This window comes from Pseudomonas brassicacearum, assembly GCF_003732175.1.
GTDB classification, from domain to species: Bacteria; Pseudomonadota; Gammaproteobacteria; order Pseudomonadales; family Pseudomonadaceae; genus Aquipseudomonas; species Aquipseudomonas brassicacearum_G.
This window is the reverse complement of the sequence record NZ_MOBI01000015.1, coordinates 56,256-113,926: the sequence shown is the minus strand read 5'-3', so window position 1 is coordinate 113,926 and position 57,671 is coordinate 56,256. Positions and strand designations below refer to the sequence as shown.

At 59.3% G+C, this 57,671-nt stretch carries 53 protein-coding genes and 1 other RNA gene (1 of these 54 only partly in view); 32 read left to right on the top strand and 22 right to left on the bottom strand.

Translation table 11 applies throughout. The features are described 5' to 3' along the window. The 6 genes from rpsI to BK658_RS13870 all read left to right on the top strand — a co-directional run. Positions 1–146: the 3' end of a 30S ribosomal protein S9 gene (gene rpsI, locus BK658_RS13895; RefSeq protein ID WP_002555064.1), read on the top strand. The gene continues 247 nt to the left of window position 1, outside the view; 146 of the gene's 393 nt are visible here — the last part of the coding sequence; the start codon falls outside the window, past its left edge; it ends in the stop codon at positions 144–146. 252 nt (positions 147–398) lie between these two features. Then, complete coding sequence (petA, locus tag BK658_RS13890) at positions 399–992, top strand: ubiquinol-cytochrome c reductase iron-sulfur subunit (RefSeq protein WP_019693575.1); 594 nt, start codon at positions 399–401, stop codon at positions 990–992. Continuing rightward, positions 992–2,203 (top strand): cytochrome b, encoded by a 1,212-nt coding sequence (locus tag BK658_RS13885; protein WP_054595702.1) that lies wholly within the window; start codon positions 992–994, stop codon positions 2,201–2,203. Before petA ends, BK658_RS13885 begins: the two co-directional genes overlap by 1 nt. Further along, a complete protein-coding gene (locus BK658_RS13880) occupies positions 2,203–2,985 on the top strand; it encodes a cytochrome c1 (RefSeq protein ID WP_123582762.1) in 783 nt (260 codons plus the stop codon). Before BK658_RS13885 ends, BK658_RS13880 begins: the two co-directional genes overlap by 1 nt. Before the next feature lie 150 nt (positions 2,986–3,135). After that, a complete protein-coding gene (locus tag BK658_RS13875) occupies positions 3,136–3,753 on the top strand; it encodes a glutathione S-transferase N-terminal domain-containing protein (protein ID WP_103319119.1) in 618 nt (205 codons plus the stop codon). Positions 3,754–3,769: 16 nt separating this feature from the next. Beyond that, positions 3,770–4,183, top strand: coding sequence for a ClpXP protease specificity-enhancing factor (locus tag BK658_RS13870; RefSeq protein ID WP_054595704.1), 414 nt, complete (start codon positions 3,770–3,772; stop codon positions 4,181–4,183). Positions 4,184–4,235: 52 nt separating this feature from the next. Here the strand turns inward: BK658_RS13870 and BK658_RS13865 are convergent, their stop codons facing one another. From BK658_RS13865 to BK658_RS13850, 4 genes are all read right to left on the bottom strand, one after another. Next, positions 4,236–4,814, bottom strand: a complete 579-nt coding sequence (locus BK658_RS13865; protein ID WP_123425021.1) for a BON domain-containing protein — start codon at positions 4,812–4,814, stop codon at positions 4,236–4,238. Continuing rightward, a complete protein-coding gene (locus BK658_RS13860) occupies positions 4,811–5,404 on the bottom strand; it encodes a phosphoheptose isomerase (protein ID WP_007904374.1) in 594 nt (197 codons plus the stop codon). Before BK658_RS13860 ends, BK658_RS13865 begins: the two co-directional genes overlap by 4 nt. A gap of 101 nt (positions 5,405–5,505) precedes the next feature. Continuing rightward, on the bottom strand, positions 5,506–5,868 hold the full coding sequence (locus BK658_RS13855; RefSeq protein WP_019693569.1) for a YraN family protein: 363 nt from the start codon (positions 5,866–5,868) through the stop codon (positions 5,506–5,508). After that, a complete protein-coding gene (locus BK658_RS13850; protein WP_123582761.1) occupies positions 5,868–7,679 on the bottom strand; it encodes a penicillin-binding protein activator in 1,812 nt (603 codons plus the stop codon). The genes BK658_RS13855 and BK658_RS13850 overlap by 1 nt, the downstream gene beginning before the upstream one ends. A gap of 208 nt (positions 7,680–7,887) precedes the next feature. Between BK658_RS13850 and rsmI the strand changes: the two genes are divergently transcribed. The 18 genes from rsmI to lpxC all read left to right on the top strand — a co-directional run bounded on the left by rsmI (position 7,888) and on the right by lpxC (position 27,518). Then, on the top strand, positions 7,888–8,760 hold the full coding sequence (gene rsmI, locus BK658_RS13845; RefSeq protein WP_123582862.1) for a 16S rRNA (cytidine(1402)-2'-O)-methyltransferase: 873 nt from the start codon (positions 7,888–7,890) through the stop codon (positions 8,758–8,760). Between the two features lie 75 nt (positions 8,761–8,835). Next, positions 8,836–9,189, top strand: an RNA gene (gene rnpB, locus BK658_RS13840) — RNase P RNA component class A. A gap of 496 nt (positions 9,190–9,685) precedes the next feature. Then, positions 9,686–10,141 (top strand): division/cell wall cluster transcriptional repressor MraZ, encoded by a 456-nt coding sequence (gene mraZ / locus BK658_RS13835; protein ID WP_019693566.1) that lies wholly within the window; start codon positions 9,686–9,688, stop codon positions 10,139–10,141. Beyond that, positions 10,138–11,085 (top strand): 16S rRNA (cytosine(1402)-N(4))-methyltransferase RsmH, encoded by a 948-nt coding sequence (rsmH, locus tag BK658_RS13830; RefSeq protein WP_019693565.1) that lies wholly within the window; start codon positions 10,138–10,140, stop codon positions 11,083–11,085. The genes mraZ and rsmH overlap by 4 nt, the downstream gene beginning before the upstream one ends. Then, positions 11,082–11,375, top strand: coding sequence for a cell division protein FtsL (gene ftsL / locus BK658_RS13825; RefSeq protein ID WP_054595708.1), 294 nt, complete (start codon positions 11,082–11,084; stop codon positions 11,373–11,375). The genes rsmH and ftsL overlap by 4 nt, the downstream gene beginning before the upstream one ends. Further along, the gene (locus BK658_RS13820; protein WP_185019830.1) at positions 11,375–13,114 is read left to right on the top strand and encodes a peptidoglycan D,D-transpeptidase FtsI family protein; all 1,740 of its coding nucleotides are present in this window, start codon (positions 11,375–11,377) and stop codon (positions 13,112–13,114) included. Before ftsL ends, BK658_RS13820 begins: the two co-directional genes overlap by 1 nt. Then, the gene (locus tag BK658_RS13815) at positions 13,114–14,577 is read left to right on the top strand and encodes a UDP-N-acetylmuramoyl-L-alanyl-D-glutamate--2,6-diaminopimelate ligase (RefSeq protein ID WP_123582759.1); all 1,464 of its coding nucleotides are present in this window, start codon (positions 13,114–13,116) and stop codon (positions 14,575–14,577) included. The genes BK658_RS13820 and BK658_RS13815 overlap by 1 nt, the downstream gene beginning before the upstream one ends. Continuing rightward, positions 14,570–15,937, top strand: a complete 1,368-nt coding sequence (locus BK658_RS13810) for a UDP-N-acetylmuramoyl-tripeptide--D-alanyl-D-alanine ligase (RefSeq protein ID WP_123582758.1) — start codon at positions 14,570–14,572, stop codon at positions 15,935–15,937. Before BK658_RS13815 ends, BK658_RS13810 begins: the two co-directional genes overlap by 8 nt. Then, complete coding sequence (mraY, locus tag BK658_RS13805) at positions 15,937–17,019, top strand: phospho-N-acetylmuramoyl-pentapeptide-transferase (protein WP_123582757.1); 1,083 nt, start codon at positions 15,937–15,939, stop codon at positions 17,017–17,019. Before BK658_RS13810 ends, mraY begins: the two co-directional genes overlap by 1 nt. A gap of 5 nt (positions 17,020–17,024) precedes the next feature. Continuing rightward, a complete protein-coding gene (gene murD, locus BK658_RS13800) occupies positions 17,025–18,371 on the top strand; it encodes a UDP-N-acetylmuramoyl-L-alanine--D-glutamate ligase (RefSeq protein WP_123582756.1) in 1,347 nt (448 codons plus the stop codon). Then, the gene (gene ftsW / locus BK658_RS13795) at positions 18,368–19,585 is read left to right on the top strand and encodes a putative lipid II flippase FtsW (RefSeq protein WP_123582755.1); all 1,218 of its coding nucleotides are present in this window, start codon (positions 18,368–18,370) and stop codon (positions 19,583–19,585) included. The genes murD and ftsW overlap by 4 nt, the downstream gene beginning before the upstream one ends. Beyond that, entirely contained in the window at positions 19,575–20,645 is a 1,071-nt protein-coding gene (gene murG, locus BK658_RS13790; RefSeq protein ID WP_054595715.1) for an undecaprenyldiphospho-muramoylpentapeptide beta-N-acetylglucosaminyltransferase, read from the top strand. The genes ftsW and murG overlap by 11 nt, the downstream gene beginning before the upstream one ends. Then, positions 20,638–22,098: a UDP-N-acetylmuramate--L-alanine ligase gene (murC, locus tag BK658_RS13785; protein ID WP_123582754.1), complete on the top strand. Its 1,461-nt coding sequence runs from the start codon at positions 20,638–20,640 to the stop codon at positions 22,096–22,098. Before murG ends, murC begins: the two co-directional genes overlap by 8 nt. Continuing rightward, positions 22,095–23,063, top strand: coding sequence for a D-alanine--D-alanine ligase (locus BK658_RS13780; RefSeq protein ID WP_123582753.1), 969 nt, complete (start codon positions 22,095–22,097; stop codon positions 23,061–23,063). Before murC ends, BK658_RS13780 begins: the two co-directional genes overlap by 4 nt. A 4-nt stretch (positions 23,064–23,067) precedes the next feature. Beyond that, positions 23,068–23,934, top strand: coding sequence for a cell division protein FtsQ/DivIB (locus BK658_RS13775; RefSeq protein WP_054595718.1), 867 nt, complete (start codon positions 23,068–23,070; stop codon positions 23,932–23,934). 14 nt (positions 23,935–23,948) lie between these two features. Then, complete coding sequence (gene ftsA, locus BK658_RS13770; RefSeq protein ID WP_019693553.1) at positions 23,949–25,211, top strand: cell division protein FtsA; 1,263 nt, start codon at positions 23,949–23,951, stop codon at positions 25,209–25,211. Between the two features lie 89 nt (positions 25,212–25,300). Next, positions 25,301–26,494: a cell division protein FtsZ gene (ftsZ, locus tag BK658_RS13765; protein ID WP_054595719.1), complete on the top strand. Its 1,194-nt coding sequence runs from the start codon at positions 25,301–25,303 to the stop codon at positions 26,492–26,494. 112 nt (positions 26,495–26,606) lie between these two features. Continuing rightward, a complete protein-coding gene (gene lpxC / locus BK658_RS13760) occupies positions 26,607–27,518 on the top strand; it encodes a UDP-3-O-acyl-N-acetylglucosamine deacetylase (protein WP_123582752.1) in 912 nt (303 codons plus the stop codon). 482 nt (positions 27,519–28,000) lie between these two features. Here lpxC and BK658_RS13755 read toward each other — a convergent pair whose 3' ends face one another. From BK658_RS13755 to BK658_RS13690, 14 genes are all read right to left on the bottom strand, one after another. Continuing rightward, a complete protein-coding gene (locus tag BK658_RS13755) occupies positions 28,001–28,477 on the bottom strand; it encodes a hypothetical protein (RefSeq protein ID WP_123582751.1) in 477 nt (158 codons plus the stop codon). A gap of 99 nt (positions 28,478–28,576) precedes the next feature. Beyond that, positions 28,577–29,356 (bottom strand): AraC family transcriptional regulator, encoded by a 780-nt coding sequence (locus BK658_RS13750; protein WP_259740084.1) that lies wholly within the window; start codon positions 29,354–29,356, stop codon positions 28,577–28,579. Between the two features lie 26 nt (positions 29,357–29,382). Next, positions 29,383–30,765, bottom strand: coding sequence for an MFS transporter (locus BK658_RS13745; RefSeq protein ID WP_123582749.1), 1,383 nt, complete (start codon positions 30,763–30,765; stop codon positions 29,383–29,385). 10 nt (positions 30,766–30,775) lie between these two features. Next, on the bottom strand, positions 30,776–31,684 hold the full coding sequence (locus tag BK658_RS13740; RefSeq protein ID WP_123582748.1) for a diiron oxygenase: 909 nt from the start codon (positions 31,682–31,684) through the stop codon (positions 30,776–30,778). A gap of 11 nt (positions 31,685–31,695) precedes the next feature. Continuing rightward, positions 31,696–32,604, bottom strand: a complete 909-nt coding sequence (locus BK658_RS13735) for a TauD/TfdA family dioxygenase (RefSeq protein WP_123582747.1) — start codon at positions 32,602–32,604, stop codon at positions 31,696–31,698. Beyond that, positions 32,601–34,166 carry an AMP-binding protein gene (locus BK658_RS13730; RefSeq protein WP_123582746.1) on the bottom strand — a complete coding sequence of 522 codons (1,566 nt, stop codon included), beginning with the start codon at positions 34,164–34,166 and terminating at the stop codon, positions 32,601–32,603. The genes BK658_RS13735 and BK658_RS13730 overlap by 4 nt, the downstream gene beginning before the upstream one ends. Next, positions 34,163–34,837: a thermostable hemolysin gene (locus BK658_RS13725; RefSeq protein WP_123582745.1), complete on the bottom strand. Its 675-nt coding sequence runs from the start codon at positions 34,835–34,837 to the stop codon at positions 34,163–34,165. The genes BK658_RS13730 and BK658_RS13725 overlap by 4 nt, the downstream gene beginning before the upstream one ends. 284 nt (positions 34,838–35,121) lie before the next feature. Continuing rightward, positions 35,122–36,624 (bottom strand): sensor domain-containing diguanylate cyclase, encoded by a 1,503-nt coding sequence (locus BK658_RS13720; RefSeq protein ID WP_123582744.1) that lies wholly within the window; start codon positions 36,622–36,624, stop codon positions 35,122–35,124. 149 nt (positions 36,625–36,773) lie between these two features. Beyond that, positions 36,774–38,054, bottom strand: a complete 1,281-nt coding sequence (locus BK658_RS13715) for an OprD family porin (RefSeq protein ID WP_404943180.1) — start codon at positions 38,052–38,054, stop codon at positions 36,774–36,776. Between the two features lie 232 nt (positions 38,055–38,286). Beyond that, positions 38,287–38,511 carry a hypothetical protein gene (locus BK658_RS13710; protein WP_123582861.1) on the bottom strand — a complete coding sequence of 75 codons (225 nt, stop codon included), beginning with the start codon at positions 38,509–38,511 and terminating at the stop codon, positions 38,287–38,289. 319 nt (positions 38,512–38,830) lie between these two features. Continuing rightward, positions 38,831–40,195 (bottom strand): heavy metal sensor histidine kinase, encoded by a 1,365-nt coding sequence (locus BK658_RS13705; RefSeq protein ID WP_123582742.1) that lies wholly within the window; start codon positions 40,193–40,195, stop codon positions 38,831–38,833. Next, positions 40,185–40,862 carry a heavy metal response regulator transcription factor gene (locus BK658_RS13700; protein ID WP_103319145.1) on the bottom strand — a complete coding sequence of 226 codons (678 nt, stop codon included), beginning with the start codon at positions 40,860–40,862 and terminating at the stop codon, positions 40,185–40,187. The genes BK658_RS13705 and BK658_RS13700 overlap by 11 nt, the downstream gene beginning before the upstream one ends. A gap of 8 nt (positions 40,863–40,870) precedes the next feature. Further along, entirely contained in the window at positions 40,871–43,966 is a 3,096-nt protein-coding gene (locus BK658_RS13695) for a multidrug efflux RND transporter permease subunit (protein WP_054595724.1), read from the bottom strand. Continuing rightward, positions 43,963–45,132 (bottom strand): efflux RND transporter periplasmic adaptor subunit, encoded by a 1,170-nt coding sequence (locus BK658_RS13690; protein ID WP_123582860.1) that lies wholly within the window; start codon positions 45,130–45,132, stop codon positions 43,963–43,965. The genes BK658_RS13695 and BK658_RS13690 overlap by 4 nt, the downstream gene beginning before the upstream one ends. 211 nt (positions 45,133–45,343) lie before the next feature. On the opposite strand from BK658_RS13690, the gene BK658_RS13685 reads away from it, so the two are divergent. Then, a complete protein-coding gene (locus BK658_RS13685) occupies positions 45,344–45,589 on the top strand; it encodes a hypothetical protein (RefSeq protein WP_054595725.1) in 246 nt (81 codons plus the stop codon). Between the two features lie 23 nt (positions 45,590–45,612). Here BK658_RS13685 and BK658_RS13680 read toward each other — a convergent pair whose 3' ends face one another. The 4 genes from BK658_RS13680 to norR form a co-directional block, all read right to left on the bottom strand. Further along, positions 45,613–46,362 carry a YkgJ family cysteine cluster protein gene (locus tag BK658_RS13680; protein ID WP_123582741.1) on the bottom strand — a complete coding sequence of 250 codons (750 nt, stop codon included), beginning with the start codon at positions 46,360–46,362 and terminating at the stop codon, positions 45,613–45,615. A gap of 254 nt (positions 46,363–46,616) precedes the next feature. Beyond that, the gene (locus tag BK658_RS13675; protein WP_185019823.1) at positions 46,617–47,099 is read right to left on the bottom strand and encodes a GNAT family N-acetyltransferase; all 483 of its coding nucleotides are present in this window, start codon (positions 47,097–47,099) and stop codon (positions 46,617–46,619) included. 3 nt (positions 47,100–47,102) lie between these two features. Further along, complete coding sequence (locus BK658_RS13670) at positions 47,103–48,011, bottom strand: chemotaxis protein CheV (RefSeq protein ID WP_054595729.1); 909 nt, start codon at positions 48,009–48,011, stop codon at positions 47,103–47,105. A 247-nt stretch (positions 48,012–48,258) separates the two neighbouring features. Beyond that, positions 48,259–49,815: a nitric oxide reductase transcriptional regulator NorR gene (gene norR, locus BK658_RS13665; RefSeq protein WP_123582740.1), complete on the bottom strand. Its 1,557-nt coding sequence runs from the start codon at positions 49,813–49,815 to the stop codon at positions 48,259–48,261. Positions 49,816–49,973: 158 nt separating this feature from the next. Between norR and hmpA the strand changes: the two genes are divergently transcribed. The 7 genes from hmpA to cyoE all read left to right on the top strand — a co-directional run bounded on the left by hmpA (position 49,974) and on the right by cyoE (position 57,610). Beyond that, positions 49,974–51,155 (top strand): NO-inducible flavohemoprotein, encoded by a 1,182-nt coding sequence (hmpA, locus tag BK658_RS13660; protein WP_123582739.1) that lies wholly within the window; start codon positions 49,974–49,976, stop codon positions 51,153–51,155. A 274-nt stretch (positions 51,156–51,429) separates the two neighbouring features. Continuing rightward, positions 51,430–51,939: a disulfide bond formation protein B gene (locus tag BK658_RS13655; protein ID WP_473218018.1), complete on the top strand. Its 510-nt coding sequence runs from the start codon at positions 51,430–51,432 to the stop codon at positions 51,937–51,939. A gap of 815 nt (positions 51,940–52,754) precedes the next feature. Beyond that, complete coding sequence (cyoA, locus tag BK658_RS13645; RefSeq protein WP_123425050.1) at positions 52,755–53,699, top strand: ubiquinol oxidase subunit II; 945 nt, start codon at positions 52,755–52,757, stop codon at positions 53,697–53,699. A 3-nt stretch (positions 53,700–53,702) separates the two neighbouring features. Next, positions 53,703–55,733: a cytochrome o ubiquinol oxidase subunit I gene (gene cyoB, locus BK658_RS13640; RefSeq protein ID WP_123582738.1), complete on the top strand. Its 2,031-nt coding sequence runs from the start codon at positions 53,703–53,705 to the stop codon at positions 55,731–55,733. A gap of 3 nt (positions 55,734–55,736) precedes the next feature. After that, positions 55,737–56,363 carry a cytochrome o ubiquinol oxidase subunit III gene (locus BK658_RS13635; protein WP_019693534.1) on the top strand — a complete coding sequence of 209 codons (627 nt, stop codon included), beginning with the start codon at positions 55,737–55,739 and terminating at the stop codon, positions 56,361–56,363. Further along, positions 56,364–56,711, top strand: coding sequence for a cytochrome o ubiquinol oxidase subunit IV (gene cyoD / locus BK658_RS13630; RefSeq protein ID WP_123582737.1), 348 nt, complete (start codon positions 56,364–56,366; stop codon positions 56,709–56,711). Between the two features lie 11 nt (positions 56,712–56,722). Next, positions 56,723–57,610: a heme o synthase gene (cyoE, locus tag BK658_RS13625; protein WP_054595737.1), complete on the top strand. Its 888-nt coding sequence runs from the start codon at positions 56,723–56,725 to the stop codon at positions 57,608–57,610. Positions 57,611–57,671: the final 61 nt, after the last annotated feature.

Here is a 57,671-nt window from a genome sequence, read left to right as displayed (position 1 = left end):
TCACTCGCGCTCTGATGCAGTACGACGAAACTCTGCGCGGTGCTCTGCGCAAAGCCGGCTTCGTTACTCGTGACGCACGTGAAGTTGAACGTAAGAAAGTTGGTCTGCGTAAAGCGCGTAAGCGTCCGCAGTACTCGAAGCGTTAATTCGCTTTCGCGTTCAAAGCGCCCAGTCTCCTCGCGGAGCTGGGCGTTTTTTTTGCTTAAAGATTTATGATGTGACAACTTGCCACATCCGTAGAGCCCCTATACTACAAGGCTTGGCGCTGACCCCGGATGGTAATTACCTTGTCAGAACTGGGGCTTTTCATTACCATTCTGCAAAATTTTTATAAGTTCAGATTTTTACTTAGTAGATGCCTGATTTAACAGGCCACAAAGCTGATGGGAGAGGACTGAATGAGCAATGACGGCGTGAATGCAGGCCGGCGTCGCTTCTTGGTAGCAGCCACATCCGTGGTGGGTGCTGCAGGAGCGGTGGGGGCTGCGGTCCCGTTCGTGGGGTCATGGTTTCCCAGTGCCAAGGCGAAAGCCGCAGGTGCACCGGTGAAAGTGAATGTCAGCAAAATCGAACCAGGTCAGCAGATGATTGCTGAATGGCGCGGTCAGCCGGTATTCATCGTCCGCCGTACGCAGGAGATTTTGGGGAATCTTGCAAAGATCGAGGGTGACCTCTCTGATCCAGACTCCAAGAATTCGGTACAGCCAACTTACGTGGACCCCAAGACACGCTCGATCAAGCCGGAAGTTCTGCTGCTGATCGGTATTTGCACGCACTTGGGTTGCTCTCCGACCTTCCGCCCAGAAGTAGCGCCTGCCGATCTCGGCCCGAAATGGGTAGGTGGTTATTTCTGCCCTTGCCACGGTTCCCACTACGATCTGGCTGGCCGCGTCTTCAAGTCGCAACCCGCGCCTTTGAATCTGCCAGTTCCCCCGCATTCCTATGAGTCGAACGACATTATTGTCATCGGCGTCGATACGGAGAAAGCGTGATGAGCAAGTTCATGGATTGGGTTGATGCGCGCTTTCCTGCCACTAAAATGTGGGAAGACCATCTCAGCAAGTACTACGCCCCGAAGAACTTCAACTTCTTCTATTTCTTTGGCTCCCTGGCGCTGTTGGTTCTGGTTAACCAGATCGTAACCGGCGTCTGGCTGACCATGAGCTACACCCCGTCGGCGGAAGAGGCATTCGCCTCCGTCGAATACATCATGCGCGACGTCGAGTACGGCTCGATCCTGCGTCTGCTGCACTCCACCGGCGCTTCGGCGTTCTTCATCGTGGTTTACCTGCATATGTTCCGTGGCCTGCTCTACGGTTCGTACCAGAAACCGCGTGAGTTGGTGTGGGTCTTCGGCATGCTGATCTACCTGGCACTGATGGCTGAAGCCTTCATGGGCTACCTGCTGCCGTGGGGTCAGATGTCCTACTGGGGCGCCCAGGTGATCATCTCGCTGTTCGGTGCGATTCCGGTCATCGGTAACGACCTGACCCAGTGGATCCGTGGTGACTACCTGATTTCGGGCATCACCCTGAACCGCTTCTTCGCCCTGCACGTCGTGGCCTTGCCGATCGTGATTCTCGGTCTGGTGGTGCTGCACGTTCTGGCGCTGCACGAAGTCGGCTCGAACAACCCGGACGGCGTGGATATCAAGAAACACAAGGACGAAAACGGCGTACCGCTGGACGGCATTGCCTTCCACCCGTACTACACCGTGAAAGATATCGTCGGCGTGGTGGTGTTCCTGTTCATCTTCTGCGCGATCGTGTTCTTCTTCCCGGAAATGGGCGGTTACTTCCTCGAGAAGCCGAACTTCGAAGTGGCGAACGCCTTCAAGACCCCGGAACACATTGCCCCGGTCTGGTACTTCACCCCGTTCTACGCGATTCTGCGTGCGGTTCCGGACAAGCTCCTGGGCGTTGTGGCCATGGGTGCTTCGATTGCCTTGCTGTTCGTCCTGCCCTGGCTCGACCGTAGCCCGGTCAAGTCCATGCGCTACAAGGGCTGGCTGAGCAGGATCTGGCTCTGGGTGTTCTGCATCTCCTTCGTGATTCTTGGCTGGCTGGGCGTCATGGCGCCTACCCCGGAGCGTACGTTGCTGTCGCAGGTCTGTACCTTCCTGTACTTCGCCTACTTCATTCTGATGCCGTTCTACACCAGGCTCGAGAAGACCAAACCGGTTCCGGAAAGGGTGACTGGCTGATGAAAAAGCTATTTGCTGTACTGATTCTTGCTGCGTTGCCTGTCTTGTCCTTCGCGGCCGAGCACGGCGGTCCAGAGCTCGAAAAAGTCGATATCGACGTCTCCGATAAAGCGGCAATGCAAGATGGCGCGCGTACGTTCGCCAACTACTGCATGGGTTGCCACAGTGCCAAGTTCCAGCGCTATGAGCGTGTTGCCGACGATCTGGGGATTCCTCACGATCTGATGCTGAAGAGCCTGGTGTTCACGGGCGCCAAGATCGGTGACCACATGAGCATCGGCATGCAGCCGGCAGACGCCAAGTCCTGGTTCGGCGCTGCGCCGCCCGACCTGACGCTGGTGGCTCGCGTTCGTGGTACTGACTGGCTCTACGGTTACCTGCGGTCGTTCTATGAAGACCCGTCTCGTCCTTGGGGTGTGAACAACAAGGTGTTCCCGAACGTCGGTATGCCTAACGTTCTGGTCGGCCTGCAGGGTCGTCAGGTGATAGGCTGCAAACAAGTTCAAATCGTCGACGACGGCAAGAAGCAGTATGATCCGCTGACCGGCACGAAGCTGACTCATGAAGCGTGCGATCAGTTGACCATCGTGCCAAAAACCGGTGCTCTGAACGAAGAGCAGTTCGACGAGAAGGTCAAGAATCTGGTGACCTTCCTGGCCTATTCGGCCAACCCGGTGAAGCTGCAGCATCAGCGCATCGGTACCTATGTGTTGCTGTACCTGGCGTTCTTCTTCGTATTCGCTTATCTGCTCAAGCGTGAATACTGGAAAGACGTGCATTGATAAAGCTTTAAGTAATTGCTGTTAATCGCGCGCGCCCAAGGGCGTCTCTGAACGTGTAACGAGTCTGGTCATCCAGACGTTACGGGAGACGCCCTCTGGGCGCGCGCGTTTTTCCGCTTCCGATAATTTCAACAAGCGAGGAGGACCGCCATGGGCGTGACCAATCGGTTGGCCTGTTACTCCGACCCCGCCGACCACTATTCCCACCGAGTGCGTATCGTACTGGCAGAGAAGGGTGTCAGCGCCGAGATCATCAGTGTGGAGGCGGGTCGTCATCCGCCAAAGCTGATCGAAGTGAACCCTTACGGCAGCTTGCCCACCCTGGTCGATCGTGACCTGGCGTTGTGGGAGTCGACCGTGGTGATGGAATATCTGGATGAGCGTTACCCGCATCCACCTTTGCTGCCGGTTTATCCGGTGGCGCGTGCCAACAGTCGTCTGCTGATTCACCGTATTCAGCGTGACTGGTGTGTTCTGGTGGATCTGATTCTGGATTCGCGGACCAAGGAGCCGGCACGTGTGCAGGCTCGCAAGGAATTGCGTGAGAGCCTGACTGGCGTTTCGCCGCTGTTCGCCGACAAGCCGTTTTTCTTAAGTGAGGAACAAAGTCTGGTGGATTGTTGCCTACTGCCAATACTCTGGCGCTTACCGATTCTGGGTATTGAACTGCCGCGGCCTGCCAAGCCGCTGCTTGATTACATGGAGCGCCAGTTTGCGCGTGAGGCTTTCCAGGCGAGTCTGTCTGGTGTCGAACGCGATATGCGCTGAGGCTTAAGGAGCCGCTATGAACTCCAGTCGACCTTATTTGGTCCGTGCGCTCTATGAGTGGATTGTGGACAACGATTGCACCCCGCACCTGCTGGTCAATTCCGAGTATCCGTCGGTGCAGGTGCCGCAAGGCTTTGCGAGCGACGGACAGATTGTCCTGAACGTATCGCCTGCGGCGGTGCGTCATCTGCACATGGATAACGATGCGGTCAGCTTTGAAGGGCGCTTCGGTGGCGTGCCGCATACGCTGTACGTGCCTATCGCTGCGATCCTCGGCATTTACGCTCGGGAGAACGGTCAGGGCATGGTGTTCGATCTGGAATCGCCTATGGAAGACGAGGAAGAGATCGAGCCGGATGATGATCTTCCACCACCCGACAGCGAGCCACCGCGTCCCAGCGGCCGGCCAAGCTTGAAGGTAGTGAAGTAATAAAAAAGGCGATCCGCAAGGATCGCCTTTTTTATTACGTAGGAGCTGTAGATCAGTCGATGTACTCGAACAGCTTCACAATCTTCTGTACGCCAGAAACACCCTGTACCAGGTTGGTGGCCTGGTCTGCTTCCTGTTTGGTCAGCAGGCCCAACAAGTAGACGATACCGTTCTCGGTCACGACTTTGATGCGCGAGCCCGGGATGCTGGCGTCGGCGATCATCTGGGTTTTGATCTTGGTGGTCAGCCAGGCATCGTTATTGCGGGCCAGTATCGACGAAGGCTGCATCACTTGCAGTTCGTTGTGCACGGTCTTTACCCGCTGAACCGCAGCGGCGGCTTGTCCGGCCAGTTCCTTGAGGTCGGGGCGTGGCGTTTGCCCGGCGAGCAGCACCACACCGTTGAAGCTGGTGACGATGATGCGCGAGCCTTTATCCAGGTCCGGGCTGGCCTTGGCCACGTTCACGCCGACCTTGGTTTCGATCAGGGAGTCGTCGATCTTGCTGCCGAAGGTGCGAGTGCCGCGATCGTCTTCAATGGGGGCGTCGCGGGTCGCGGTGAGTACCGAGGTGCAGCCGCTGATGCCCAGGCTTAGAGTCAAGGCCAGAAGGCCAAGGCGATTAAGGGTCATTCTTCACTCCCGAACAATTGGCTGTCGATCAAGTCGCAAAGACAATGGATCGCCAGCAGGTGGACTTCCTGAATGCGTGCAGTGACATTGGCCGGCACGCGTATTTCGACGTCTTCGGGCAATAACAGCGATGCCATGCCGCCGCCGTCGCGTCCGGTCAATGCTACGACAATCATTTCGCGATCATGTGCGGCCTGGATCGCTTGAATAATGTTTGCCGAGTTGCCGCTGGTGGAAATCGCCAGCAGCACGTCGCCGGGTTGGCCGAGCGCGCGGATCTGTTTGGAGAAGATTTCGTTGTAACTGTAGTCGTTGGCGATCGAGGTGATCGTCGAGCTGTCGGTCGTCAGTGCAATCGCCGGCAAGCTCGGGCGTTCGCGCTCGAAGCGGTTGAGCAGCTCGGAGGAGAAGTGTTGTGCGTCACCGGCTGAACCGCCGTTGCCGCACGAGAGCATTTTGCCTTCGTTGAGCAGGGCGTTGACCATCACCTGGCTGGCTTGCTCGATGTGCGGTGCAAGTACGTCCATCGCCTGTTGCTTGGTATCGATACTGGCCTGAAAAAGCTGGCGAATTCGCGATTGCATGTCCATCTGTGTGACCTTAAGTAGCGCGGCTTGGTGGCACAGCAATGTGCAGCCCGCAAAGCAAAGAGCAAAAGTGTTGAGTGAAGATCGGCCTTGCCTTTGAGCAGTCAGCTGTCAAAGGCGTTCCTTAGCCAGTTCAAATGAGCTGCGCTGCCGTCTATGGCAACTACGTCGAAACGGCAGGGGGAGTTGGCCCAGCGCGACTCGCGCTGCAGAAAATACTGCGCGGCGAGTATCAATTTCTGACGCTTGCGCGCATCGATACTGCCGAGCGCGCCACCCCATTGGGTGTTTTGTCTGTAGCGGACTTCGACGAATACTACTGTATCGCCGTCAAGCATGACCAGATCAAGCTCGCCGCGTTTACACAACCAGTTCTGCGCCAGGAGGCGCAGACCTTGTTGTTGGAGATGCTTGAGCGCCTGGCTTTCGGCATCTCGACCACTTTGTTGGCGTGACCTGTCGGGCATCAGCGCGGCGTGTCGGGCAGGCGTTGAACCTGGCCATTGATGAACTGTGCCCATGGCAGTTGACGCTGAACGCGTTGCGATGAGGTCATGCTCAGGGTGCCCGACTGACCTTCGATGGTGCTGTCTGGCAGTGCCTTGAGTTGGCCCAGGCGCGGCGCCAGGCGATAGGCGTCGACACCCATTGCGTAGAGGCGGCCCAGGCTGCCCGCAGCTTGTGGCCATTGAGCGGTCACTTGTCTGCGCAGCGGGTCGTTGGCGTCCAGCAGCCATGGGGTTTCGCAGAAGCGAACGCCGTTCATGTCGTTGTACTGGTTCTGGTCGCCGCTGGCGCTGAATACGTGGGACGTGGCGTAAACCGGTACGTCACCTGCGTATTGGAAGTTCAGCGTTGGCTTGATCTGCTGGGCTTGCTGCGGTGTCGAGGCGAGGAAAATGAACTCGATGTCCTGGCGGCGCGAAGGCTGTGCAGCCACCTGCGAGCCTACGGTGCTTTGCAGGCTCTTGGCGCGACCTTCGCTCTGACGCAACTGGAACAGGTCGGCGATTTGCTGGGCCAGGGCCACCGGCTGATCAACGCGTTCAATGCCCACGACGGTGCCGCCGTTAGCTTCCCAGTCCTGGCGGAAGGCTTTGAGCACGCGATCGCCCCATTCGCCTTTCGGCACCAGGGCAGCGGCGCGGTGCAGGCCGTCGGCGCGTGCCCGACGGGAAACTTCGCGGGCTTCGTCTTCGGCAGCCAGGCCGAACTGGAACAGTTGGGGCGGACCTTGTTCGCCTTCGCTGTAGTTCAGCGCCAGCGTGGTGATCGGCAGTTGCGGGCGAGTGCTGAGTTGTTTGACCAGTGGTTTTTCCAGCGGGCCGATGACCAGTTGCACGCCGTCGGCTTGTGCCTTGCGATAGAAGTCGTCCAGCGAGGTCAGGTGCGAGCTGTCATAGAACTCGATGGCAGGCGGTTTCTGCCCGGCTTGTTGAGCCTGGTAGTGAGCGGCCATGAAACCTTCGCGCAGTGCCTTGGCGACCGACGCCAGCGGACCGTCTTGCGGCAGCAGCAGGCCGATCTTGCTGATCGGTTGGCTGGCCAGTTCCTTGAGTTTGGTCAAAGGCAGTGGCAGCACCAGTGCAGCAGGGTGTTTAGGGTGCTGGGCGCGCCAGTTGTCGATGGCGGCCTGCTGCTGTTCCAGCGTAGCGGCGTTTTTCACCGCCACGGCCAGGCTCATCCAGCCGCCGAGGTCATCGGTGGTGATGGGTTGCAGTTGATCGGTCGGCAAGGACGCAATGAGTGCCCAGATGGCCTCGTGGTTTTTACTGGCCGCGTCATCCTTGAGCAGTGGGGCGATAAAGATGCGTTCGCGGGCGGCGGCCAGGGTCTGGCCATCGGCTTCAAGGGCGCGGGCATGGACGGTGCCGGTGCGTACTTGCTGCTCGACCGGCATCTCGCCCAGGTGTTGCTGGCTCGGATGGCTCAAGGCGGTCAGTGCTGCCTTGGGCTGGTTGCGAGTCATCGCCAGTTCGGCGGCCAGGGTGCTGGCGTACACCTGTTGGCCGGGTTTCAACTGGTCCATTGGGACCTGCTGAAGGATTTGTGCCGACTGGCCGGCATTACCCTGGCGGTAGGCCAGGTCTGCCGCGCTCAGGCGCAACAGGGCGGCCTTCTCCGGCGTTTTGCTGGTGGCGGCCTGTTCGAGCAATTGCTCGATACTGGCATCCGCAGTCCGTGGAAGTTCGCCAAGGCTGGAGGAGGGCGAGCTGGTGCAAGCCGCCAACAGAGCAGCGAGGCAGAGGGCAGAGAACAGCCGCAGGCAAGCGATCATGTAATGTTCCTGATACTCGATCAAATTAGCGTGGAATTGTACCCAAGCGCTGGCCGGGGCGCGATGTTACTGGCGTGAAACCTTCAATTTAGGTCGTGTAAATGTTACGACGATCAACAAAAGGACGTGGAGCAAGATGATCGCTGCGCGTATTCAAGGCACTTCTACGCGCTACAATGCCGGTTTTACCGATCATGAGGTGTGCGCTTTGACTGCTCCAGGTGCTTTGAATTCCGTTGCTGGCTCGCTTTATGTGGTGGCGACGCCTATCGGCAACCTGGATGACATCAGTGCGCGGGCGCTGAAAATCTTGCGTGACGTGGCGTTGATCGCGGCTGAAGACACTCGTCACTCCTTGCGGTTGCTGCAACATTTCGGGATCGCCACGCCGCTGGCGGCGTGTCATGAGCACAATGAGCGCGATGAAGGCAGTCGCTTCATCACGCGTTTGCTGGCCGGTGACAATGTCGCGCTGATCTCCGATGCGGGAACGCCGCTGATCTCTGATCCGGGTTATCACCTGGTGCGTCAGGCGCGGGCGGCAGGTATCAATGTAGTACCGGTTCCCGGTGCCTGCGCGCTGATTGCGGCCTTGTCTGCGGCAGGGTTGCCGTCTGACCGATTCATCTTCGAAGGCTTTTTGCCGGCCAAGGCGGTGGGGCGACGTGCGCGTCTGGAGTCCATAAAGGAAGAGCCACGTACGTTGATCTTTTACGAAGCGCCGCACCGGATTCTCGAGTGCTTGCAGGACATGGAGCTGGTATTCGGTGCGGAGCGTCCGGCGCTGCTCGCTCGCGAGCTGACCAAAACCTTCGAAACCCTCAAGGGGCTGCCGTTGGCCGAGTTGCGTGCATTTGTCGAGAACGATAGCAATCAGCAGCGCGGCGAGTGTGTGGTGTTGGTGGCCGGCTGGTCGGCGCCGGAGAGTGAGGAGGCGGTGAGTAGCGAGGCGATGCGCATTCTCAATCTGCTGCTCGAGGAAATGCCACTCAAGCGTGCTGCGGCGTTGGCGGCGCAAATTACCGGTGAGCGCAAGAACGTTCTCTACCAGGTGGCCCTGGATAAACAGAAAGGCGAGTAAAAACGCGGGTTGTAGAGCGGCAAAAGGCTTTTATCGCTTGTTCTTCGGGCTCTCTGCCGTTAACCTTTGCGGCGGAGAGTCGATTGGACAGTCGCTGCCCTCTATGAAAATTAGGGGGGGGAGGAAAGTCCGGGCTCCATAGGGCGAAGTGCCAGGTAATGCCTGGGAGGCGTGAGCCTACGGAAAGTGCCACAGAAAATAACCGCCTAAGCACTTCGGTGCCGGTAAGGGTGAAAAGGTGCGGTAAGAGCGCACCGCACGACTGGCAACAGTTCGTGGCTAGGTAAACCCCACTTGGAGCAAGACCAAATAGGGTCCCAAGGCGTGGCCCGCGCTGGGACCGGGTAGGTTGCTAAAGATGTCCAGTGATGGCCATCGTAGACGAATGACTGTTCAAGACAGAACCCGGCTTATAGATCGACTCTCCACCTTTTTGTTCCTTCGGCTTGAATTTTTGGCGGAAGGACGTGGTAATACTGATTGGCCATCTGCTGAACCCCTGGCAGAGGCTCCGATACAGTAGCGATTACCCTCCCTGCTTGAATCAGTGGCAGAAGGGCTTTGTAATACCGATTAGCCAGCGCTTGAACCGCTAGTCGCATCACCCGGGTAGTGGCCAATTCCCTCCCTGCTTGAATCAATAGCAGAAGCGCATTTGTAATACCGAAAAAATCTTACTCTTAACAAATCACTTTAACTTCTGAACGTAGCCTTCAGTGCTGCTTCAAGTTATTGAACAAAATCATCCGCCAAATACTCGTAACCCCTTCTTTTGCAGCGCTAAATCTCCGATCTGTAAGGGTTTTCCTTCAATCCGTGCCTTGACGGTGTGGTGGGCGCATTCCTATAGTGTGCGCAAGTGGCGGAAAGTGGCATGAAGTGGGTTTTTTAAGCGTAAAACGCTAAAATTTGGAGAAACGCTGACGTGTTTCGCGGAGCTAATGCTATCAGTCTCGATGCAAAAGGCCGTCTCGCCATGCCGAGCCGGTATCGTGACGAGCTCGTTTCGCGAAGTTCCGGGCAATTAATTGTCACAATTGATGCCGTTGATCCTTGTTTATGTGTTTACCCGCTCGATGAGTGGGAGCTGATTGAAACCAAACTGCGCGCACTGCCTTCGCTTCGCGAAGAGAACCGCCGTTTGCAACGTTTGCTGATTGGTAATGCCGTCGACCTCGAGCTCGATGGCAGTGGTCGTTTTCTGGTTCCACCGCGTCTGCGCGAATACGCCAAATTGGATAAGCGCGCGATGCTGGTAGGCCAACTGAACAAGTTCCAATTGTGGGACGAGGATGCCTGGGATGCGGTTTCTGCTGCTGACCTGGCTGCTATTCAACAACCGGGCGCTATGCCTGATGAACTGCGTGATTTGATCCTGTGACTATTGATAGCGGCTTTAACCACATCACCGTACTGCTTGACGAAGCCGTTGAGGCTCTCGCCGTACGCCCTGATGGCTGCTATCTGGATGGCACGTTCGGGCGCGGCGGGCATAGCCGCCTGATTCTCAGCCAGCTCGGTCCCGATGGTCGGTTGCTGGGGTTCGACAAAGATCCTCAGGCGATTGCCACCGGGCAAACGCTAGCGGCCGAAGACGGCCGCTTTGTCGTTGTACAGCGCAGCTTTGCCGAGCTTGGTTCGGAAGTTGCCGAACGCGGTCTGGCCGGCAAGGTCAGCGGCGTTCTGCTCGATCTGGGCGTGTCTTCGCCACAGCTCGACGACCCGGAGCGTGGCTTCAGCTTCCTCAATGACGGCCCGCTGGACATGCGCATGGACCCGTCTCGCGGGATCAGTGCGGCAGAGTTCGTCAACACCGCACCCGTCGAAGAAATCGCCCGCGTGTTCAAGGAATACGGCGAAGAGCGTTTCTCCGGTCGTATGGCCCGTGCCGTGGCCGAGCGCCGCGATATCAAGCCCTTCGAACGCACTGGCGATCTGGCTGAAGTCCTGAAAGTCGCCAACCCTGCCTGGGAGAAGGGCAAGAACCCGGCTACCCGCGCGTTCCAGGGCCTGCGAATTCACGTCAACAACGAGTTGGGCGATCTTGAGACCGGCCTCGAAGCCGCGCTTGAAGCTCTCGAAGTGGGCGGTCGCCTGGTGGTGATCAGCTTCCACTCGCTGGAAGACCGCATCGTCAAACAGTTCATGCGCAAACTGGTCAAGGGCGAAACCGACAACCTGCCGCGCAACCTGCCAGTACGTTTCGAAGCCTTCGTGCCGAAAATCAAGATTCATGGCAAACCGCAATTCGCTGGCGAAGCCGAGCTCAAAGCCAACCCTCGTTCCCGTAGCGCCGTCATGCGTGTCGCGGAGAAACTTCGGTGAGCAAGCTCTTCGCCAAGCCACTTCCAGGCGGAAGCTTTTTCATGCTGCTGCTATTTATTGCCGTATTGGTCTCCGCAATCGGGGTTTCCTATAGCGCTCACTGGAACCGTCAACTGCTGAACTCGCTGTACAACGAGTTGAGTGTGCGCGACAAGGCGCAGGCGGAGTGGGGCCGGTTGATTCTTGAACAGAGCACCTGGACCGCTCACAGCCGTATCGAAGTATTGGCCACCGAACAGCTGAAGATGCGCATTCCCGGCGCCGCTGAAGTGCGGATGGTGGCGCCATGATGAAACTCGAAGGGGCACTCTTTCCGTGGCGGTTTCGCGTGGTGCTTGGCTTGCTGGGTGTCATGGTGGTCGCCATCGCGTGGCGCATTGTCGACCTGCAGGTAATCGACCGTGACTTCCTGATTGGTCAGGGCGATGCGCGCAGTGTTCGACACATCCCGATCCCGGCTCACCGTGGTTTGATCACCGACCGTAACGGCGAACCGTTGGCTGTGAGTACCCCGGTCACCACCCTGTGGGCCAACCCCAAGGAAATGCAGCTGGCCAAGGAAAAGTGGCCGGCACTGGCGACTGTGCTGGGGCAGGACCCTAAAGTACTGGCCGAGCGACTCGAAGCTCAGGCGAATAAAGAATTCATCTATCTGGTGCGCGGGCTGACCCCCGAGCAGGGCCAGGTCGCGCTCGATCTGAAAGTGCCGGGCGTTTACGGCATCGAAGAGTTCCGGCGTTTCTACCCGGCCGGCGAAGTCACCGCGCACATGGTCGGCTTCACCGACATCGATGACCACGGGCGTGAAGGCGTGGAGTTGGCGTACGACGAATGGCTGGCCGGTGTCGCCGGCAAGCGTCAGGTCATCAAGGACCGGCGCGGCAGACTGATCAAAGACGTTCAGGTGACCAAAAACGCCAAGGCCGGCAAGCCCTTGGCGTTGTCGATTGACCTGCGTCTGCAATACCTGGCGAACCGTGAACTGCGCAACGCGATCATCGAGAACGGCGCCAAGGCTGGCAGCCTGGTGATCATGGACGTCAAGACCGGCGAGATCCTCGCCATGGTCAACCAGCCGACCTACAACCCGAACAACCGTCGCAACCTGCAACCGGCAATGATGCGTAACCGCGCGATGATCGACGTGTTCGAACCAGGTTCGACCATGAAAGCGATCTCCATGAGCGCCGCGATCGAAACCGGGCGCTGGAAACCGAGCGATACCGTTGAGGTGTACCCGGGCAGCTTGCAGATTGGTAAATACACCATCAAGGACGTATCCAAGACCGAAGGCCCGGTGCTCGACCTGACCGGCATTCTGATCAACTCCAGTAACGTCGGCATGAGTAAGGTCGCCTTCGATATCGGCGGCGAAACGATTTTCCGTCTCGCGCAGAAAGTCGGCCTCGGCCAGGACACCGGTCTGGGTTTCCCGGGCGAGCGTGTCGGCAACCTGCCGAACTACCGCGAATGGCGCAAGGCCGAGACGGCCACGCTGTCGTATGGCTACGGCATTTCGGTGACCGCCATTCAGCTGGTCCACGCCTTCTCGGCGCTGGCCAACAATGGCCGTATTGCACCGCTGACCCTGATCAAGACCGACAAGGCCGCGCAAACCACTCAAGTGATTCCGGAAGCCGTGGCGAAAACCATACAGGGCATGCTGCAACAAGTGATCGAAGCCCCGCGCGGTGTATTCCGTGCGCAAGTGCCGGCCTATCACGTTGCTGGCAAGTCCGGTACTGCACGTAAGACATTGGTGGGCACCAAAGGCTACGCCGAGAACTCCTATCGCTCGCTGTTCGCAGGTTTTGGCCCGATGAGTGATCCGCGTTACGCGATTGTCGTGGTGATCGATGAGCCGACCAAAGCGGGCTTCTTCGGTGGTCTGGTTTCGGCGCCGGTGTTCAGCAAAGTGATGTCCGGGACCCTGCGTCTGATGAACATCACGCCGGACAACCTGCCGCCCACCCAGCAAGCCAACGCGGCCCCGGTTATCCCTGTTAAAGCCAATGGAGGGCGTGGCTGATGTCGCTTAGCCTGAACAAGATTTTCGCCCACGCTGACCGTGATCTGTTGATTCGCGAACTGACCCTGGACAGTCGTAATGTCCGAGCGGGCGATCTGTTTCTGGCCGTCCCCGGCGCTAAATTCGACGGTCGTGCACACATTGCCGATGCCTTGCAACGTGGCGCTGCCGCAATCGCCTACGAAGTCGAAGGCGCGACCGTTCTGCCGATTACCGATGTGCCGCTGATTCCGGTCAAGGGCCTGGCCGCGCAGTTGTCGGATATTGCCGGGCGTTTTTATGGCGACCCGAGCCGTAACCTGAACCTGATTGGCGTGACCGGCACCAACGGTAAAACCAGCGTGACCCAACTGGTCGCACAAGCGCTGGACCTGTTGGGGCAGCACTGCGGCATTGTTGGCACCCTGGGCACCGGTTTCTACGGCGCACTCGAAAGCGGCCTGCACACCACGCCGAACCCGATTGCAGTACAGGCAACCCTGGCCGACCTGAAGAAGGCCGGCGCCAAAGCCGTGGCCATGGAAGTGTCCTCCCACGGCCTGGATCAAGGGCGCGTGACGGCACTGGCGTTCGATGTGGCGGTGATGACCAACCTGTCGCGCGATCACCTGGATTATCACGGGACCATGCAAGCCTATGGCGAGGCCAAGGCCAAGCTGTTTGCCTGGAACGATCTTAAGTGCCGGGTAATCAACCTCGACGACGCGTTCGGCCGGCAACTTGCGGCTGAAGAAGGTGAGTCGCGCCTGATCACTTACAGTCTCGAAGACGCCAGCGCCTACCTCTATTGCCGTGACGCGCAGTTCGACGATGAAGGCGTGCGCGCCACACTGGTGACGCCGCAGGGCGAGCACCATTTGCGCAGTACCTTGCTCGGCCGTTTCAACCTGAGCAACGTACTGGCCGCTGTCGGTGCCTTGCTCGGTCTGGATTACGCGCTGGATGAAATCCTCCACGTACTGCCACAACTTGAAGGTCCGGCCGGTCGCATGCAGCGTCTGGGCGGCGGTACTCAGCCGCTGGTGGTGGTCGACTACGCCCATACCCCGGATGCGCTGGAAAAAGTCCTGATGGCCCTGCGTCCACACGCCAAGGGCAAATTGCTCTGCCTGTTCGGTTGCGGTGGTGATCGCGATCGCGGCAAGCGTCCGCTGATGGCCGAAGTGGTCGAGCGTCTGGCTGACGGCGTGCTGGTCACCGATGACAACCCGCGCAGCGAAGACCCTGCACAGATTTTCGACGACATCCGCGCCGGTTTCACGGCTGTGGATAACGTTCGATTCGTCGCCGGCCGTGGCCAGGCGATTGCCCAGTTGATCGCCAGCGCCAGCGCGGATGACGTGATCGTGCTGGCCGGTAAAGGTCACGAGGACTACCAGGAAATCAACGGCGAGCGCCATGATTTCTCCGACCTGGTGGAGGCCGACCGTGCCTTGACCGCGTGGGAGGTGGCTCATGCTTAAAGCCTTGAAGTTGAGCGAAGTGGCGGGTCCATTGGCCGGCCGCCTGCTGACTGCCGATAGCAGCTTTGATGGCGTCAGCATCGACAGCCGGGCGATCAAGCCGGGCCAGTTGTTTGTCGCCCTGGCCGGGCCGCGTTTCGACGGTCATGACTACCTGAACGACGTGGCTGCCAAAGGCGCGGTCGCGGCTCTGGTCGAGCGTGAAGTGCTGAACTCCACGTTGCCGCAACTATTGGTCAAGGATACTCGTCAGGCCCTTGGCGAACTCGGCGCGCTGAACCGTGCTGCGTATTCGAACCCGGTCGCGGCGATTACCGGCTCCAGCGGCAAAACCACGGTCAAGGAAATGCTCGCGAGCATCCTGCGCACACGCGGTCCGGTACTGGCGACCCGTGGCAACCTGAACAATGACCTCGGCGTTCCGCTGACCTTGCTCGAACTGACCGCGGAGCACACCGCGGCTGTCATCGAACTGGGTGCTTCGCGGATCGGCGAGATTGCCTACACCGTCGGTATGACCAAGCCGCATGTAGCCGTGATCAACAACGCCGGGACCGCCCACGTCGGCGAATTCGGCGGCCCGGAAAAAATCGTTGAAGCCAAGGGCGAGATTCTCGAAGGGCTGGACGCCGATGGCGTCGCCGTTCTGAACCTCGACGACAAGGCGTTTGATATCTGGAAGAAGCGTGCCGCCGGTCGTCAGGTGCTGAGCTTTGCCCTGAACGACAGTCGTGCCGATTTCCATGCCACTGATCTGGCTCGTGACGAACGCGGTTGCCCGTCCTTCACGCTGCACAGTCCGCAAGGCGTCGAACAGGTTCAACTGAACCTGCTTGGCAACCACAACGTTGCCAATGCCTTGGCCGCCGCGGCTGCCGCGCATGCCCTGGGTGTGTCGCTGTTCGGTATCGCCACGGGGCTGAATGCAGTGCAGCCGGTCAAGGGCCGTGCTGTGGCGCAACTGGCGAGCAATGGCATGCGCGTAATTGATGACTCTTACAACGCGAACCCCACCTCAATGTGCGCCGCCGTTGATATACTCGCCGGCTTTTCCGGCCGCACCATTCTGGTGCTCGGAGATATTGGCGAGTTGGGCGAGTGGGCGGAGCAGGGGCACCGCGAGGTTGGCGCGTACGCCAGCGGCAAGGTTTCCGCGCTTTATGCTGTTGGCCCGATGATGGCGCATGCCGTCGCAGCCTTCGGTGAACAGGCTCGTCACTTTGCCAGTCAGGCTGATCTGATCGCGGCGCTGGGCGCCGAACACGATACAAACACCACTATTTTGATCAAGGGCTCGCGAAGCGCTGCGATGGAAAACGTCGTTGCGGCTTTGTGCGGTTCGAGCGGGGAGAACCATTAATGCTGCTGTTGTTAGCGGAGTATCTGCAACAGTTCTACAAAGGCTTCGCGGTCTTTCAGTACCTGACCCTGCGCGGGATTCTCGGTGTGCTGACCGCGTTGTCGTTGTCGCTGTGCCTGGGTCCTTGGATGATCCGCACGTTGCAGAACCGCCAGATCGGCCAGTCTGTCCGTAATGACGGCCCGCAATCGCACTTGTCCAAATCGGGCACTCCGACCATGGGCGGCGCACTGATTCTGACCGCTATCGGCGTCAGCACCTTGCTTTGGGCAGACCTGCACAACCGCTATGTGTGGGTCGTGTTGCTGGTCACGCTGTTGTTTGGTGCCGTGGGCTGGGTCGACGATTACCGCAAAGTCATCGAGAAGAACTCCCGTGGCTTGCCGAGCCGCTGGAAATACTTCTGGCAGTCGGTGTTCGGTCTGGGCGCGGCGATCTTTCTTTATATGACTGCACCCAGCGCGGTTGAAACGACCTTGATCGTGCCGATGTTCAAAGACGCCAGCATCGCGCTCGGCATTGGCTTCGTGGTCCTGACCTACTTCGTGATCGTCGGCTCCAGCAACGCGGTCAACCTGACTGACGGCCTCGACGGCCTGGCGATCATGCCAACCGTGATGGTCGGCGGCGCGTTGGGGATCTTCTGCTACCTGTCGGGTAACGTGAAATTCGCCGAATACCTGCTGATCCCTTATGTACCGGGCGCAGGTGAGCTGATCGTGTTCTGCGGCGCGCTGATCGGCGCCGGCCTGGGTTTCCTCTGGTTCAACACGTACCCGGCTCAAGTCTTCATGGGCGACGTCGGCGCACTGGCGCTGGGCGCGGCCCTGGGCACCATCGCCGTGATCGTCCGTCAGGAAATCGTCCTGTTCATCATGGGCGGTGTGTTCGTGATGGAAACCCTGTCGGTGGTCATTCAGGTTGCTTCTTTCAAGCTGACCGGTCGCCGCGTGTTCCGCATGGCACCGATTCACCACCACTTTGAACTCAAGGGCTGGCCCGAGCCACGCGTGATCGTCCGTTTCTGGATCATCACCGTGATTCTCGTGCTGTTCGGCCTTGCCACCCTGAAGCTGAGGTAGAACAAGTGTCTCTGATCGCTTCTGACCACTTCCGCATCGTTGTCGGCCTCGGCAAGAGCGGCATGTCCCTGGTTCGCTTCCTGGCGAACCGGGGCGTGTCGTTCGCTGTCGCCGATACGCGGGAAAATCCACCGGAGCTGGCCACGCTGCGTCGTGACTACCCGCAGGTGGAAGTGCGTTGTGGCGAGCTGGATGTCGAATTCCTCTGCCGTGCCGACGAGCTCTACGTGAGCCCGGGCCTGGCCTTGGCGACTCCGGCCCTGCAAGCGGCGGCTGCCCGTGGCGTGAAGCTGTCGGGTGATATCGAATTGTTCGCACGTAACGCGAAGGCGCCGATCGTTGCCATTACCGGCTCCAACGCAAAAAGCACCGTGACCACGCTGGTCGGCGAAATGGCGGCAGCGGCCGGCAAACGTGTGGCGGTGGGCGGAAACCTTGGTACTCCGGCCCTCGATCTGCTGAGCGATGACGTCGAGCTGTACGTGATGGAACTCTCCAGCTTCCAGCTGGAGACCACCGATCACCTGGGCGCCGAAGTGGCCACTGTGCTCAACGTCAGCGAAGACCATATGGACCGTTACAGCGGACTGCCGGCGTATCACCTGGCCAAGCACCGGATCTTCCGTGGCGCGAAGCAAGTGGTGGTCAATCGTCAGGATGCGCTGAGCCGTCCGTTGATGAGCGAGGGCCTGCCGTGCTGGACCTTCGGGCTGAACAAACCGGATTTCAAGGCCTTTGGTCTGCGCGAGGAAAATGGCGAGAAGTATCTGGCCTTTGAATTCCAGAACCTGATGCCGGTGCGCGAGTTGAAAATTCGCGGCGCGCATAACCAGTCCAACGCCCTTGCGGCTTTGGCCCTGGGGCACGCGGTGGGCCTGCCGTTCGACGCCATGCTTTCGAGCCTGCGCACTTTCGCCGGGCTTGAGCATCGCTGCCAGTGGGTCCGCGACCTGAACGGCGTGAGCTACTACAACGATTCAAAAGCCACCAACGTTGGCGCCGCTTTGGCTGCTATCGAAGGCCTGGGTGCAGATATCAAAGGCAAGCTGGTGCTGATCGCCGGTGGCGACGGCAAAGGTGCCGAGTTCAAGGATCTGCGCGATCCGGTCGCGGCCAACTGCCGCGCCGTGGTGTTGATGGGCCGTGACGCAGAGCTGATTGGCCAAGCCATCGGCGATGCCGCGCCACTGATTCGCGTCAATTCGCTGATCGAAGCGGTCGAGCAATGCCGCGCTATCGCCCAACCAGGCGATGCCGTGCTGCTGTCGCCGGCGTGCGCCAGTTTAGACATGTTCAAGAACTACGAAGAGCGTGGGCACCTGTTCGCCCAGGCCGTGGAGGACTTGGCATGAGCCTGAGAAATATCATCAAGCCGTACCCGTCGCCGATCATCACCGGGCGCGGTATCGACCTCGACTTCCCGATGCTCGCCGGTTGCCTGGCGTTACTCGGCCTGGGACTGGTCATGATCGCTTCGGCATCGTCCGAAGTGGCGGCGGTGCAGTCAGGCAGCGCCCTGTATTACATGGTTCGCCACCTCATTTACATCGTGCTCGGCCTCGGTGCCTGCGTCATCACCATGATGATTCCGATCGCTACCTGGCAACGCCTGGGCTGGCTGATGCTGATCGGTGCATTCGGGTTGCTGGTGATGGTGATCGTCCCGGGGATCGGCCGTGAGGTGAACGGTTCGATGCGCTGGATCGGTTTCAGTTTCTTCAACGTCCAGCCTTCCGAGATTGCCAAGGTCTTTGTGGTGATCTACCTCGCCGGTTATCTGGTGCGTCGGCAGAAAGAAGTACGCGAAAGCTGGATGGGCTTCTTCAAGCCGTTCATCGTGTTGCTGCCAATGGCCGGCCTGCTGCTGATGGAGCCGGACTTCGGTGCCACCGTCGTGATGATGGGGGCCGCGGCGGCGATGCTGTTTTTGGGCGGCGTCGGGCTGTTCCGCTTCACCTTGATGGTGATACTGGCGGTGGTGGCGGTGGTGCTGCTGATCAAGATGCAGCCTTATCGAATGGCGCGTCTGACCACCTTCACCGATCCTTGGGCCGACCAGTTCGGTTCCGGCTACCAGTTGACCCAGGCACTGATCGCCTTCGGTCGCGGTGAGTGGCTGGGCGTTGGCCTGGGCAACAGCGTGCAGAAACAGTTCTACCTGCCGGAAGCGCACACCGACTTCGTGTTCTCGGTCCTGGCCGAAGAGCTGGGCGTGGTCGGCTCCCTGGCCACCGTCGCGCTGTTCGTCTTCGTGTGCATACGCGGCATGTACATCGGGTTGTGGGCAGAAAAGGCCAAGCAATTCTTTGCCGCTTATGTCGCCTACGGCTTGTCGTTCCTGTGGATTGGTCAGTTCCTGATCAACATCGGGGTGAACGTCGGCCTGCTGCCGACCAAGGGCCTGACCTTGCCGTTCCTCAGTTACGGCGGCAGTTCGTTGGTGATCTGCTGCGCCTGTCTTGGCTTGTTGTTGCGCATCGAATGGGAGAGTCGAACCCACTTGGGCAGCGAAGAGATGGAATTCAGCGAGAGTGACTTCGCCGAGGAGCCGACCCATGGGCGCTAACGTGCTGATCATGGCGGGCGGCACCGGTGGCCACGTGTTCCCGGCGCTGGCCTGCGCTCGCGAGTTTCAGGCGCGCGGCTATACCGTGCACTGGCTCGGGACGCCTCGCGGAATCGAAAACGAACTGGTCCCGAATGCCGGCCTGCCGTTGCACCTGATCAACGTCAGCGGCCTGCGTGGCAAGAGCAAGCTGTCGCTGCTCAAGGCACCTTTTGTATTGCTCAAAGCGATTTGGCAGGCACGTGCCGTCATTCGTCAGCTGAAACCGGTCTGCGTCCTGGGCTTTGGCGGATATGTCACCGGTCCTGGTGGCGTAGCCGCCAAACTGGCCGGTGTGCCCGTGATCGTTCATGAACAGAACGCCGTCGCCGGTACCGCCAATCGGTTGCTGGTGCCGTTGGCCGCGCGAGTCTGCGAAGCTTTCCCGGACACCTTTGCTGCCAGTGGCAGCCGGCGTACCACCGGTAACCCGGTGCGCACCGAGTTGTTCCTCGATACAGCGCGTCCAGCCCTGGCCGGACGCAAAGCGCGTTTGCTGATCCTGGGCGGAAGCCTTGGGGCAGAACCGTTGAACAAATTACTGCCTGAAGCCCTGTCGCAGGTTCCTGTTGAGCTGCGTCCGGAAGTGTTTCATCAGGCCGGTAAAAACCACGATGAAGTGACTGCCGAGCGCTATCGCACGGCCGGTGTCGAGGCGCAAGTGCAGCCTTTCATCAAAGACATGGCCCAAGCCTATGGCTGGGCTGACCTGGTGGTCTGTCGCGCTGGCGCGCTGACTGTCAGTGAGCTGGCTGCTGCCGGTCTGCCCTCGATGCTGGTGCCTTTGCCCCACGCGATCGACGATCACCAGACCCGCAATGCCGAATATTTGGCTCGTGAAGGCGCTGCCTTCCTGATGCCGCAAAGAACGACTGGCGCAGCGGATCTCGCTGCACGCCTGACAGAGGTCTTGATGCAACCGCAACGACTCAACGACATGGCTGGCGCCGCTCGTCGCCTGGCCAAACCTGATGCAACCCGCAACGTGGTCGATATCTGCCTGGAGGTGGTTCATGGTTGAAAATCAGAAAGCCATGCCGCAACCGGAAATGCGCCGCATCCGTCGCATCCACTTCGTCGGAATCGGCGGTGTGGGCATGTGCGGAATTGCCGAAGTGTTGCTGAACCTGGGCTATCAAGTGTCCGGTTCCGACCTGAAGGCTTCACCGGTGACCGAGCGTCTTGAATCGTTCGGCGCCCAGATCTTCATCGGCCACCGCGCCGAGAACAGTGCGAGCGCCGATGTACTGGTGGTGTCGAGCGCCGTGAACACTTCCAACCCGGAAGTCGCGACGGCCCTTGAGCGTCGTATCCCCGTGGTGCCGCGTGCCGAAATGCTCGCCGAGCTGATGCGCTACCGCCACGGCATCGCCGTCGCCGGTACTCACGGCAAAACCACCACCACCAGCCTGATCGCTTCGGTGTTCGCGGCCGGTGGCCTGGACCCGACCTTCGTGATCGGTGGCCGCCTGAATGCAGCGGGCACCAATGCCCAACTGGGCACCAGCCGTTACCTGATTGCCGAAGCCGACGAAAGCGACGCCAGTTTCCTGCACCTGCAGCCGCTGGTGGCTGTGGTCACCAATATCGACGCCGACCACATGGCGACCTACGACGGTGACTTCAACAAACTGAAGAAAACCTTCGTCGAATTCCTCCACAACCTGCCGTTCTACGGTCTGGCGGTGATGTGCCTGGACGACCCGGTGGTGCGTGAAATCCTGCCGTTGGTCAAACGTCCGACCATGACCTACGGCTTCAGCGAAGATGCCGACGTACGCGCCATCAATGTTCGCCAGCAAGGCATGCAGACCTTCTTCACCGTGCTGCGCCCTGACTGCGAACCATTGGATGTCTCGGTGAACATGCCGGGCAATCACAACGTACTGAACTCGCTGGCGACCATCTGCATCGCGACCGACGAGGGCGTCAGCGATGAATCCATCGTTCAGGGGCTGTCGGGCTTCCAGGGTGTTGGCCGACGCTTCCAGGTCTACGGCGAGCTGCCGGTCGAAGGCGGCAACGTGATGCTGGTGGACGACTACGGTCACCACCCGACCGAAGTCGCTGCCGTCATCAAAGCCGTGCGCGGTGGTTGGCCGGATCGCCGCCTGGTGATGGTTTACCAGCCGCACCGCTACAGCCGCACCCGCGACCTGTACGACGATTTCGTCAATGTACTGGCTGACGCCAACGTGCTGCTGCTGATGGAAGTCTATCCGGCCGGCGAAGAGCCGATTCCGGGGGCTGACAGCCGCAAGCTGTGCAACAGCATCCGCCAGCGCGGTCAGCTCGACCCGATCTACATCGAGCGCGGTGTCGACCTCGCGCCTGTGGTCAAGCCGCTGCTGCGTGCCGGCGACATCCTGCTGTGCCAGGGCGCCGGTGATATCGGTGGTCTTGCACCGAAACTGTTGAATAGTCCGTTGTTCGCGGGTGCCGTTGTCGCTCCTAACGAAGGAAAGTTGAAATGACTGCTGCCTACGCCAACCTGTTCTCGACAATCGCCCCGAAAGACTTCGGCCGTGTGGCCGTGCTGTTCGGTGGCAAAAGCGCCGAGCGTGAGGTTTCGCTGAAATCCGGTAACGCGGTGCTTGAAGCGCTGCAGTCCGCTGGCGTGGATGCGTTCGGCATCGACGTCGGCGACGATTTCCTGCAACGCCTGCTGAACGAAAAAATCGACCGCGCCTTCATCATTCTCCACGGTCGTGGCGGTGAAGACGGCAGCATGCAGGGTTTGCTCGAATGCGCAGGGATTCCGTACACCGGCAGCGGCATCCTTGCTTCGGCACTGGCCATGGACAAGCTGCGGACCAAACAGGTCTGGCACAGCCTCGGCATTCCGACGCCACGTCACGCGGTACTGAGCAGCGAAGCCGACTGTATTTTGGCGGCGACGGAACTGGGCTTCCCTTTGATCGTCAAACCGGCGCATGAAGGTTCAAGTATCGGTATGGCCAAAGTGACTTCGACAGCTGAATTGATCGAAGCCTGGAAAGCGGCCAGTACCTACGATTCGCAAGTGTTGGTCGAGCAATGGATTCAAGGTCCGGAGTTCACCATTGCGACCCTGCGTGATCAGGTGTTGCCACCGATCGCTCTGGGCACGCCACACACTTTCTATGACTACGACGCCAAGTACCTGGCTTCCGATACCCAGTACCGGATCCCGTGTGGCCTCGATAGCGCCAAAGAAAAAGAGCTCATGGACCTCACGGCAAAAGCCTGTGAGGCGCTGGGTATCGCCGGTTGGGGAAGGGCTGACGTGATGCAGGACGCCGACGGGCAGTTCTGGTTCCTGGAAGTCAATACCGCACCGGGCATGACCGATCACAGTCTGGTCCCGATGGCCGCACGCGCCGCCGGTCTGGATTTCCAGCAGTTGGTGCTGGCGATCCTGGCGGCCAGTGTTGCCAGTCACGTAGAGCCGCGAGGTTAAGACCATGCAAGGCGCCCAGCTACGTCATCAGCCATCCGCACCCGGCCGCAAGCCGGTGCCGCGGGGTGCCAGTCGAATGGTGGCCAAAGAGCCGATGTCGGTGCGCCTGCCGAAAGCCAATTTTGGTTTTCTCAAAGCCTTGTTCTGGCCCGTGCTGTTGGTCGCATTGGGGTTCGGTACTTACGAAGGTGCACAGCGCTTGCTGCCGTACGCCGATCGGCCGATCACCAAGATCAACGTGCAGGGCGATTTGAGTTACATCAGCCAGCAAGCGGTGCAGCAGCGGATCGCCCCGTACGTGGCGGCGAGCTTCTTCACCATTGACCTGGCGAGCATGCGTACCGAGCTGGAACAGATGCCATGGATTGCACACGCCGAAGTGCGTCGCGTCTGGCCTGACCAAGTGGTGATTCGCCTGGAAGAGCAACTGCCCGTGGCCCGCTGGGGTGACGAAGCGCTGCTGAACAACCAGGGGCAGGCGTTTACGCCGCGTGAATTGGCCAACTACGAACATTTGCCACAGCTGTTCGGCCCACAACGGGCCCAGCAGCAAGTGATGCAGCAGTATCAGGTGTTGAGCCAGATGTTACGGCCATTGGGCTTCTCGATTGCCCGGCTGGAATTGCGTGAACGCGGCAGTTGGTTTCTGACCACTGGCGCGGGTAGCGCGGGCCCTGGGATCGAGCTGTTGCTGGGTCGCGATCACCTGGTGGAAAAGATGCGCCGCTTCATTGCCATCTACGACAAGACGCTTAAAGAACAGATTACGAACATTGCGCGCATCGACCTGCGTTATGCCAACGGCCTGGCCGTTGGCTGGCGGGAACCTGTAGCGCCCACGACGGCCCAACGCGCTGTCGCGAAGAATTGAGAAGAGGCAGGACCATGGCAAACGTGCAAAGCGGCAAAATGATCGTCGGTCTGGATATCGGCACCTCCAAAGTGGTGGCGCTGGTAGGCGAGGTCGCGGCCGATGGCCAACTGGAAATCGTCGGGATCGGTACTCACCCCTCCCGCGGCCTGAAGAAGGGCGTGGTGGTGAATATCGAATCCACCGTGCAGTCCATTCAGCGTGCGATCGAAGAAGCGCAACTGATGGCCGGCTGCCGGATTCACTCGGCGTTCGTCGGTGTGGCCGGCAATCACATTCGCAGCCTGAACTCCCACGGGATCGTGGCGATTCGTGATCGCGAAGTCAGCTCGGCCGACCTTGAGCGCGTGCTCGATGCCGCCCAGGCCGTGGCCATTCCGGCGGACCAGCGTGTACTGCACACACTGCCGCAGGATTACGTGATCGATAACCAGGAAGGCGTGCGCGAGCCTTTGGGCATGTCCGGCGTACGTCTGGAAGCCAAGGTCCACGTGGTCACCTGCGCGGTGAACGCTGCACAGAACATTGAAAAGTGCGTGCGTCGTTGCGGCCTGGAAATCGACGACATCATTCTCGAGCAGCTGGCTTCGGCGTACTCGGTACTGACCGATGACGAGAAAGAGCTGGGTGTATGCCTGGTGGACATCGGTGGCGGTACCACCGACATCGCGATCTTCACCGAAGGCGCGATTCGTCACACCGCGGTGATCCCGATTGCCGGTGATCAGGTGACCAACGACATCGCCATGGCGTTGCGCACACCGACCCAGTACGCCGAAGAAATCAAGATCCGCTACGCCTGCGCCCTGGCCAAACTGGCCGGCGCCGGTGAAACCATCAAGGTCCCAAGCGTCGGTGATCGTCCGCCGCGCGAGCTGTCCCGTCAGGCCCTGGCCGAAGTGGTCGAGCCGCGTTACGACGAGCTGTTCACGCTGATCCAGGCCGAGCTGCGTCGCAGCGGCTACGAAGACCTGATCCCGGCCGGCATCGTGCTGACCGGTGGTACTTCGAAGATGGAAGGCGCGGTCGAGTTGGCCGAAGAGATTTTCCACATGCCGGTACGCCTGGGCGTACCGCATGGCGTCAGAGGCCTGGACGACGTAGTGCGCAACCCGATTTATTCCACCGGTGTTGGTTTGCTGATGTATGGCCTGCAAAAGCAGTCCGATGGCATTTCCTTCTCCGGGATCAGCAGCAGTCGCGATAGCTACAACAACGACGAGGCCAAGAGCCCGTTGATCGATCGCATCAAAAGCTGGGTCCAGGGCAATTTCTGAAGATTTACCGCAACACCGTGACACCGCAGCACCGTTGTACGCAGTAGGCGCAGTAGGCGAAAAAACTAGAGAATGTAAGGAGAGGGAAAATGTTCGAACTCGTAGACAACATCCCCGCAAGCCCGGTTATTAAAGTTATCGGTGTTGGCGGTGGCGGCGGCAACGCTGTGAATCACATGGTCAAGAGCAACATTGAAGGCGTTGAGTTCATCTGCGCCAACACTGATGCCCAAGCGCTGAAAAGCATCGGCGCGCGGACCATCCTGCAATTGGGCACCGGCGTGACCAAAGGTCTGGGTGCTGGCGCGAACCCTGAGGTCGGTCGTCAGGCCGCTCTGGAAGACCGCGAGCGCATCGCCGAAGTGCTGCAAGGCACAAACATGGTGTTCATCACCACCGGCATGGGCGGCGGTACCGGTACCGGTGCTGCGCCGATCATTGCCGAAGTGGCCAAGGAAATGGGAATCCTCACCGTTGCGGTGGTGACTCGTCCGTTCCCGTTCGAAGGTCGCAAGCGTATGCAGATCGCAGACGAAGGTATCCGTCTGCTGTCTGAAAGCGTCGACTCGTTGATCACCATTCCCAACGAGAAGCTGCTGACCATCCTCGGTAAAGACGCAAGCCTCTTGTCGGCTTTCGCCAAGGCCGACGATGTACTGGCCGGTGCCGTTCGCGGTATCTCCGACATCATCAAGCGTCCGGGCATGATCAACGTCGACTTCGCCGACGTCCGTACCGTGATGAGCGAAATGGGCATGGCGATGATGGGCACTGGCTGCGCCAGCGGTCCTAACCGTGCGCGTGAAGCGACCGAAGCGGCTATCCGTAACCCGCTGCTCGAAGACGTGAACCTGCAAGGTGCTCGCGGTATCCTGGTGAATATCACCGCCGGTCCTGACCTGTCTCTGGGTGAGTACTCCGACGTGGGTAGCATCATCGAAGCCTTCGCTTCCGAACACGCCATGGTCAAGGTCGGTACCGTTATCGATCCGGACATGCGCGACGAACTGCACGTTACCGTGGTTGCCACCGGTCTGGGCGCGAAAATCGAGAAGCCTGTCAAGGTCATCGACAACACCGTTCACACCTCCATGGCTTCGCAGCCACAACAACAATCCCCTGCACGTCAGGAACAGCCAGCGGTAAACTACCGTGACCTGGACCGTCCGACCGTCATGCGCAACCAGGCTCAAGCCGGTGCTGCGACTGCCGCGAAGATGAATCCGCAAGACGATCTGGACTACCTGGACATCCCGGCATTCCTGCGTCGTCAGGCCGATTGATGGAATGTATCAGGGCTATGAAGGTGATTGGTGTTCAGCAAAGGTCTGGTCTGCTATTATCGCCAGCCTTTGTTGATACCAGTTCGCAATTTGCGCTGAAGCGGCCCAAGCCATGATTAAACAACGCACCCTGAAAAATATTATCCGTGCCACAGGTGTAGGCCTGCACTCCGGGGAGAAGGTATACCTGACCCTCAAGCCAGCACCTGTAGACACTGGCATCGTGTTTTGTCGTGCCGACCTGGACCCTGTGGTGCAGATTCCTGCTCGCGCGGAAAACGTTGGTGAAACCACTATGTCGACGACACTGGTCAACGGTGACGTCAAAGTGGACACGGTGGAGCATTTGCTCTCGGCCATGGCTGGCCTGGGCATCGATAACGCCTACGTCGAGCTCTCCGCGTCCGAAGTCCCGATCATGGATGGTAGCGCTGGACCCTTCGTATTCCTGATTCAATCGGCTGGCCTGGAAGAACAGGACGCAGCCAAGAAGTTCATCCGGATCCTGCGTGAAGTGACAGTGGAAGACGGCGACAAGCGCGCCACTTTCGTCCCTTTCGAAGGCTTCAAAGTGAGCTTCGAGATCGATTTCGATCACCCGGTGTTTCGTAACCGTACTCAAAGTGCCAGCGTGGATTTTTCCAGCACTTCGTTCGTAAAAGAAGTCAGCCGCGCCCGGACCTTTGGTTTCATGAGTGATATCGAGTACCTGCGCAAGCACAACCTCGCACTCGGCGGTAGCGTTGAAAACGCCATCGTGGTCGACGCGGATGGTGTACTGAACGAAGACGGCCTTCGCTACGAAGACGAATTTGTGAAGCACAAGATCCTCGATGCAATTGGTGACCTCTACCTGCTGGGCAATAGCCTGATTGGTGAGTTCAAAGGCTTCAAGTCGGGCCACGCCCTGAACAACCAGCTTCTGCGCAAATTGATTGAGCAGAAAGATGCTTGGGAAGTCGTGACGTTTCAAGACGCCAGCACTGCACCGATCTCTTACATGCGTCCCGTTGCGGCCGTGTAAGCAAAAACCTCTCTAGTTTTTAAAGGCTGCCTTCGGGTGGCCTTTTTTTATGGTGCGTAAGGCATGGCGCGTTGCGCGCAAACGCAACCAGCTTGGCTGTGGTGGCCACGCTAGTGACTTGGAGGTGGACGTCTTCTATACACCCGGCGAGGGGGAAGTGTTAGCCAAAGGCAATTGGGGGGCGCGGGCGACTGCGAATCTGAAGGAAGCCCGAGGCAAAATGCCGGCCTGACGAACAGGAGGCGAATAGAGGCGGCCAACATCGTCAAAGCCCGGTACTTGAACGGAACGCTGCGACGTAGATACGATCCACCGGCTTAGCCGCATAACCTGAACCGCCATTTGCGAAACTGTACGTACGGTGGAATGAGAGGACGGCGGATGTGAATCCGCCTCCTAGTGGATACTGATGACACGGCGCCGAAGCCAATGATGCTTTGGACGGCCGTGCTTTATTTTTCTGTAGTGTGCCAAGTGGCGCATCAGAAGATTTTCAGGGTTAACAGATTCAGTTCCAAATGGCTTTGCAGCAGCATCACCAGCAGGATCAGTGACGTGCATGTCGCCTGACCTACAACCCCCAGATGGATCTGCTGAGCAGCCGGCAGCCATTGCTCCGCGCCTGGGCTCGTTGCCTCAAGGACTTCGTTGGCCGGGTCGCGTAAACGTTTTTCGAACACCGAATCAAGGGTAAAGATGGCGACGCTGAGCAGAAACCATACCTCGAAACTACGCTGCCAATCCTTCAGCCAGAACATCAGAATGCCGCTGAGGATCAGCCCCCAACCGGCAACGTTATACAAGCGGTCACTGAAAGCCAGGCCTCCCAGCAACAACGGTTTGGTCGCATCGCTGCAGTTTTTGAGCCTGGCCGAAAGCCAGGGGGCAAACAGTAACGGGCCGGTAGCGGCTACTGCAGCCAGTGCGTGAACGATCTTGAATACTTCGTAGTGGATCATTAGCTATCAACCTCATTGATTGGAGGTGTCTAGGCTAAGGCAGTACGTTGTTGTCTAAAATGATTCGGAGGGACGGATGATCGAACAAAACCGACATATTTACGCCAGGCCCTCCAGCGTTCCCGTGCTCGCGGCCTGCAAGGTACTGCGCACCTTGCCAGGACTGCTGCCGGTGACGCGCCGAAACCAGTGACCAAACGAATCGCCCGAGGCAAATCCCAGGTGCTGCGCCAGGGTCTCGTTGGTGTTCTCGACCGCCAGGCCACGGTATGCCTCCACGAGCAGCAGACGGTTGTGCCAGTCCGTGTAACGTAAACCGGTATCCTTGCGAAACAGGCGCGCCAGAGTCCGCTCGGTGGCGCCTACCTCGCGACCCCATTCGGTCAGGTTCTTACGCATCCCGGGCCTGGCAATCAGTTGCTCGGTGACACGCTTGAGCCGTGCGTCACGCGGTAAAGGCAGGACCATATTGCTGGGCGCCAGTTCTTCGATGTCCTCGAACAACAATTGCAACATGCTGCCGCGCCGTTGTTCGGAAAGCGGCCGAGTGCTTTCCTCGGCCAATCGGTCGCACAGAGCGATGATCAGCAGGGATGCATCGATCAGCTTGATGCTCGGAGAGAAGCGTTCGCACAGCTCAGGGCCAAGGTACAAGACCGTGAGGTCTACCTGTGTGTAAGCCTCACCAGAGTGTAAGGTTTGTGGCGGAATCCAGACCGCCATTCCCGGTTTGAGCAACCAGCGTTGCTCGACGGCATTGCCATGGAGCACGCCCTTTTTCACTAACACGAATTGCCCGAGATGGTGTCGATGAGGCTCGCTCTCCTCATCGGCCATCCTGGTCAACTGCCTTTCAATAACTAATGCTGTGTGATCCATGTCAGCGAAACGCATTACTACTCCGTCTACCTTTTATGCGGTCCGCCGCGCGAAGGCAGTCCAAAGGCGAAGAGTAAACCTACCGTCATCAAAAGACCAAGCAGCAGGAAAGTGACCTGGTAGGCCAGGTTGGGCGGCAGGTACAGCGCAATAGCCACCATCGCATTGACGCCGAACGCTGCGCCAAGGTTACGTAGAAATTGCACCGTGGACGTGTAGGCTCCCAACTGATCATGCGGGGCGCTGTTCTGCGCGAGCACCAGGGTCGTAGTGGCCGTCAAGCCCATCCCCAGCCCGACCAGTACCTGGCCTGCACCAATGGCCAACCACTGCGACCATTGCAGTCCCGCAGCCACCCCTATGCAACCGAGCATCAGCATCGACATCCCAGCTATCGCCATGGGCCTGAAGCCGACGCTCGACAGACGCTTGCCACAGATGGTCGCGCCTACCACCCAGCCTACCGCGGCCAGCATGATCAGCACCCCTGTCGACAATGCGCTGCCCGACGTATGGCTGAGAGCGATGGGCAACAAGCTGACCGTGGCGTACAAGCCGATGCTCGAGATAACCACCAAAGCCATGACCGCTCCCAGCGCAGGCCGATCAAAGAAACCCAACGGCACCGGACTGCCGGCGGGTGTAGCGCGGACTCGAGCTACCAGTGCCACAAGACTGATGAGCATCACAATCGCCAGCGTCGATATCGGGTGCGGGATCATGTCAAGGTGCTGACTGCTCAACATGAACAGTCCCGCACACGCGGCGATGGCCAAAAAAAACTGCGCTATGGGATCCACAGTCCTGGCTGATTGACCTCGGCCGATCACGGGTGTGAAAAACAGCACCATCAATGCCAAAAAGCCCAGTGGCAGATTGAGCCAAAAAACTGCACGCCAGCTCAAGGTGCTGCCCAGTACCGTACCAGCAACAGGGCCCAATACTGCAGCCAGGCCCCAGACGCTGCTGAGCATTCCCTGCATGCTGGCACGCTTTGGCCCTTCGAAGAGCGATGCCAGCATCGAGTAGGAAAGAACGATGATGCCACCAGCCCCGATGCCTTGCAGGGCTCTGCCTGCAATCAGCATGACCATGCTCTGGCTACTGGCAACCACTGCCGACGCGGCGATGAAGATCAGCAGGCTGACTTTCATCATTGAAGAAATCCCGAACCGATCAGCCAGTGCGCCGGCCAGCGGCGCAATGAGTGCCAGAGGCAGCAAGAAGCCCGAGACAACCCAGGGATAGAGCGTTGTGTCCTGCATTTGCGCATTGATCTGCGGCAGTATGGTGCTGACTGCGGTGCTGTCCATCGCAGCGAGAAACAGAGCGACGAGCACTGCCAGGACGCTCAGGGAATGCTTCTCCTGGCTGATCGAGTCAATGGGTGCAAGCGTTTGCGGCTTCATGCCGGCGTCCTCAGTGGAAGTATTGGGTGTGAATCGTGTTGGCCCTGGAAAATTCCCACACGATGGCCGCAGTATCGACATCCATGTGCTCATCGACATTGCGAATCAGGTCGTGCGACTGGATGATCTCTTTGAAGCGCAGCGTCATGTCCAACTGAGTACTGGCGGCCTTGTTGTCTTGCGCGTAATCCAGATTGAATGCCGCCTTGATTTGCTCGGCACTGGTAATGGCCAACTGAGTGTTCATTTCCTCGGTGTCCTGTATCAATTGGTGCATTCGCCGACGTTCAGACGCGGTGAATGAGGGGATCACTTGCTCAAAGATGAAGTGATCACACTGGATGTGTCGCGCCTCATCCAGACCATGAAAATGCAGCAGGCGGGTCAGCAGGCTTTGCTGCATGGGGTCGAGCACCTTCAACCGACGTTCGAAAACCGTGATGACGGACTCACCTACATAGGCAGTTGCACAAAGGGCGGCCAGTTTGACGATAGGTGAGTCGTTGCCGTCGTAGAGTGCCCGCCGCTCGTTGAACAGATTGTCCTTGAGCTTTATATCGCGCCCGGACAGGTGCCTGATGTACTGATAGAAGCTACTGGCATGGTTGATTTCTTCCGAGGCGAAACACGACAACGCGCCATACAGGGCGTCGCCTGCAGCCAGGACATTATTGCTCTCGGCCTGCACTTCGCAGAGGATCCGCGTCATAGTGTTGGCAACGTGCATTTCGATTTCGGCCAACTGCCCCAGCTCCTTGTACAGATAAGCCACGGCCTTTTCCGGCTGGTCGGCTTGCCCGACCAGGGCTTTTGACAGGAACTGCAATTCGGCATCGGTACGTGCGCACTCCCAATCCATGCGATTGGGGTGAAGATAATTGATATGAGCCAGTTGGTTGATGGCTTTCAAGGCGTTCATGGGCAAGTCTCTCAATCGATATAGGAAAGGGCGTTGAAAATGGTTCGGGATGGATCGTCGATAGGTCGACGCCCATGCATGACCCGGGTGTTGTCGATCAGCACCACGTCACCGCGCTGCCAGCCGACGTCTACCGTCAAGCGCTGGCAAATCGCGTCCACCTCCTCCAGTAACTGCGGGTCGATAGGCTCACCATCTGCGTAGGTGATCCGCGGTGCCTCGTAATGGTTGGACGGGCCGAAAATACTGTTGGCGAAATGCAGTTCTTCCGCGCTGCCAAGCCGGCTGGTACGGATGGCGGGTGTGTGAAAACGATAGGTAATCGAGCCGTCCTCGTTGAGATCGATCTGCGAGGACGCGTCCTCGGCGGTGAGCGACAGCAGATCCTGCAGGGTGACGGCCTCGACGCTGGCGGGCGCATTTTTGCCTTGCGCCAGCGCGTGGAAGGCATAGGTCTTCCACTTGTGTTCTTCCACTCGCCGGGCATACATGATGTCCCGCTCGGTAAAAGCCGAACGCTGCGCGGGGCTCAAGTGCTGGTAAACGGCATTGCCATCGCACAAGGTCGTTTGCGATCCCCGTGCAGGCGGTATCTGGCAATAGAACCAGCAAAGGTCCGGCCAGAATGGGCTATTACCGTTTTCACAGTGCAAGCCAACGCTATCCAGACCGGCATCGACTTTCTGAGCCGTATCGCCATCGAAGCTACGCGCCGGGTCCAGGCTGATCCTGCTGCTGTTCTGACGCACCAGCCGGGAAAAGCTTTCGATACTGTGCTCGAATCCGCGTAGCACCAGATAGCCGTGGGTGGCTAACAGGTGCTTCAAATAATGCGGCGCCAGCGCGCTCAATTCCTGTGGTGCGCCCGGCATCACAATCAGGCCGCCATGGGCGGTATGGGGCAGGGTGTCGAGCTTCATGCACAAATCCTCACAGTTGAATCCTTCAGGAACGCCGACAGCTCAGTGCGGCGTGGTCGTCCGGTGACCGTGAACAGCCGTCCCATGACCTCTTCGCTATGGGCGATCAGTACGGGATGCGGAATCTGTTCGATTTCGTTGAGATGCTCGCGGGCAAAACGCGCGATTGCCGCTCTGACCTCGGCCGGCCTTGCGTGAGCATTGATAATGAACAACCCGCCCAGAAACACCTGGCGATCGCCAAAGACAATCACCTGTTCGACGCCCGGTACCTGGCGGTAGGCCGACTCGAGCCACTCCGGCGACACGTTGCGACCATTGGCGGTGATGATCATGGTTTTCTTGCGGCCAATGATGCTGACGAACCCATCCGGGTCGATGCTGGCCAGGTCACCGGTATGCAGCCAGCCTTCGGCGTCGATGACGCAGCTGCTGGGATCCTCGTTGGAGTACCCGGCAAACAGCGAACTGCTGCGCAGGCACAATTCACCATCCTCGGCCAGGCGTAGCTCCACGTGGGGCAATGCCTGCCCGACACTGCCCAGGCGGTTGGCGCCACGGAAGTTCCAGGTCGCCACCGAACTGTTCTCACTGAGGCCATAGCCTTGGAAAATATCGATGCCCAATTGCTGCAGGCGGAACAGAACCTCACGCTCCACAGGCGCCCCGCCGGCTGCCAACAATGGCAATCGCGGTGTACCAAAGAGTTGTTCGATACGTTGGTGCTCTGAGAGGCCCAAGGTTTCAGCGCGGTGGGCAATGGCTTCCACCAGCGCGGGCGTCAGGGTCATCGCCGTTGGCCGGGCGCTGCAAATCAGAGCCAGGCGTTCGTCGGCGATCACACCGGGGCTGCCCAATGGCGGCAGGCTGGCGGGCGGCAGCACCACCGCACCACCGGAGGTCAATGGCATGTAAAGTGCTGTGACCTGTTCAATCAGCAGGCTCAAAGGCACCAGCACCAGATAGCGTTGGTAATCATCGCGCCGGGCTCTCTGCCATAGGGCCTGGACTAATGCACTCAAGCCGTCGCGCCGAATCTTCACGCCCTTGGGTTTTGAAGTCGTGCCGGAAGTGTGAATGACCTTGATCACGCTGTCGGCGCCCGATTCGCAAGCGACGGGGTCCGGCATGGGGTGCGCTGCAGCCTGAGTCTCCAAGGCTACCGAGCGCACGGTTGCCGACAACTCGAGCCCGTTAGTGCGCCACTCCTGAAGCTTGCGAGCACCCATTTCATCGATCAGGACCAGTGCGCACCCCTGTAACAAATGCGCCGCCTGGTCTGCGGAAAAAGCCAGCGGCACCGGCACCTCCACACGCTTGCTGATCATCAGCGCCAGATCGGCCAACACCCACTGGGGGCTGTTGCCCATCACAATGCCGACGGAGCTTGACGGTAGCGTCTCACCCTCAATTTTCCAGGCCAGGTTTTGAGCTTGCGTTACTAACTGCTGGTACGTCAGGGCTACCGACTCGGTGATGGCGGGGGCCTCCGCCAATTGCACTACGGCCGCCGCGTCAGGCGTGCGTTGCGCCTGAACCATGATTTCAGTAAGGACATTCATGCGGCGATCTGCTTGGTAGTAGCGGTGAGATGTTCAAAGGCGGAGAACGTCAGTCTTCCGCAAAATTGATTGAACAGGTGGGAGCACTCTTCCAGCAGGATCACTCCGGTCTTGGGCGATTGCGCGTAGTAACTCCCCCACTGTTGCCGCTCCAGTGCCGACAGGCGATTGATGTCGGCGTCCCCGATGATGCGCAGTGGAATACCGTGGTATTCGAATAAGGTGCGCAACCGGCGCGTCGAGGTGCACAAGATCGCCTTGACCCCCATGAACCAGGTGAGAATCGGCAAGGCACGGATGATCTCAGCCGCCGCATTGGGGTCGTCAGAAGCCAGCGAACCGATTTCCACGATTTGTTCACGGCGCGATACCCGCTGAGTCAGCAACTCCAATACGCTCTCGACCGGGCTGTCGAAATAACGCTCGGAAAAAAGTTGGTTGGTGGGCGATGCAAAGGAAATTCCCGCGCAGGCGGTTAGCGTTCCGCTTGTGCGGTCGCGACGGGAAATCAGCAGGTCGGGGTTGGGAGTAATCTCGGCGTTGTAACGTCGTTGATAGATATCCCGGATATAAGTCAATGCAGCGGTTGCGCCCTGATCGTTTCTTTTTATTATTTCGAGCCGCGCATGATCATTATCATTTCGATGAGATGTGTGAATAAAACTATTCAAGACGTATCCCTGTACTTGGCATTTACCTGTGATCAGGTTACGTAACTGCCAGGGTTACGAAAATGCTCAATTAGGACAACTAATCGAATGAAACGGACGATGGCCATGGGTCATGCTTCAGCACTCTCGATGTCCTGACAGTGGCTCAATCAACTGTCTTTTTTGAGAACCTGCATTCCGTAGAAGCTGCTCAAAAGAAACAGGCCAACGCTCGGCATTGGCCTTTTCATGGTTCTTTTAAAAGATCGCAGCCTGCGGCAGCTCCGACGACTGGCTGCGATCTTTCAACCGGCGACCACTTGGTTACGCCCTCGGTGCTTGGCCTGATACAGCGCTTTGTCGGCTGCATACATCAGGTTTTCCAGGCTCTCGCCCGATTGCCCTGTCGAGGTGCTGAGGCCAATGCTGACAGTGATGGGGGATTCGTCGCCTTCGAACGGTGGCAATTGCTCGACTGCAGCGCGGATATTTTCGGCAATCCGCAGTGCACCGCTGTTGTCAGTCTCGGCCAGCACCACGGCAAACTCCTCACCGCCATAGCGCGCGGCGAGATCAGAGGGGCGACGGATGTTTTCGCTGATGACCCTGGCGAGCACGCGCAAGGCATCGTCGCCGCTTTGATGGCCGTGACGGTCGTTGAACGACTTGAAGTGATCGGCGTCGATCATCAGCACCGACAACGGTTTGCCCGAGCGCTGGGCGCGGGACCATTCACGGTTCAGGACCTGGTCGAGCGTCCGCCGGTTAGCCACGCCGGTGAGGGCATCGATGGCGGCCTGTTGCGCCAGTTCCTGCTCGGCGTGATGGCGCAGGCGTAATTCGCGACATAGCAGCAAGGTTAGCCACATCAAACCGATACACAACACACCGGTTGCGCCACTGATCACGTACGCGGTGCGTCTCCAGCTGGCGAAGATTTCGTCCATGGAGAGCGCGACGCTGACCGTCAACGGCAGGTTGCCGACGCGCGAGAAGGTGTACAGGCGTTCCTGGTGGTCCATGCTCGACAGGCTGCTGAAGCTGCCACTGCCTTCACGCATGATGCGTATGACGTTGGGGCGATTGCCGAAACTCTTGCCAATGCTGGCATCGGTCAGCATGGGCTTTTGCGCCAGCAGTATGCCGTCCTTGTCGAGCACGTTGAGGGTACTGTTAGAGCCGATGTCCAGGCTGCTGAACAGCTCATCAAAGTACTCCAGTTGCATGGACGCGACGGCAACGCCAAGAAACTCCCCGGTGGGCGAAGAGATGCGCCGGCTGAAGCTGATGCGCCACTGATCGTTCTCGGCGCAGTCGCATCGGGGTTTGAACGGGCGACTGATAAACATCCCACTGTCGCTGTTGCTGACGTGGGCCTGGAAGTAGTCACGGTCAGCAAAATTGCCTGTTTTGGGCTGAATCGACGACGAGTTGGCGATCACATCGCCGTGCTTGTCGAGCAGCAGGACATCACCCTTGTAACGTGCGGTACTCGCGCGGTCGAACAGCACCAGGTGGCGGATCTGCGGCGAAACCTTCTGCAGGTCGTCGCGCTGGGCGGCAGTGATCAGTCCTTGCAGTGACAGGTCATAGAGCTCGACGTTGCGCAGCACATCGGCGTCGATCAGTTGCACGATGTTGGTCGCACCACGCGTGGCCGCCTGCATGGCATTGGCGTGTTCGCGGATCAGCAGGAAGGTGACGATGGCGATGATCGCGACGACGGTCAGCGAGCTGCCGAGAACCAGCAGGAATTCCGGTCGGCGGGTAGGGCCCGTTATGGCATGGTGTGTGCGGTTTGCACTCATGGTTCTGATTTCTGCACAGGGACATCATCAGCGTAGTTCCCGGACACACCGGGCGGCATTGCAGATATCAGTTCGTTTATCTCAGTGCATGTATAGATCCCGGATACAAAAAAGGCCAGCGCCTGTGCTGGCCTTTTTGTGAATTTTTCTCAGAAAACGTTCAGTGGGTAGTCGACGATCACCCGGTATTCATCGGTGTCGGTATCCAGCGCGCCGTAGCCGTTGCCGCCGCGATTGGTGGCCCATTGCAGACGCACCGCCAGATCCTTGGCCGTACCGCCCTGGACCACGTACTTGAGATCGACATCACGCTCCCAGTGTTTGGCATTTTTTCCAGCTTCGTTATAGAAGCTGGCATAACCGCGGCTGTTCGGGTCGACCTTGGTCAGGTCCAGCGTGCCACGCGAATACGACACGGCGGAGGTCAGGCCCGGCACGCCGACGCCGGCGAAGTCATAGGCATACTTGAGCTTCCACGAGCGCTCGTTCGGGCCGTTGAAGTCCGAATACTGCTGCGAGTTGTCGAGGAAGATGCTGTCGCCCTGGGCGATGTAGTCGAACGGCGTGTTGCCGTTCACGCGCTGGTAAGCGGCGGTGACGCTGTGGCTGCCGACACCCACGGTGAAGTGCAGGCTGTAGGTGTTGTTGTCGATTTTTCCGAGCAGTGCGTCGCCAGTGTCCTGGGTGTGATAGTAGTGCAGGCCCGGGTTGAGGCTGACCAGCTCGTTGACCGCGTAGGTGTAGTCCAGGTCGTAGTAGTACTGGTTCCAGATGTCCTTGAGCTCAGACGCATAGAGGCTGCTGGTCAGGCCCGGCAGGCCGCTCCAGGCCACACCGGCCCAGTCCAGGTGCTGGCTTTTGTCGCCGTCCGCCAGTTTTCCGTAGGACGTCCCGATACGCTGGTGCCCGCTCTGGTTGTAAGGCTTGGTGAAGCTGGCCTGGCCGCCTTCGATAAGCCAGCCATCGAAGCTGTGGTTGGTCAGGCTGACGCCGCGAAAGGTCTGCGGCAGCATGCGGCTCATGCCACCGGCGATCACCGGGTTGTTGAGGAACAGGTCGCCGGCTTTCAGCTCAGTGTCCAGGGCGCGCATTTTCAGGGTGCCGCCAGCGCTTGAAAACGAGCCCGGTGCTTTGCCGTTGCCATCGCTGATCGGCAGAATGCTCGAGCCATCGGTGCCGCCACCGCCGTCGAGTTTGAGCCCGAGCATGGCGTTGGCATCCACGCCAAAACCGAGCGTGCCCTGGGTGTAGCCCGATTCGAAGATCCCGAGGAAACCCTGGCCCCATTCGATGTTGTCGTCAGTCTGCTGCTGACGGTTGCGGTTCATGTAGTAGTTGCGGGCGTTGAGTTTAAGGCTTGCGCCTTCAACGAAACCTTCGTGGCTGGAATCGTCGGCGGCCTGGACATGTGTGGCCATCGTTGCGGCCATTGCAATGAATAGCGGACTGAGTTTGAGGGTGATGCTCACGCGGGATACAGCTCCTTGGGTCAATAACAAGCGTTGTTATAGTTAATAATCCGGGTGTTTCTTATTGGGTAATAACGAAGGAATGCCTGACAAATACACAACGAAAAAAAGCCGCTGATAGCAGCGGCTTGAAGACAACTTCTCAAGGGAAAGAGCCTGAGAAGTGTCGAGGGAAACTGAGTGGTGTTGCCGATCAGCTGTCTTTTTCAACCTGTGGTTGAGCCTGGCTGGCCGATGTTTGACGGGTTTGCTCAGACTTCTGTGCTTTTGCGGTTAGTTCAGCCTGGGCCTTGTCGAAGGCTTCGGCACGCGCAGCATTGTGCGCGACAAATGCCGGCGACTCTTCAGCCATGGCAAAGGGAGACAAGAACAAGGACGACAAAACGAAAGCGCTGGCAATACCCATACTGTTGGACATCTTGAAAACCTTCTTGCTTGGCAAGTGCTGTTTGGTGTGGCCAAGGTAAAGGTCTTCGATGTAGGGAAAAAGCGCGGATTGCATAAAGGACTGTTGCATCAAGAGCAACAGTAGGCGGTTTCTACAGTGAGGGGAATTTTGTGGTAAGCGCTTCTGTGGCGAGGGGGCTTGTCGGAACGCCGCACCGCCCCGTTCGGCTGCGAAGCAGTCGTAAAACCAGCGTGTGCGGTGTGCCTGACGATTTGCGGTTACTTGTTTTGGGGCCGCTGCGCTGCCCAACGGGGGCAAGCCCCCTCGCCACAGGGAGCGGCGGGGGGAATCAGATTGGCAAATAAATCCCGAAGGTATTCACGCCGTTATCGCTGTGCACAAACACATTGCCGCCATGCATCAGCGCGATCGCCTTGACGATGGCCAGCCCCAGTCCATGGTTGGCGCCGCTGTTGCTGCGCGAGGCGTCGACCCGGTAGAAGCGCTCGAACAAGCGCGACAGATGTTCACTGGCGATGGGCTCACCGGGGTTGGTGACGCCGATACTGACCTGATGCTCCTGAACATCGATCCGCACCCGAATGACCTGGCCGGGAGCCGTGTGCTGCACAGCGTTGTTCAGCAGATTGATCAACGCCCGGCGCAGGTGCGCGATTTCGATCTGCACCTGGGCATCACCGCTGACCTGAACCTTGACCTGCGCATCTTCGAGGATGAAATCCAGGTAGTCCAGAGTGGTGGCGACTTCATCCGCGAGCGAGGTGGTGGTCAGTTTGGTGGCCTTGCTGCCTTGGTCGGCGCTGGCCAGAAACAGCATGTCGTTGATGATCGAGCGCAGCCGTTCGAGTTCTTCGAGGTTCGATTGCAGCACTTCGAAGTAGTGTTCCGCCGAGCGCCCACGGGTCAGGGCAACCTGGGTCTGACCGATCAGGTTGGTCAGCGGCGAGCGCAGTTCGTGGGCGACATCGGCGTTGAACGATTCAAGTCGCGTGTAGGCTTGCTCGACCCGCTCCAGCGTCGAGTTGAACGAGCTGACGAACTGATTGAGTTCTGGCGGCAGCGGCGACAGTTGCAGTCGTGAGGACAGCAACGGCGGTGCCAGTCGTTGAGCTTCCTGCGACAACTTGATCAACGGCTTGAGGCCGATTCGCGCCACCCAGTAACCCAGCGCCGAGGCCAGCAGCACACCGATGATTGCCAGGCTGATCAAGGCGATCAGCAAGTGATGCTGGGTCTCATAGAAGGTTTGCGTGTCGATGCCGATCATGAAGCGCAGCGGTGGGCGCTGGTCCTTGGCCGGAAACTGGCTGACCAGCACTTTCATCGGATAGGGCTGACCCGGCAGTTGTACGTCGCGCTTGCCGGTTGGCCCTTGCGCCAAGGCACGGATCTGCGGGGTGATGTTGCCGTACTCGTAGTTGGCATCGCCGCTGATGATCCAGAAGCTGATGCGCTTGTCCTCTTCGCTAAGCAGGTTGAGTTTGTTGTTGATCTTCACCCAGTGCTCTGGCGTACCAAAGCGCCCGACCGTGGATTCGAGCACGCTGTAACGCGCATCCAGTTCGGCTGCCGGCAACAGCGCCAAACCCTTTTCGACCTGTTGATACAGCGCCCAGCCGATCAACAGAAACACCAGCGCCGCCACCAGCGTGAACATGCCGCTCAGGCGCAGGGCGATACTGTTACTGCGCACTGCGGCTCTCCAGCACATAGCCCATGCCGCGAATGGTGTGCAGCAGTTTCTCTTCGAACGGCCCGTCGATCTTCGCCCGCAGACGCTTGATCGCAACTTCGACGACGTTGGCGTCGCTGTCGAAATTGATGTCCCAGACCATCTCGGCAATCGCGGTTTTCGAGAGAATTTCGCCCTGACGCCGGGCCAGCACGCTGAGCAGCGAGAACTCCTTGGCGGTCAGGTCCAGCCGCGTACCGGCACGGGTGGCCTTGCGGCTGATCAAGTCGACCCACAGGTCGGCGATGGTCACTTGCACCGGCTCATGGCCGCCGCTGCGGCGGGTCAAGGCTTGCAGGCGGGCGACCAGTTCGAGGAACGAGAAAGGTTTGCCCAGGTAATCGTCGGCACCGTCGCGCAGGCCTTTGATCCGGTCTTCGACACGCTCACGGGCGGTCAGCATGATCACCGGGGTCTGTTTGCGGGCACGCAGGGCGCGCAGCACGCCGTAGCCGTCGAGACCCGGCAGCATCACGTCGAGGATGATCACCGCGTAATCGTTTTCGAGCGCCAGGTGCAAACCTTCGACGCCGTCCGGCGCGCGGTCCACGGTGTAACCCTGTTCGGTCAGGCCGCGGTAAAGATAATCCGCGGTTTTCTCTTCGTCTTCGATAATCAGAACGCGCATGACCCGCCTCAGTGTGTGGTCGCCAGCGCAGGCGCTGGTGTGGAGCGATGGAACACCCGCTCAAGCCATAAGTATATGACTGGCGTGGTAAACAGCGTCAGCGCCTGGCTGACCAGCAAACCGCCGACCACCGCGATCCCCAGCGGTTGGCGCAGTTCGGCGCCGGTGCCGTAACCGAGCATCAGCGGCAGCGCGCCGAGCAGGGCGGCGAGGGTGGTCATCATGATCGGCCGGAACCGCGTGAGGCATGCCTCGAAAATTGCTTCTTGCGGGGACAGCCCGCGATTGCGCTGGGCGTCGAGGGCGAAGTCGATCATCAGGATGCCGTTCTTCTTGACGATACCGATCAGCAGCACCAGGCCGATCAACGCCATGATCGAGAAGTCCTGGCCGAGGATCCAGAGCAGTATCAAGGCGCCGAGGCCAGCGGAAGGCAAGGTCGAGATGATCGTCAGCGGGTGCACGAAACTTTCATAGAGCACGCCAAGAATGATGTATACCGCCACCAGCGCCGCCAGAATCAGCCACGGCTGGCTGGCCAGTGAACTCTGGAACGCCTGGGCCGCGCCCTGGAAATTGCCGTTGACCGAGGCCGGCATACCGATGTCGTTCTTCGCCTGATTGAGCAAAATCACCGCATCACCCAAGGCCACGCCGGGCGCCAGGTTGAACGACAGGTTGGCGGCCGGGAACATGCCGTCGTGGGCGATGGACAACGGGCCGATGGTTGGCGCATCGAAACGGGCCAGCGCCGACAACGGCACCATCTCGCCACTCAGCGGCGAACGCAGGTAGAAATAGGCGAGGCTTTCAGCCTTGCCGCGCTGGCGGGTGTCGAGTTCGAGGATAACGTTGTACTGGTTTATTTCGGTCTGGAACTCGTTGACCTGCCGTTGGCCGAAGGCGTCATAAAGCGCCTCGTCGACATCGCTGGCGGTCAGCCCGAAACGCGCCGCAGCGGCACGGTCGATGTGGATGTGGGTGATGCTGCCGCCCAGTTGCAGGTCGTTGGAAATGTCGCGGAACGCCGGGATGCTGCGCAGTTTTTCGGTCAGGCGCTGGGTCCAGAGGTTCAGTGTCGGACCGTCGTTGCTCTTGAGCACGTATTGATACTGGGCGCGGCTGGGGCCGGAGCTGAGGTTGATGTCTTGCCCGGCGCGCAGGTACAGCACAATGCCCGGGACCTTCAGCAGTTGCGGACGAATCCGGTCGATGAAGGCGCTGGCGGACACATCGCGGTCGCCGCGTTTTTTCAAGGAGATCCAGAAGCGCCCGTTGGCGATGGTCTGGTTGCTGCCGGAAACGCCCACCGAATGGGAGAAGGTCTGCACTGCCGGGTCGGCGGCGACGATGTCGGCCAGGGCCTGGTGCTTTTTCACCATCTCCGGAAACGACACGTCGGCGGCGGCTTCGGTAGTGCCGAGGATAAAACCGGTGTCCTGTATCGGGAAGAAACCTTTGGGGATAAACACGTAGCCGGCAACCGCCATGCACAGCGTCAGGCTGAAGATCCCCAGCATCAGTTTCTGATGCGCCAGGGCGCGGCGCAGTGCGCGTTCATACAGCGCCAGCAGGCGCTCCCCGAAACCGGGTTTGGCATGGGCGTCGTGTACCGGCGCGCGCATGAACAGGGCGGCCATGGTCGGTGCCAGGGTCAACGACACCACCACCGAAATCATGATGGTCGAGGTGGCGGTCAAGGCGAACTCCTTGAACAACCGGCCGACCACGCCGCCCATGAACAGCAGCGGAATAAACGCCGCCACCAGCGAGAAGCTGATCGAGACCACGGTAAAGCCGATCTCTCCAGCGCCCTTGATCGCCGCCTCGCGCATGCCGTCGCCGGCCTCCAGGTGGCGGTGGATGTTCTCCACCACCACAATCGCATCGTCGACCACAAACCCCACGGAAATGACGATCGCCACCAGCGTCAGGTTGTTCAGGCTGAAGCCCATGATGTACATCAGCGCGATACTGGCGATCAGCGAGACCCCGAGTACGCTGGAAACGATCAGTGTCGCCGACCACTGGCGCAGGAACAGCGCCATCACCGCGACCACCAGCAGGACCGCGATCAGCAGGGTGACTTCCACTTCGTGCAGTGAAGCGCGGATAGTCTGGGTCCGGTCGATCAGCACGTTGACCTGAATTGACGCCGGAAGCATCGCTTGCAGGCCCGGCAACGCGGCTTGAATCCGGTCCACGGTGTCGACGATGTTCGCGCCCGGTTGCCGCAGGATCACCAGGTTGACCCCCGGCCGATCGCCGGACCAGGCCTGGACGTAGGCGTCTTCCGAGCCACTGACCACGGTGGCGATGTCCCGGAGCTGGACCGGTGCACCGTTCTTGTAGGAGACGATGAGCTGGCCGTACTCGTCGGGATGGAACAGTTGATCGTTGGTTGATAGCGTGGAAATGCTCGACTCACCGTACAGCGCACCCTTGGCCAGGTTGAGACTGGTTTTCTGAATGGCCAGGCGCACATCGGCCAGGGTCAGGCCGATGGCGGCGAGTTTGTCGGCCGAGGCCTGGACCCGAATGGCCGGGCGTTGCTGGCCGGTGATGTAGATCTGGCCGACGCCGTCGATCTGGCTCAATTGCCGCGCCAGCAGGGTTTCGGCGTAGTCGCTGAGTTCGGTGCCGGGCATTTGCGTCGAGCTGACGCTGAGGATCAGTACCGGGCTGTCGGACGGGTTGACCTTGCGCCAGGTCGGCAGCGTCGGCATGTCCTTGGGCAGCTTGCCGGCGGCGGTGTTGATCGCGGCCTGAACTTCCTGCGCGGCGGTGTCGATGCTTTTGTTGAGGGTGAATTGCAGGGTCAGGTTGGTCGAACCCAAGGCACTGCTGGAGGTCATCTGGGTCATGCCGGGGATGGCGCTGAATTGCACCTCCAACGGCGTCGCCACCGACGAAGCCATGGTGTCGGGGCTGGCGCCGGGCAACTGCGCGGCGACTTGAATGGTCGGGAACTCGGCTTCCGGCAAAGGGGCGACGGGCAGGCGCGGGAAGGCGATCAAGCCCAGCAGCACCAGGGCGAAGGTCAGCAGTGCCGTGGCGACCGGATGGTCGATGCACCAGGCCGAAATACCGCCATGGACTTTCATGGCTGTTGCTCCGCCGCAGTGCTTTGCGTGAGCGCTGGCGGCTCGCCGAGAATCTGCACGCTGGCACCGGGCTTGAGCCGCGACTGACCATCGCTGACCAGCACATCACCGGCCTTTACCCCTGTGATGATGTTCAGCCCGCTGTCCTGATAGACCATTTGCACCGGAACCGATTCGACCTTGTCGCCATTGACCCGGTAAACGAAATGCTGATCCAGCCCGCGCTGGACCACCGACGGCGGCACCACCAGCACATGCTGGTCGACGGCGGTCTGGATCTTCACGGTCACCAGTTGCCCGGGCCAGAGTTTTTGCCCGGCGTTGCTGAATTCGGCCTTGGCGCGAATGGTCCCGGTGTTGGCATTGATCTGGTTGTCGATGAGCGTCAGATGGCCTTCGCCGAGCAGGTCGCCGGTCTGGCCATTGGTGTCGGCGCCGAGGTAGGCATTCACGTCAGCCGGCGGGGTTGCGCTGATCAACCGTTGCAGCGTCGGCAGCATTTGCTGTGGCAGGGAGAACTCGACGGCAATCGGGTCGATCTGGGTGACCGAGAACAATCCCTGGGTATCGCTCATGCGCAGGAAGTTGCCTTCATCCACGGTGCGAATACCGACGCGGCCCGTCACCGGCGAGCGAATCTGTGTGTAGGAGAGTTGTACCTGCGCCGCATCGATGGCCGCCTGATTGCCCTGCGCCGTGGCTTTCAACTGATTGACCAGGGCTTGTTGCTGGTCGTAAGTCTGCTTGGAAACCCCGTCATCGACACTCAGCAATTTGTAGCGTTTGAGGTTGACCTCGGCGACCTGCAACTGCGCCTGGTTTTCGCCCAATTGCGCACGGGCCTGATCGAGGCTGGCGCGGATCGAGCGATCGTCGATAGTTGCCAGCAGGTCACCGGCCTTCACCAACTGACCTTCCTTGACCAGTAGTCGGGTGAGGATGCCATCGATCTGCGGACGAATAACCACGCTGTGCAACGACAGCACCGAGCCAATCGCGCTGACATAGCGCGGCACGTCGCGTTCGACAACGCTGACCACCCGTACCGGAATCGCGGTGGGGGCCGCGAGTTTGCTCGTCGCCGGTTTGAGCGCAACGCCAATGGCCACGGCAGTGACCGTCACCAGTAACGCGGCGATCAGCAGTTTTTTTCCTGGAATGGGCATGAGCATCGAACGCCGGGGCAAAAAGACGGGAAATAATGGCCTAGTTATAGTCCTTCGTTGCGGTCAGCAGGGTGACGGCTAACTGACAGGGCTGTCAGCAAAGGTGACCATTCATGCGTCGGGAGGTTAAAGATCACGGGCGCGCAGGTATACTGCCGGCCTTTCGCGGCCCACCCATCGGGCCCGACTCACTGTAACACCCGGAGCATTCATGACTTCCCCGATACAAGCGCCTGCTGCTGACGAACAGGCTGACCTGCCAGACAGCGTCGACTCCAGCGCCGACAGCGAAACCAAAGCGGTGATTCCGGCCTTCAAGTTCCCGTTCAAACCGGGCGAGTTGGCCTCCGCCAAAAACGCCAGCCAGCCGTGGTACAAGAACGGCGCCAAGAATGGCCACACCAAGGTCCCGGGCGCAGCGCCTCCTGGCACCCGTCGCTCGATGGGCAAGCGCTGAGTTGTCCCTCTCGGTTATAAATCTCAGGCCGCGCGCAACGAGATAAACGCATAGTTCAGCGGTTCTGCCGTGACCACGTTCGCGCCAGCGGCCCGCACTTGCTCAGCAATGTCGTTGCCCGACACATGGAACAGCCATTCACCGGCCGAACCCGGCAACGGCGCTGCCTGAACCTGATCAATCGCCGAGGCAAACGCCGCCATGTCCGGCAGGTAGGCGGTAAACCCGTCACCCTTGAGCGCCGTGGTGCGAATCCCCAGAAGTTCGCAAATCGCTTCCTTGGCCTGAACATCGTCGCGGTCTGCCTGACGCGAGCGCTGGATCAGGTCGGCCAATGCCTGATCAACCAACTGACCGCCGACGATCAACGCAGGACCTTGCTCCCACGATTCGGGCGGGCAGTCCTTGACGGTTGGCGTCAGGGGAATGTGCGGATTGATTTCCATCGGGTAGATGCGGCATACCAGCGGCCGGCGCTCGTAGATGCGGCAGAGGTTGTCTTCGTCAAGATTCCGGCAGCGACCGGCGTTGTACGCAGCGAAGGTAATCGCTACATGGGCCTGGGTCACACCGCTGGGCACCACCACGGAACGGCGTTCGGCGTGCTCGCGTTGCAAGGCCGGAAGGCCCAGGCCATTGCCGAGAAAACCTTCCACCAGCACGATCACGGCACCGCCGTCAGCCGCCCACATCCGGGCCTCGGCGAGGGTCAGGGGCACATGGTGGTCGGTGCAGCACTTGCCGCACCCTACGCAGGAAAACGTCGTATTCATTAGGCGACCGGTCACATTCCAGAGGCGTCAGCGATGACGGAAAACCACCGCGAGGGAGTGTGCGAAAGCAAGTTGTGCGCCAGTCACCAGCCCTTGGGCGTGTGTTGGCCAAGGGCTGAGTAGGCATGATGGTTTGATGTTGCTAGTACGGACCTCATCGCGAGCAGGCTCGCTCCCACATTTGACCTCATGGATACAGATTCTGTGTACTACGAAAAACTACTGTGGGAGCGAGCCTGCTCGCGATAGCGGTATCAGTCTGGAACCAATTCCCGGCGTACCACGCGCATCCCGGCGCTTTCATATAGGCGCCGAGCGCGCTGGTTGTCTTCCAGGACCTTGAGGTCGACAAAGCCTTCGCGGCGCTGTTGAAACTCACTGAAGGCGTGCAACAACAACGCTCGTCCCAAACCTTGACCCTGAGCCCGTGGATGCACCACCAGATTCTTGATGTAGGCGCTGGTCCAGCACTGGGCCACGCCGACAATGCCGCGGGCATCCGAGGCGATGAAACACAACGCCGGGTCATATTCCGCATCGCTTTCAAAGCGCTCGCGCCATACCTCTAACGCCGGTACTCGACCGCCGCCTTGCTGATAACCCTGCTCCATCAGTTGATGAACCGCTTCGGCCAGCTCGGGGCGGTATTGGTTCAGCACAATGCCTGGAGGCCAGCCAATGGCGGGCAACACTCCAGCGAGGTCGCGCCGCAGCAGCAGGCAATACTCTTCAGCCAAGGCTCAATGACCTTGTTCTTGCTGTGCGACAGCTTTTGCGGCGGTGATCAGGCATTTGGTCAGTTCTGGCGAGGAGAACTTGGTCAGCACCGCGTTTGCCCCGGCCAGGCGGGCTTTTTCGCTGTTCATCGCACTGTCCAGCGAGGTGTGCAGCAGGATGTAGAGGTGGGAAAAGTCCGGGGTTTCACGCAGGGTCCGGGTGAGGGCGTAACCGTCCATCTCGGACATTTCAATGTCCGAGACAATCAGGTTGATCTGCTGCGCGGTGCCTTGCAGGTCCAGCAGGCAGTCGATGGCTTCCCTGGCGCTGCGTGCGGTGTGGCATTGCAGGCCGAGGTTGCGCAGGGTGTGTACCGATTGTTGCAGTGCCACCTGGCTGTCATCGACCACCAGAATGCGTGCGTTGCCCAGTACTTCGGCGTCTTCCATGCTCAGCTCGGTCGGGGCCGTTTCGATCTGTGCCGGGGCGATGCCGTGGATGACCTTCTCGATGTCGAGCACCTGCACCAGCGTGCCGTCGACCGAGGTCACGCCGGTGATGTACGCGCGTACGCCGCCGGAGCCGTAGGGTGGTGGGCGGATGTCGGTGGTCAGGCAATGGACGATCTTGCTCACCGCTTGTACGTGCAGGCCCTGTTTGGAACGGCTGACGTCGGTAACGATCAGGCAGCCACCGTCCGGGTCTTCCAACGGCCGCTCACCGATCGCCCGGCTCAGGTCGATGACCGACAGCGAGGTGCCGCGCAGGGTGGCGATACCTTTGACGTGCGGGTGCGACTCCGGCAGCCTGGTCAGCGGCGGGCAGGGGATGATTTCACTGACTTTCAGCAGGTTGATCGCCATCAGCTTGCCGCTGCGCAAGGTAAAGAGCAGAAGCGAAAGTGAATCTGCGCGGGCTTTGTTGGAGGACATAAAAACCTTCTGAGTAAAAAGGTGATGGGCGATTGTAGGACCGCCAGCAACTATTGATACCGGGTTATCGACGTAAGCGGGGCAGGCTTTAACCTTAATGCCGAACGGTGAATCCTGTGGCGAGGGGGCTTGCCCCCGTTCGGCCGCGAAGCGGTCGTGAAACCAGCCATGAAGTTCTATCAGGAATAAAGCGGGGGAGCGCTTCGCGCTCCAACGGGGGCAAGCCCCCTCGCCACAATGATGTGTATCACTTCATCCCCAACCGCTTGGCCATTCGCCCAAGGTTCGCCCGGTCCAAGCCTAGCTCACGGGCGGCGCTGGCCCAGTTATTTTGATGGCGCTCAAGACACGCGGTGATCAACTGGCGTTGATAGTTCTCGGTGGCCTGGCGCAGGTCACCGAATACTTCAACGGTGGGCGCCGGCTCAATGCTGGCTGGCGCTGGGGGTGTTTCAAGGGGCGTGTGGGGCAAGTCCAGATCCGCTGCGCTCAGGCTGAGAATCTTTGGCCGTTCCCGTGAGTTGCCCAGCGCTTTCAATGCACTGCGACCAATCAAGTGCTCCAGTTCGCGGACGTTGCCCGGCCAACTGTAGGTCAGCAATGCCGCTTGGGCGTCGCTGCTCAGGCGCAGGCTGTTGAGGCCCATTCGCGAGCGGTTCTGTTCGAGAAAGTAACCGCTGAGCAACAACACATCCCGACCGCGATCACGCAGCGCCGGCACCAGCAACGGATAGACGCTGAGGCGATGGTAGAAGTCGGCGCGGTAGCGGCCGCTGCGCACCTCTTCGGCCAGGTCACGGTTGGTCGCGGCGATCAGGCGCACGTCGACCTGATGCTCCTTGTCCGAACCCAAGCGCTGTAACTGACCGCTTTGCAGCACACGGAGCAATTTGGCCTGCACCGCCAGCGACAATTCGCCCACTTCATCGAGAAACAGCGTGCCGCCATTGGCCAGTTCAAACTTGCCACGACGGTCGTTCAGCGCCCCGGTGAAGGCACCGCGCACATGGCCGAACAACTCGCTTTCTACCAACGTGTCGGGCAGCGCGGCGCAGTTGAGGCTGATGATCGGTTTGTCGGCACGCGGTGAAGCGGCGTGGATCGCCTGGGCCACCAACTCTTTACCGACCCCGGTTTCGCCGGTGATCAGCACCGTCAGGTCACTGCCGCCGACCAGGTTGATCTCTTCCACCAAGCGCTTGTGCGCTTTGCTCTGGCCGATCATTTCGCGACTCTGCTGACCGCTGGCCTGGCGATAGACCTCGGCGCGCTGGTGTTCGTCTTCGGCGCGATTGGCCAGCCGTTCGATACGCTCGGCGGCGTTGACCGTGGCGGCGGCGAGGCTGGTAAAGGCTTGCAAGGCGTCCAGTTCGATCGGCTCGAAGCGCTCCGGGTCCAGTGCGTCGAGGGTCAGCAAGCCCCACGGCCGCTCATCGATAAACAGCGGGCAACCCATGCAGTCGTGGACTTCCAGGTGATCGCCATGGCCGTCGACCAAGCCGTCATAAGGGTCGGGCAAGGTGCTGTCGCTGGGGAAACGCGTCGGCTCTGAGCGACTGAGCAACGCTGCAAAGCGCGGGTGTTCACTGAGCTTGAAGCGCCGGCCCAAGGTGTCGGTGCTCAGGCCATCCACTGCCAGCGGCACCAGCCATTCGCCGTCGAGCCGCAGCAAGGCGGCGGCATCGCAGGGGAGCAGGGCGCGCATCGCTTCGAGCAAGCGGCGGTAGCGCTCGCCTTCGGGCAGTTCGCGGGAAAGGTCGGAGACCAGCGGCAGCAACGCGGTGAGCAAAGGTTTTGCAGTCATATTGACTCCATGTAGTCGAGGTGACTATAAATCCGCTTGTGTCGTTATGACTACATGTTTATTAAGTTATTGATTTATATAGGTTTAATTGTTGGCATGGAAACTGATGTGTAATGGGTAGAAAACTATAAACCCAGTCGTTCAGGAGTACTCCCTTAATGCTTAGCGCTCAAGATCGTGCCATCGTCAAATCCACCGTACCGCTGCTGGAAAGTGGTGGCGAAGCCCTGATCACGCACTTCTACCGCATGATGCTCTCCGAGTACCCAGAGGTTCGTCCGTTGTTCAACCAGGCGCACCAGGCCAGCGGCGACCAGCCACGGGCCCTGGCGCGCGGGGTGCTGATGTACGCGCGGCACATCGATCAGCTCGACCAGTTGGGCGACCTGGTGGCGAAGATCATCAACAAGCACGTTGCCCTGCAAATCCTGCCGGAGCATTACCCGATTGTCGGTGCCTGCCTGCTACGGGCGATTTCCGAAGTGCTCGGTGACGAGATCGCCACGCCAGAAGTGATGAGCGCCTGGGGCGCCGCTTACAACCAACTGGCCGACATCCTGATCGGCGCCGAAACCGCGATCTACGACCAGAAGGCCGCAGCGGTCGGCGGCTGGCGCGGGGCGCGGGAATTCACATTGGCCAAGCGCGTGGAAGAGAGCGCGGAAATCACCTCGTTCTACTTTGAACCGGCAGACAAGGGACCGATTCTCGCGGCAGAACCGGGTCAGTACATCGGCATGAAACTGATCCTCGACGGTGAAGAAATCCGCCGCAACTATTCGCTGTCGTCCTTGGGCGACAACGGCCAGTACCGCATCAGCGTCAAGCGCGAAGAGGGTGGTCGTGCGTCGAATTACCTGCACGACCAGCTCCACGTCGGCGCGAGCATCCTGTTGTTCCCGCCAGCGGGCGAGTTCACCCTGACCGCCAGCGACAAGCCGCTGGTGCTGATCAGCGGCGGCGTCGGTATCACACCAACCTTGCCGATGCTTGAAGCGGCACTGGCCACCGAGCGTCCGGTGCACTTTATTCACTGTGCGCGTAACGGTGGCGTGCATGCCTTCCGCGACTGGATCGACGGCTTGGCCGAGCGTCACCCGCAACTCAAGCGCTTCTATTGCTACGCCGAAGATGACGGCGTCAGCCCGGCGGCGGATAAAGTCGGGCTGTTGAGCCAGGAGCAGTTGGCGGACTGGTTGCCGCAAGAGCGTGACCTGGACGCTTACTTCCTCGGCCCGAAAGGTTTCATGACCGCAATCAAGCGTCACCTCAAGGCCTTGGGTGTGCCAGAGAAACAGAGCCGCTACGAGTTCTTCGGCCCGGCTGCTGCACTGGAGTAACTCTCCCACCTGATCGTTCCCACGCTCCTGCGTGGGAATGCCTCAATGGACGCTCTGCGTCCGCTTTGTGACGCAGAGCGTCACGGGCTGCATTCCCACGCAGAGCGTGGGAACGATCATCTTCAGGATCGATTTGCACATTCTGTTTGAAAGTTAATCCCTTCTTAACCCGCTTATCGTCTATTCCCCCCATCCACCGGCACGCGCCAGACTCTCAAAGGTCAGGGTCAGCGTGTAGACTTGTGGGCAATAGATCGTCAGAAGGGAAACGGGAATGAACGAGGAAATGATGCGGTTGGGCCGTGAGCGGCGCTTCCTGGTCTTGCTGGGCATCATCTGCCTGGCGCTGATCGGTGGCGCGCTGTACATGCAAGTGGTGCTGGGCGAGGCGCCATGCCCGCTGTGCATCCTGCAACGCTATGCGCTGTTGCTGATCGCGATCAGTGCCTTTATCGGTGCCGCCATGCGCACCCGTCGCAGCATCACCGTGTTTGAAGGGCTGGTGGTGATCTTCGCCCTCGCGGGCGCTGCAGCGGCCGGGCATCACGTCTATACGCAGTTTTACCCGGCGGTCAGCTGTGGCATCGATGTGCTGCAACCGATTGTCGACGGCTTGCCGCTGGCGAAGATCTTCCCGCTGGGTTTCCAGGTCGACGGCTTCTGCGAGACGCCGTACCCGCCGATCCTCGGCCTGTCGCTGGCACAGTGGGCGCTGGTGGCCTTTGTGTTGACCGTGGTGCTGGTGCCACTGCTCATTTCGCGTAACCGCAAACACCTGAACTGAAGCTTCTTGCCGCAGCCACAGGCCTTGAATAAAGCGCCCCGGACCTCGAAAAGAGGCCGGGGCGCTTTGCGTTTCAGCGGGTCTGTCAAAGGATCGTGACGCGCGACAAAGAAGGGTGCGGCACGTGTGCGACATGTTGTCACAGCCAAGGTGTCGCAACTCATTTCAAAGACGATTGTCGTCGGCGAAACTGACAGGGAATTTACCTTGCTGGCGGGCCTCTCCGGAAGCCCGCCAATGTGTCGCTACAGGCAGTTTTAACAGGCTCGGACGAATGGCTAAAGGCCTTGTGATAAGGGGACTTGCGCGAGGTCGGCGATGCTTCGAGAGGGGCTGAAGCTGTCTGAACTGTGGACCGCAGAGCTGGATTTTTTGGGGTCGTTATTGAGAATATGTCTCGACATCGTGGATAATCTTTGCAGATTTCGTTAATGATTGTTGCGGTATCCGATAAAAATTATTTCGAGTTGAGACATGGTTTATACAACGTTACATATCTACAATCGCCCGCACTGAAATACCGGCGCGGCGTACTCCTTGGCACAAGGGGCGGTCGTGGGGCTGTAACGGGCTTCTTTCGACGCCAGGTGTCGGCGCCTTCCAACTATCCGCACCAAATGGAATTGGTCTGTGACAAGGCCTTTGACCACGAATTCGAATAAGAACTCACCGCTAGCCCAGGATGTGTCGAGCAGCGTTTAACGCGCGACGGGCAAGCCCTTATTCAATCCAAGAAAAATGCCAACCCTTGGCAGGGTGAAGTGTTGGCGATCAAAACCCAACTGCATTGCGCAAGCTGCTTTAGAGGTCGTGAGATGAGTAAAAACAGGTACCCCAGACTACTAGGCTTATTGCCGCTGCTCGGCACGCTGTTGCTGGGAGGCTGCAACATGACCCTGCTCGATCCCAAGGGCCAGGTCGGCCTGGACGAGCGCAACCTGATCATCACCGCAACGCTGCTGATGCTGTTGGTCGTGGTCCCGGTCATCGTCATGACCTTCCTGTTCGCCTGGAAATACCGCGCTTCCAACAAGGACGCCGTCTACACCCCGAAATGGTCGCACTCCACCAAGATTGAAATCGCGGTGTGGGCTGTTCCCGTGCTGATCATCATTGCGCTGGGGTATGTCACCTACAAGTCGACCCACGCCCTGGACCCTTACCGTCCGCTGGAATCCGACGTCAAGCCGATCACCATTCAAGTGGTCGCGATGGACTGGAAGTGGCTGTTCATCTACCCGGAACAAGGCATCGCCACCGTCAACAAGATGGTGTTCCCGGCCAACACGCCAGTTAACTTCAAGATCACCTCCGACACCGTGATGAATTCGTTCTTCATTCCGGGCCTGGGCGGTCAGATCTACGCGATGGCGGGCATGGAAACCAAGTTGCACCTGATCGCCAATCAGAATGCCGAGTTTGACGGTATCTCCGCCAACTACAGCGGTGCTGGCTTCACTGGCATGAAATTCAAAGCAATCGCCACCTCCCAGGCTGATTTCGACGCCTGGGTCAGTGATGTCAAGAAGGCACCTAAACAGCTTGAAAAAGCTGAATACGAAGCCCTTTCCAAACCAAGCCAGAACAACCCGGTTGAACTCTACTCCTCGTACGCGCCGAACCTGTTCCAGACCATCATCGACAAGTATGAAGGCATGAAACCGGGCAAGCCGATGCACCACGAGAAGGAAGAGAAGGAAGTGGCCGGTATGGAAGGGATGGACATGAGTTCGCATTCAGCTGCCGGGGCAGAGGAGTAAACGATGTTTGGTAAATTAAGTTGGGAAGCGATCCCGTTCCACGAGCCGATCGTGATGGTGACCATCGCCATGATCGCGCTCGGTGGTCTGGCGGTATTTGCTGCAATCACCTACTTCAAGAAGTGGACCTATTTGTGGACCGAGTGGCTGACGTCGGTCGACCACAAGAAAATCGGCGTGATGTACATCATCGTTGCCATGATCATGCTGCTGCGTGGTTTTGCCGACGCCGTGATGATGCGCTCCCAGCTGGCCCTGGCCACTGAGGGTTCGCCTGGCTACCTGCCACCTGAACACTATGACCAGATCTTCACCGCTCACGGTGTGATCATGATCATCTTCATGGCGATGCCATTCTTCACCGGCCTGATGAACCTTGCAGTGCCGCTGCAGATCGGCGCGCGTGACGTTGCCTACCCGTTCCTGAACTCCCTGAGCTTCTGGCTGCTGGTTTCCGGCGTGGTGCTGGTGAACGTGTCCCTGGGTGTCGGCGAATTCGCCCGTACCGGTTGGGTTGCGTATCCACCGCTGTCGGAACTGGGCTACAGCCCGGGCGTGGGTGTGGACTACTACATCTGGGCGCTACAGCTATCGGGTCTGGGGACGACGCTAACGGGGGTCAACTTCCTGGCCACCGTGCTGAAAATGCGTACCCCGGGCATGAAAATGATGGACATGCCGATCTTCACCTGGACCTGCACCTGGGCCAACGTACTGATCGTCGCTTCCTTCCCGATCCTGACCGCTACCCTGGCATTGCTGACGCTTGACCGTTACATGGATTTCCACATTTTCACCAATGAACTTGGTGGCAATCCAATGATGTACGTCAACCTGTTCTGGGCCTGGGGTCACCCCGAGGTTTACATCCTGATTCTGCCGGCGTTCGGGATCTTCTCCGAAGTCATCTCGACCTTCTCCGGCAAGAAACTGTTCGGCCACCATTCGATGATCTACGCCAGCGGCGCGATCTCGATCCTTGGCTTCATGGTTTGGCTGCACCACTTCTTCACCATGGGTTCGGGTGCCAACGTCAACGCCTTCTTCGGTCTGGCGACGATGCTGATTTCGATCCCGACCGGGGTGAAGCTGTTCAACTGGCTGTTCACCATTTACCAGGGCCGTCTGCGTTTCACCAGCCAAGTGCTGTGGACCCTGGGCTTCATGGTGACCTTCGCCATCGGCGGCATGACCGGCGTACTGCTGGCCATCCCGGGTGCTGACTTCGTACTGCACAACAGCCTGTTCGTGATCGCGCACTTCCACAACGTGATCATCGGCGGCGCCGTGTTTGGCTACATCGCCGGCTTCGGCTTCTACTTCCCTAAAGCGTTCGGCTTCAAGCTGCACGAAGGTTGGGGCAAGGCAGCGTTCTGGTTCTGGATCTCGGGCTTCTTCGTCGCGTTCATGCCGCTCTATGTACTGGGCTTCATGGGCATGACCCGTCGTCTGAACAGCACCACCAATCCTGAGTGGACACCGTACCTGCACGTTGCAATGGTTGGTGCGGTACTGATCGCCTTCGGTATTGCCTGCCAGTTGATCCAGCTCTACGTGAGTATCCGTGATCGCAAGCTGCCACAGAACATGTGCGAAGCCGGCGACCCGTGGAATGCCCACACGCTGGAATGGTCGACCTCGTCGCCACCACCGTTCTACAACTTCGCTGTACTGCCGAAAGCCGAAGGCATCGACCCGTTCACCGAAGCCAAGGAAAACGGTACTGCGTACCAGGCTCCGGCCAAGTACGAGCCGATCCACATGCCAAACAACACCGCGACCGGTCTGGTCATGGGTGCTCTGTTGACCGTGTTCGGTTTCGCGATGATCTGGCACATCTGGTGGATGGCCATCTTTGGCCTGGCTGGCACCGTGATCTATTTCGTGATCCACGCTGCCCGTGATGATCAAGGCTACATGGTGCCGGTCGACGTGATCGAGCGCATTGAAGCCGAGCAGCACAAGCGTCTGGTTGCGGCCAAAGCGATTCCGGCCACCGCCACCCGTGTTGAAACCTCGTTGGAACAGGCTTAAACCATGTCGAACTTAGTGACCAATGTTGGACACGCCCATGGTCATGACCATGGGCACGATGACCATCACCACGACTCGGGCGAGATGACCGTATTCGGTTTCTGGCTCTACCTGATGACCGACTGCATTCTGTTTGCGTCGATCTTCGCGGTGTACGCGGTACTGGTAAACAACGTAGCCGGTGGCCCGTCGGGCCACGACATCTTCGAACTGCCCTACGTGCTGGGCGAAACCGCCTGCCTGTTGCTCAGCTCGATCACCTACGGCTTCGCCATGCTGGCGTTGTTCAAAGGCAAGAAGACTCAGGTGCTGGGCTGGTTGGCCATCACCTTCCTGTTCGGTCTGGGCTTCATCGGCATGGAGATCAACGAGTTCCATACGCTGATCTCCGAAGGCTTCGGTCCGAACCGCAGCGGCTTCCTGTCCGGGTTCTTCACCCTGGTCGGTACCCACGGTCTGCACGTGACCAGCGGTCTGATCTGGATGGCGATCATGATGTATCAGGTCAACAAGCACGGCCTGACGTCGACCAACAAGACCCGTTTGAGCTGCCTGAGCCTGTTCTGGCACTTCCTGGACGTTGTGTGGATCTGCGTATTCACCGTTGTTTACCTGATGGGGACTCTGTAAATGGCTAATGCAGCTCACTCACACACTGGCCACGACAGTCACGACGACAGCCATGGCAGCGTCAAGTCCTACGCCATCGGCTTCATCCTGTCGGTGATCCTGACCGTCATTCCTTTCGGCCTGGTGATGTACCCATCCCTGCCGAAAGCCATGACCCTGTGGATCGTACTGGCCTTCGCAGTGATCCAGGTGCTGGTGCACTTGGTCTACTTCCTGCACCTGGACCGCTCCGCCGCCCAGCGTAACAACGTGATTGCGTTTGTTTTCGCGGCGCTGGTTATCGTCCTGTTGGTCGGTCTGTCGCTGTGGATCATGTACAGCATCCATTCCGTCATGATGGCGCACTGAGGAAAGTCCGGATGTCCTTAAAGCACTTTATCCAAATCACCAAACCGGGGATCATTTTCGGTAACGTGCTTTCTGTGGCAGGCGGGTTTTTCCTGGCCTCGAAAGGGCATGTCGATCTGGCCATTTTCCTGGCTGCGATGATCGGCACGTCCCTGGTGGTCGCGTCGGGTTGCGTGTTCAACAACTGCATCGACCGTGACATCGACCTGAAGATGGAACGCACCAAGAACCGTGTGCTGGTCCAGGGCCTGATCTCCCTGAAACTGGCACTGGTTTACGCGACCGTCCTGGGTGTCGCCGGCGTGGCCTTGCTGTATCGCGTGGCCAACCCGCTGGCAGCGTTGTTCGCGGTGATCGGTTTTGTCATCTACGTCGGCTTCTACAGCCTGTACCTCAAGCGCAAGTCGGTTCACGGCACGCTGGTGGGCAGTCTGTCGGGGGCGATGCCGCCGGTGATCGGCTATGTCGCAGTCAGCAATAACTTCGACATGGCGGCGTTGACGCTGCTGGTGATGTTCAGCTTGTGGCAGATGCCGCATTCTTACGCGATTGCGATCTTTCGCTTCAATGATTACCTGGCGGCATCGATTCCGGTGTTGCCGGTGAAGCGCGGGATTCAGGTGGCGAAGAAGCACATCCTGCTCTACATCCTGGCGTTCCTGGTGGCGACCTTGATGCTGACGTTCAGCGGTTATGCGGGCATGAGTTATCTTGCTGTTGCGGCGGCCATGGGCATGTACTGGTTGTACATGGCCTGGACTGGCTACAAGGCGGTGGATGACACGGTTTGGGCACGTAAGCTGTTTGTGTTTTCGATTTTCACCATCACGGCGTTGAGTGTGATGATGTCGCTGGACTTCAAGGTGCCGACCGAGTTGTTGCTGACTTACGCGCCTTAAGGTTTTGCGGTTGTACAAAAAGCCCCACCTTCGAGAGAAGCGCGGGGCTTTTTATTGCTCT

Excerpts from the sequence above, each read along its gene's own strand:
- petA (WP_019693575.1), top strand. The coding sequence starts at position 399 with ATGAGCAATGACGGCGTGAATGCAGGCCGGCGTCGCTTCTTGGTAGCA.
- BK658_RS13885 (WP_054595702.1), top strand. The coding sequence starts at position 992 with ATGAGCAAGTTCATGGATTGGGTTGATGCGCGCTTTCCTGCCACTAAA.
- BK658_RS13880 (WP_123582762.1), top strand. The coding sequence starts at position 2,203 with ATGAAAAAGCTATTTGCTGTACTGATTCTTGCTGCGTTGCCTGTCTTG.
- BK658_RS13875 (WP_103319119.1), top strand. The coding sequence starts at position 3,136 with ATGGGCGTGACCAATCGGTTGGCCTGTTACTCCGACCCCGCCGACCAC.
- BK658_RS13870 (WP_054595704.1), top strand. The coding sequence starts at position 3,770 with ATGAACTCCAGTCGACCTTATTTGGTCCGTGCGCTCTATGAGTGGATT.
- BK658_RS13865 (WP_123425021.1), bottom strand. The coding sequence starts at position 4,814 with ATGACCCTTAATCGCCTTGGCCTTCTGGCCTTGACTCTAAGCCTGGGC.
- BK658_RS13860 (WP_007904374.1), bottom strand. The coding sequence starts at position 5,404 with ATGGACATGCAATCGCGAATTCGCCAGCTTTTTCAGGCCAGTATCGAT.
- BK658_RS13855 (WP_019693569.1), bottom strand. The coding sequence starts at position 5,868 with ATGCCCGACAGGTCACGCCAACAAAGTGGTCGAGATGCCGAAAGCCAG.
- BK658_RS13850 (WP_123582761.1), bottom strand. The coding sequence starts at position 7,679 with ATGATCGCTTGCCTGCGGCTGTTCTCTGCCCTCTGCCTCGCTGCTCTG.
- BK658_RS13820 (WP_185019830.1), top strand. The coding sequence starts at position 11,375 with ATGAAACTCGAAGGGGCACTCTTTCCGTGGCGGTTTCGCGTGGTGCTT.
- BK658_RS13815 (WP_123582759.1), top strand. The coding sequence starts at position 13,114 with ATGTCGCTTAGCCTGAACAAGATTTTCGCCCACGCTGACCGTGATCTG.
- BK658_RS13810 (WP_123582758.1), top strand. The coding sequence starts at position 14,570 with ATGCTTAAAGCCTTGAAGTTGAGCGAAGTGGCGGGTCCATTGGCCGGC.
- mraY (WP_123582757.1), top strand. The coding sequence starts at position 15,937 with ATGCTGCTGTTGTTAGCGGAGTATCTGCAACAGTTCTACAAAGGCTTC.
- ftsW (WP_123582755.1), top strand. The coding sequence starts at position 18,368 with ATGAGCCTGAGAAATATCATCAAGCCGTACCCGTCGCCGATCATCACC.
- murG (WP_054595715.1), top strand. The coding sequence starts at position 19,575 with ATGGGCGCTAACGTGCTGATCATGGCGGGCGGCACCGGTGGCCACGTG.
- murC (WP_123582754.1), top strand. The coding sequence starts at position 20,638 with ATGGTTGAAAATCAGAAAGCCATGCCGCAACCGGAAATGCGCCGCATC.
- BK658_RS13780 (WP_123582753.1), top strand. The coding sequence starts at position 22,095 with ATGACTGCTGCCTACGCCAACCTGTTCTCGACAATCGCCCCGAAAGAC.
- BK658_RS13775 (WP_054595718.1), top strand. The coding sequence starts at position 23,068 with ATGCAAGGCGCCCAGCTACGTCATCAGCCATCCGCACCCGGCCGCAAG.
- ftsA (WP_019693553.1), top strand. The coding sequence starts at position 23,949 with ATGGCAAACGTGCAAAGCGGCAAAATGATCGTCGGTCTGGATATCGGC.
- ftsZ (WP_054595719.1), top strand. The coding sequence starts at position 25,301 with ATGTTCGAACTCGTAGACAACATCCCCGCAAGCCCGGTTATTAAAGTT.
- lpxC (WP_123582752.1), top strand. The coding sequence starts at position 26,607 with ATGATTAAACAACGCACCCTGAAAAATATTATCCGTGCCACAGGTGTA.
- BK658_RS13755 (WP_123582751.1), bottom strand. The coding sequence starts at position 28,477 with ATGATCCACTACGAAGTATTCAAGATCGTTCACGCACTGGCTGCAGTA.
- BK658_RS13750 (WP_259740084.1), bottom strand. The coding sequence starts at position 29,356 with ATGGATCACACAGCATTAGTTATTGAAAGGCAGTTGACCAGGATGGCC.
- BK658_RS13745 (WP_123582749.1), bottom strand. The coding sequence starts at position 30,765 with ATGAAGCCGCAAACGCTTGCACCCATTGACTCGATCAGCCAGGAGAAG.
- BK658_RS13740 (WP_123582748.1), bottom strand. The coding sequence starts at position 31,684 with ATGAACGCCTTGAAAGCCATCAACCAACTGGCTCATATCAATTATCTT.
- BK658_RS13735 (WP_123582747.1), bottom strand. The coding sequence starts at position 32,604 with ATGAAGCTCGACACCCTGCCCCATACCGCCCATGGCGGCCTGATTGTG.
- BK658_RS13730 (WP_123582746.1), bottom strand. The coding sequence starts at position 34,166 with ATGAATGTCCTTACTGAAATCATGGTTCAGGCGCAACGCACGCCTGAC.
- BK658_RS13720 (WP_123582744.1), bottom strand. The coding sequence starts at position 36,624 with ATGAGTGCAAACCGCACACACCATGCCATAACGGGCCCTACCCGCCGA.
- BK658_RS13715 (WP_404943180.1), bottom strand. The coding sequence starts at position 38,054 with ATGGCCGCAACGATGGCCACACATGTCCAGGCCGCCGACGATTCCAGC.
- BK658_RS13710 (WP_123582861.1), bottom strand. The coding sequence starts at position 38,511 with ATGTCCAACAGTATGGGTATTGCCAGCGCTTTCGTTTTGTCGTCCTTG.
- BK658_RS13700 (WP_103319145.1), bottom strand. The coding sequence starts at position 40,862 with ATGCGCGTTCTGATTATCGAAGACGAAGAGAAAACCGCGGATTATCTT.
- BK658_RS13695 (WP_054595724.1), bottom strand. The coding sequence starts at position 43,966 with ATGAAAGTCCATGGCGGTATTTCGGCCTGGTGCATCGACCATCCGGTC.
- BK658_RS13690 (WP_123582860.1), bottom strand. The coding sequence starts at position 45,132 with ATGCCCATTCCAGGAAAAAAACTGCTGATCGCCGCGTTACTGGTGACG.
- BK658_RS13685 (WP_054595725.1), top strand. The coding sequence starts at position 45,344 with ATGACTTCCCCGATACAAGCGCCTGCTGCTGACGAACAGGCTGACCTG.
- BK658_RS13680 (WP_123582741.1), bottom strand. The coding sequence starts at position 46,362 with ATGAATACGACGTTTTCCTGCGTAGGGTGCGGCAAGTGCTGCACCGAC.
- BK658_RS13670 (WP_054595729.1), bottom strand. The coding sequence starts at position 48,011 with ATGTCCTCCAACAAAGCCCGCGCAGATTCACTTTCGCTTCTGCTCTTT.
- norR (WP_123582740.1), bottom strand. The coding sequence starts at position 49,815 with ATGACTGCAAAACCTTTGCTCACCGCGTTGCTGCCGCTGGTCTCCGAC.
- hmpA (WP_123582739.1), top strand. The coding sequence starts at position 49,974 with ATGCTTAGCGCTCAAGATCGTGCCATCGTCAAATCCACCGTACCGCTG.
- BK658_RS13655 (WP_473218018.1), top strand. The coding sequence starts at position 51,430 with ATGAACGAGGAAATGATGCGGTTGGGCCGTGAGCGGCGCTTCCTGGTC.
- cyoA (WP_123425050.1), top strand. The coding sequence starts at position 52,755 with ATGAGTAAAAACAGGTACCCCAGACTACTAGGCTTATTGCCGCTGCTC.
- cyoB (WP_123582738.1), top strand. The coding sequence starts at position 53,703 with ATGTTTGGTAAATTAAGTTGGGAAGCGATCCCGTTCCACGAGCCGATC.
- BK658_RS13635 (WP_019693534.1), top strand. The coding sequence starts at position 55,737 with ATGTCGAACTTAGTGACCAATGTTGGACACGCCCATGGTCATGACCAT.
- cyoD (WP_123582737.1), top strand. The coding sequence starts at position 56,364 with ATGGCTAATGCAGCTCACTCACACACTGGCCACGACAGTCACGACGAC.
- cyoE (WP_054595737.1), top strand. The coding sequence starts at position 56,723 with ATGTCCTTAAAGCACTTTATCCAAATCACCAAACCGGGGATCATTTTC.